At 72.2% G+C, this 55,422-nt stretch carries 52 protein-coding genes (2 of these 52 cut by a window edge); 28 read left to right on the top strand and 24 right to left on the bottom strand.

Translation table 11 applies throughout. From position 1 onward, the window contains the following. The 4 genes from OIU81_RS01040 to tgmB form a co-directional block, all read left to right on the top strand. Positions 1-644, top strand: the 3' portion of a protein-coding gene (locus OIU81_RS01040; RefSeq protein ID WP_329142118.1) for an anti-sigma factor. 103 nt of this gene lie to the left of the window's left edge; the window shows 644 of its 747 coding nt (coding positions 104-747); its start codon lies off the left edge, out of view; the stop codon is at positions 642-644. A 137-nt stretch (positions 645-781) separates the two neighbouring features. Next, the gene (locus tag OIU81_RS01035) at positions 782-1,483 is read left to right on the top strand and encodes an alpha/beta hydrolase (protein WP_329142116.1); all 702 of its coding nucleotides are present in this window, start codon (positions 782-784) and stop codon (positions 1,481-1,483) included. Between the two features lie 266 nt (positions 1,484-1,749). After that, on the top strand, positions 1,750-1,941 hold the full coding sequence (gene tgmA, locus OIU81_RS01030; protein ID WP_040901932.1) for a putative ATP-grasp-modified RiPP: 192 nt from the start codon (positions 1,750-1,752) through the stop codon (positions 1,939-1,941). A 6-nt stretch (positions 1,942-1,947) separates the two neighbouring features. Next, a complete protein-coding gene (gene tgmB / locus OIU81_RS01025; RefSeq protein ID WP_329142106.1) occupies positions 1,948-2,877 on the top strand; it encodes an ATP-grasp ribosomal peptide maturase in 930 nt (309 codons plus the stop codon). Between the two features lie 59 nt (positions 2,878-2,936). Here tgmB and OIU81_RS01020 read toward each other — a convergent pair whose 3' ends face one another. The 3 genes from OIU81_RS01020 to OIU81_RS01010 form a co-directional block, all read right to left on the bottom strand. Continuing rightward, positions 2,937-3,458, bottom strand: a complete 522-nt coding sequence (locus tag OIU81_RS01020; protein ID WP_329142103.1) for a hypothetical protein — start codon at positions 3,456-3,458, stop codon at positions 2,937-2,939. A 145-nt stretch (positions 3,459-3,603) separates the two neighbouring features. After that, entirely contained in the window at positions 3,604-4,869 is a 1,266-nt protein-coding gene (locus tag OIU81_RS01015; protein WP_329142101.1) for an acyl-CoA dehydrogenase family protein, read from the bottom strand. Positions 4,870-5,139: 270 nt separating this feature from the next. Beyond that, positions 5,140-5,598: an RrF2 family transcriptional regulator gene (locus OIU81_RS01010; protein WP_329142099.1), complete on the bottom strand. Its 459-nt coding sequence runs from the start codon at positions 5,596-5,598 to the stop codon at positions 5,140-5,142. 142 nt (positions 5,599-5,740) lie between these two features. On the opposite strand from OIU81_RS01010, the gene OIU81_RS01005 reads away from it, so the two are divergent. The 7 genes from OIU81_RS01005 (at position 5,741) to OIU81_RS00975 (ending at position 12,645) form a co-directional block, all read left to right on the top strand. Beyond that, positions 5,741-6,277: a (2Fe-2S)-binding protein gene (locus OIU81_RS01005; RefSeq protein ID WP_443073887.1), complete on the top strand. Its 537-nt coding sequence runs from the start codon at positions 5,741-5,743 to the stop codon at positions 6,275-6,277. A gap of 1 nt (position 6,278) precedes the next feature. After that, positions 6,279-7,277 (top strand): FAD binding domain-containing protein, encoded by a 999-nt coding sequence (locus OIU81_RS01000; protein ID WP_329142096.1) that lies wholly within the window; start codon positions 6,279-6,281, stop codon positions 7,275-7,277. After that, the gene (locus OIU81_RS00995) at positions 7,274-9,523 is read left to right on the top strand and encodes a xanthine dehydrogenase family protein molybdopterin-binding subunit (RefSeq protein ID WP_329142094.1); all 2,250 of its coding nucleotides are present in this window, start codon (positions 7,274-7,276) and stop codon (positions 9,521-9,523) included. Before OIU81_RS01000 ends, OIU81_RS00995 begins: the two co-directional genes overlap by 4 nt. Positions 9,524-9,745: 222 nt before the next feature. Then, on the top strand, positions 9,746-10,456 hold the full coding sequence (locus OIU81_RS00990) for a response regulator transcription factor (protein ID WP_329142091.1): 711 nt from the start codon (positions 9,746-9,748) through the stop codon (positions 10,454-10,456). After that, a complete protein-coding gene (locus tag OIU81_RS00985; protein ID WP_329142089.1) occupies positions 10,453-11,946 on the top strand; it encodes a sensor histidine kinase in 1,494 nt (497 codons plus the stop codon). Before OIU81_RS00990 ends, OIU81_RS00985 begins: the two co-directional genes overlap by 4 nt. A 52-nt stretch (positions 11,947-11,998) precedes the next feature. Beyond that, positions 11,999-12,409, top strand: coding sequence for a hypothetical protein (locus OIU81_RS00980; RefSeq protein ID WP_329142087.1), 411 nt, complete (start codon positions 11,999-12,001; stop codon positions 12,407-12,409). Then, positions 12,406-12,645 carry a hypothetical protein gene (locus OIU81_RS00975; RefSeq protein ID WP_329142085.1) on the top strand — a complete coding sequence of 80 codons (240 nt, stop codon included), beginning with the start codon at positions 12,406-12,408 and terminating at the stop codon, positions 12,643-12,645. Before OIU81_RS00980 ends, OIU81_RS00975 begins: the two co-directional genes overlap by 4 nt. A 79-nt stretch (positions 12,646-12,724) precedes the next feature. Here OIU81_RS00975 and OIU81_RS00970 read toward each other — a convergent pair whose 3' ends face one another. Beyond that, positions 12,725-13,384, bottom strand: coding sequence for an NADPH-dependent FMN reductase (locus OIU81_RS00970; RefSeq protein ID WP_329142084.1), 660 nt, complete (start codon positions 13,382-13,384; stop codon positions 12,725-12,727). A 273-nt stretch (positions 13,385-13,657) separates the two neighbouring features. Then, positions 13,658-13,915, bottom strand: coding sequence for a WhiB family transcriptional regulator (locus OIU81_RS00965; RefSeq protein ID WP_329142082.1), 258 nt, complete (start codon positions 13,913-13,915; stop codon positions 13,658-13,660). A 419-nt stretch (positions 13,916-14,334) separates the two neighbouring features. Between OIU81_RS00965 and OIU81_RS00960 the strand changes: the two genes are divergently transcribed. Then, positions 14,335-15,324, top strand: coding sequence for an ornithine cyclodeaminase family protein (locus OIU81_RS00960; protein WP_329142080.1), 990 nt, complete (start codon positions 14,335-14,337; stop codon positions 15,322-15,324). A gap of 710 nt (positions 15,325-16,034) precedes the next feature. On the opposite strand, the gene OIU81_RS00955 is transcribed toward OIU81_RS00960, so the two are convergent. The 4 genes from OIU81_RS00955 to dacB all read right to left on the bottom strand — a co-directional run bounded on the left by OIU81_RS00955 (position 16,035) and on the right by dacB (position 20,293). Further along, positions 16,035-16,568 (bottom strand): GNAT family N-acetyltransferase, encoded by a 534-nt coding sequence (locus tag OIU81_RS00955; protein WP_329142078.1) that lies wholly within the window; start codon positions 16,566-16,568, stop codon positions 16,035-16,037. 124 nt (positions 16,569-16,692) lie between these two features. Then, complete coding sequence (locus OIU81_RS00950) at positions 16,693-17,916, bottom strand: globin domain-containing protein (protein ID WP_329142076.1); 1,224 nt, start codon at positions 17,914-17,916, stop codon at positions 16,693-16,695. A 187-nt stretch (positions 17,917-18,103) separates the two neighbouring features. Continuing rightward, complete coding sequence (locus OIU81_RS00945) at positions 18,104-18,550, bottom strand: RrF2 family transcriptional regulator (protein ID WP_329142074.1); 447 nt, start codon at positions 18,548-18,550, stop codon at positions 18,104-18,106. A gap of 135 nt (positions 18,551-18,685) precedes the next feature. Next, positions 18,686-20,293 (bottom strand): D-alanyl-D-alanine carboxypeptidase/D-alanyl-D-alanine endopeptidase, encoded by a 1,608-nt coding sequence (gene dacB, locus OIU81_RS00940; protein WP_329142072.1) that lies wholly within the window; start codon positions 20,291-20,293, stop codon positions 18,686-18,688. 229 nt (positions 20,294-20,522) lie between these two features. On the opposite strand from dacB, the gene OIU81_RS00935 reads away from it, so the two are divergent. Continuing rightward, positions 20,523-21,143: a hypothetical protein gene (locus OIU81_RS00935; RefSeq protein WP_329142070.1), complete on the top strand. Its 621-nt coding sequence runs from the start codon at positions 20,523-20,525 to the stop codon at positions 21,141-21,143. A 16-nt stretch (positions 21,144-21,159) separates the two neighbouring features. Here the strand turns inward: OIU81_RS00935 and OIU81_RS00930 are convergent, their stop codons facing one another. After that, a complete protein-coding gene (locus OIU81_RS00930; RefSeq protein ID WP_329142068.1) occupies positions 21,160-22,971 on the bottom strand; it encodes a TIGR03767 family metallophosphoesterase in 1,812 nt (603 codons plus the stop codon). A gap of 188 nt (positions 22,972-23,159) precedes the next feature. On the opposite strand from OIU81_RS00930, the gene OIU81_RS00925 reads away from it, so the two are divergent. Next, entirely contained in the window at positions 23,160-23,543 is a 384-nt protein-coding gene (locus tag OIU81_RS00925; protein ID WP_329142066.1) for a VOC family protein, read from the top strand. Positions 23,544-23,578: 35 nt separating this feature from the next. Here the strand turns inward: OIU81_RS00925 and OIU81_RS00920 are convergent, their stop codons facing one another. Both OIU81_RS00920 and OIU81_RS00915 read right to left on the bottom strand, forming a co-directional pair. Then, positions 23,579-24,298 carry a hypothetical protein gene (locus tag OIU81_RS00920; RefSeq protein ID WP_329142064.1) on the bottom strand — a complete coding sequence of 240 codons (720 nt, stop codon included), beginning with the start codon at positions 24,296-24,298 and terminating at the stop codon, positions 23,579-23,581. A 225-nt stretch (positions 24,299-24,523) separates the two neighbouring features. After that, on the bottom strand, positions 24,524-25,036 hold the full coding sequence (locus OIU81_RS00915; protein ID WP_329142062.1) for a MarR family winged helix-turn-helix transcriptional regulator: 513 nt from the start codon (positions 25,034-25,036) through the stop codon (positions 24,524-24,526). A 91-nt stretch (positions 25,037-25,127) separates the two neighbouring features. On the opposite strand from OIU81_RS00915, the gene OIU81_RS00910 reads away from it, so the two are divergent. The 3 genes from OIU81_RS00910 to OIU81_RS00900 all read left to right on the top strand — a co-directional run bounded on the left by OIU81_RS00910 (position 25,128) and on the right by OIU81_RS00900 (position 29,151). Beyond that, entirely contained in the window at positions 25,128-25,541 is a 414-nt protein-coding gene (locus tag OIU81_RS00910; protein ID WP_329142060.1) for a hypothetical protein, read from the top strand. Continuing rightward, positions 25,538-27,034, top strand: coding sequence for an FAD-dependent oxidoreductase (locus tag OIU81_RS00905; RefSeq protein ID WP_329142058.1), 1,497 nt, complete (start codon positions 25,538-25,540; stop codon positions 27,032-27,034). The genes OIU81_RS00910 and OIU81_RS00905 overlap by 4 nt, the downstream gene beginning before the upstream one ends. Positions 27,035-27,252: 218 nt before the next feature. Further along, positions 27,253-29,151 (top strand): glycoside hydrolase family 5 protein, encoded by a 1,899-nt coding sequence (locus tag OIU81_RS00900; RefSeq protein ID WP_443074109.1) that lies wholly within the window; start codon positions 27,253-27,255, stop codon positions 29,149-29,151. Positions 29,152-29,173: 22 nt separating this feature from the next. Here OIU81_RS00900 and OIU81_RS00895 read toward each other — a convergent pair whose 3' ends face one another. After that, complete coding sequence (locus tag OIU81_RS00895) at positions 29,174-29,992, bottom strand: phosphotransferase (RefSeq protein ID WP_329142054.1); 819 nt, start codon at positions 29,990-29,992, stop codon at positions 29,174-29,176. A 65-nt stretch (positions 29,993-30,057) separates the two neighbouring features. Here OIU81_RS00895 and OIU81_RS00890 point away from each other — a divergent pair, with 65 nt between their 5' ends. Both OIU81_RS00890 and OIU81_RS00885 read left to right on the top strand, forming a co-directional pair. Next, complete coding sequence (locus OIU81_RS00890; protein ID WP_329142051.1) at positions 30,058-30,990, top strand: aminoglycoside phosphotransferase family protein; 933 nt, start codon at positions 30,058-30,060, stop codon at positions 30,988-30,990. A gap of 51 nt (positions 30,991-31,041) precedes the next feature. Further along, positions 31,042-31,344 carry a PASTA domain-containing protein gene (locus OIU81_RS00885; protein WP_329142050.1) on the top strand — a complete coding sequence of 101 codons (303 nt, stop codon included), beginning with the start codon at positions 31,042-31,044 and terminating at the stop codon, positions 31,342-31,344. A 127-nt stretch (positions 31,345-31,471) separates the two neighbouring features. On the opposite strand, the gene OIU81_RS00880 is transcribed toward OIU81_RS00885, so the two are convergent. Further along, positions 31,472-32,395 (bottom strand): alpha/beta hydrolase, encoded by a 924-nt coding sequence (locus OIU81_RS00880; RefSeq protein WP_329142048.1) that lies wholly within the window; start codon positions 32,393-32,395, stop codon positions 31,472-31,474. A 42-nt stretch (positions 32,396-32,437) separates the two neighbouring features. Here OIU81_RS00880 and OIU81_RS00875 point away from each other — a divergent pair, with 42 nt between their 5' ends. Next, positions 32,438-32,911: a MarR family winged helix-turn-helix transcriptional regulator gene (locus tag OIU81_RS00875; protein WP_329142046.1), complete on the top strand. Its 474-nt coding sequence runs from the start codon at positions 32,438-32,440 to the stop codon at positions 32,909-32,911. Between the two features lie 81 nt (positions 32,912-32,992). Here the strand turns inward: OIU81_RS00875 and OIU81_RS00870 are convergent, their stop codons facing one another. Together OIU81_RS00870 and OIU81_RS00865 are read right to left on the bottom strand one after the other, a co-directional pair. Further along, on the bottom strand, positions 32,993-34,141 hold the full coding sequence (locus OIU81_RS00870; RefSeq protein ID WP_329142045.1) for a Glu/Leu/Phe/Val family dehydrogenase: 1,149 nt from the start codon (positions 34,139-34,141) through the stop codon (positions 32,993-32,995). Continuing rightward, positions 34,134-37,091 carry an FAD-binding and (Fe-S)-binding domain-containing protein gene (locus OIU81_RS00865; protein WP_329142043.1) on the bottom strand — a complete coding sequence of 986 codons (2,958 nt, stop codon included), beginning with the start codon at positions 37,089-37,091 and terminating at the stop codon, positions 34,134-34,136. Before OIU81_RS00865 ends, OIU81_RS00870 begins: the two co-directional genes overlap by 8 nt. A gap of 160 nt (positions 37,092-37,251) precedes the next feature. Between OIU81_RS00865 and OIU81_RS00860 the strand changes: the two genes are divergently transcribed. Next, on the top strand, positions 37,252-38,166 hold the full coding sequence (locus OIU81_RS00860) for a LysR substrate-binding domain-containing protein (RefSeq protein WP_329142041.1): 915 nt from the start codon (positions 37,252-37,254) through the stop codon (positions 38,164-38,166). A gap of 94 nt (positions 38,167-38,260) precedes the next feature. Here OIU81_RS00860 and OIU81_RS00855 read toward each other — a convergent pair whose 3' ends face one another. After that, entirely contained in the window at positions 38,261-39,676 is a 1,416-nt protein-coding gene (locus OIU81_RS00855; RefSeq protein WP_329154777.1) for an amino acid permease, read from the bottom strand. A gap of 357 nt (positions 39,677-40,033) precedes the next feature. Further along, a complete protein-coding gene (locus tag OIU81_RS00850; RefSeq protein WP_329142039.1) occupies positions 40,034-40,948 on the bottom strand; it encodes a LysR family transcriptional regulator in 915 nt (304 codons plus the stop codon). Positions 40,949-41,125: 177 nt separating this feature from the next. Between OIU81_RS00850 and OIU81_RS00845 the strand changes: the two genes are divergently transcribed. From OIU81_RS00845 to amaB, 3 genes are read left to right on the top strand one after another with little or no spacing between them, the layout of a single operon-like run. Continuing rightward, positions 41,126-42,304 carry an NAD(P)/FAD-dependent oxidoreductase gene (locus tag OIU81_RS00845; protein WP_329142038.1) on the top strand — a complete coding sequence of 393 codons (1,179 nt, stop codon included), beginning with the start codon at positions 41,126-41,128 and terminating at the stop codon, positions 42,302-42,304. A 27-nt stretch (positions 42,305-42,331) separates the two neighbouring features. Further along, positions 42,332-43,723, top strand: a complete 1,392-nt coding sequence (gene hglS, locus OIU81_RS00840) for a 2-oxoadipate dioxygenase/decarboxylase (protein WP_329142037.1) — start codon at positions 42,332-42,334, stop codon at positions 43,721-43,723. 46 nt (positions 43,724-43,769) lie between these two features. After that, entirely contained in the window at positions 43,770-45,299 is a 1,530-nt protein-coding gene (gene amaB / locus OIU81_RS00835) for an L-piperidine-6-carboxylate dehydrogenase (protein ID WP_329142035.1), read from the top strand. Between the two features lie 122 nt (positions 45,300-45,421). On the opposite strand, the gene OIU81_RS00830 is transcribed toward amaB, so the two are convergent. Then, positions 45,422-46,111, bottom strand: a complete 690-nt coding sequence (locus tag OIU81_RS00830) for a TetR family transcriptional regulator (protein WP_329142033.1) — start codon at positions 46,109-46,111, stop codon at positions 45,422-45,424. A 112-nt stretch (positions 46,112-46,223) separates the two neighbouring features. Between OIU81_RS00830 and OIU81_RS00825 the strand changes: the two genes are divergently transcribed. Next, the gene (locus OIU81_RS00825; RefSeq protein WP_329142031.1) at positions 46,224-47,162 is read left to right on the top strand and encodes an alpha/beta fold hydrolase; all 939 of its coding nucleotides are present in this window, start codon (positions 46,224-46,226) and stop codon (positions 47,160-47,162) included. A gap of 163 nt (positions 47,163-47,325) precedes the next feature. On the opposite strand, the gene OIU81_RS00820 is transcribed toward OIU81_RS00825, so the two are convergent. Beyond that, positions 47,326-47,835, bottom strand: a complete 510-nt coding sequence (locus tag OIU81_RS00820) for a DUF3995 domain-containing protein (RefSeq protein ID WP_329330641.1) — start codon at positions 47,833-47,835, stop codon at positions 47,326-47,328. Positions 47,836-48,030: 195 nt separating this feature from the next. Between OIU81_RS00820 and OIU81_RS00815 the strand changes: the two genes are divergently transcribed. After that, positions 48,031-48,699 carry an HAD family hydrolase gene (locus OIU81_RS00815; RefSeq protein WP_329142027.1) on the top strand — a complete coding sequence of 223 codons (669 nt, stop codon included), beginning with the start codon at positions 48,031-48,033 and terminating at the stop codon, positions 48,697-48,699. A 384-nt stretch (positions 48,700-49,083) separates the two neighbouring features. Then, positions 49,084-50,898, top strand: coding sequence for a M28 family metallopeptidase (locus OIU81_RS00810; RefSeq protein WP_329142025.1), 1,815 nt, complete (start codon positions 49,084-49,086; stop codon positions 50,896-50,898). Between the two features lie 85 nt (positions 50,899-50,983). Here OIU81_RS00810 and OIU81_RS00805 read toward each other — a convergent pair whose 3' ends face one another. The 3 genes from OIU81_RS00805 to OIU81_RS00795 all read right to left on the bottom strand — a co-directional run bounded on the left by OIU81_RS00805 (position 50,984) and on the right by OIU81_RS00795 (position 54,041). Beyond that, entirely contained in the window at positions 50,984-51,310 is a 327-nt protein-coding gene (locus OIU81_RS00805) for a hypothetical protein (protein WP_329142023.1), read from the bottom strand. Between the two features lie 197 nt (positions 51,311-51,507). Continuing rightward, positions 51,508-52,797 carry a PP2C family protein-serine/threonine phosphatase gene (locus OIU81_RS00800; RefSeq protein WP_443074108.1) on the bottom strand — a complete coding sequence of 430 codons (1,290 nt, stop codon included), beginning with the start codon at positions 52,795-52,797 and terminating at the stop codon, positions 51,508-51,510. 350 nt (positions 52,798-53,147) lie between these two features. After that, positions 53,148-54,041, bottom strand: coding sequence for a virginiamycin B lyase family protein (locus OIU81_RS00795; protein WP_329142019.1), 894 nt, complete (start codon positions 54,039-54,041; stop codon positions 53,148-53,150). Between the two features lie 256 nt (positions 54,042-54,297). Here OIU81_RS00795 and OIU81_RS00790 point away from each other — a divergent pair, with 256 nt between their 5' ends. Next, positions 54,298-55,179, top strand: coding sequence for a SigB/SigF/SigG family RNA polymerase sigma factor (locus OIU81_RS00790; protein WP_329142018.1), 882 nt, complete (start codon positions 54,298-54,300; stop codon positions 55,177-55,179). Positions 55,180-55,303: 124 nt separating this feature from the next. Here OIU81_RS00790 and OIU81_RS00785 read toward each other — a convergent pair whose 3' ends face one another. Then, positions 55,304-55,422, bottom strand: partial view of a PPOX class F420-dependent oxidoreductase gene (locus OIU81_RS00785; protein WP_329142016.1) — the 3' portion only. It continues 301 nt past the right edge of the window; only the last 119 of its 420 coding nucleotides appear in the window; its start codon lies beyond the right edge, outside the window — the gene reads right to left on this strand; its stop codon occupies positions 55,304-55,306.

Genomic DNA, 55,422 nt, shown 5'->3' with positions numbered 1-55,422 from the left:
CCTGCACCCAGGAGGTACGCGAACTCCAGGAGACCGCGGCCCGGCTGGCCCTGGCGGTGGCCGAGGTCCCCCCGGCCGCCCTGCGTACCCGGGTGATGGCCGCCCTGCCCGAGGTCCGACAACTGCCGCCGGTGGAGCACGCGGCGAGCGTGGTGCCGATGCGCCGGCGGATGCGGCACCGGCTGCCCTATCTGGCGGCCGCCGCCTGTCTGGTGGCCGCCGCGGTCGCCGGCGGGTACGCCGTCCAGGCCCGGCACGACGCCGACGCGCAACGGGACCGCAGCGTGCGCGCCGAGCAACAGGCGGCCGCGGTGAGCGCGTTGCTGGCCGCTCCGGACGCCACCTTCCACACCACGGCGCTCAAGGGCGGGGGCAGCGGGACGGTCGTGGCCTCCAAGCGGCAGGGACGCACCGCGTTCCTCTACCACGGCCTGCCGGCGCTGTCCGGTCAGCGGGTCTACGAACTCTGGTACAGCCGCAACGGCTCGATGGTCCCCGCCGGACTCGTCGAGACCGGCCGCTCCAGCGGCGCGATGCTGCTGACCGGCGGACCGCAGGGCGCCGACGGCGTGGGCATCACCGCGGAACCGCCGGGCGGCTCCAGCCGGCCCACCAGCCCGCCGCTGGGCCTGCTCGGGGTGTGACCGCCGCGCACCACCGGCCCCCCGCTCACGGCTGATTGGCCCCGCCGCCGGTCCGCGGCGGCGGGGCCGGCCGGCCCGCACCAGCGGATTCTCCCCCTGCCGGCACGCCGGCACCCCGACCCCGAGGATCCCCGCCCATGACGACAGGAACAGCACGGCCCCCGGAACCCGACGGCGGGCAGCCGCACCGGCCGCTGGTGGTGCACCGCGGCCCCGACACCGCGCAGGCGGCGGTGCTGCTGCTGCACGGAGGGCGCCCCGACGACCGCACCCCGCCCGCCCGGCTCAACCTCCCCGCGCTGCGGATGCGGCCGTTCGGCTCCGCGATCTCCCGCACCCCGCGCGGGCAAGAGGTACTGCTCGCCTCCGTGCGCTACCGCTACCGGGGGTGGAACGGGCCGCAGGCGGACGCCGCCCGGGACGCCCGCGCGGCGCTCGACGAACTGGTCGCGCAGGCCCCGGACGTACCGGTGGTGCTGGTCGGCCACTCCATGGGCGGCCGGGCCGCCCTGCGCACCGGCGGGCACCCCGCGGTGCGGGGCGTGATCGCGCTCGCCCCGTGGTGCCCGCCCGGTGAACCCGTCACCCAGCTGCGGGACCGGACGCTGGTGCTGCTGCACGACGTACGCGACCGGATCACCGACGCGGAAGCCTCCTGGCACTTCGCCGACCGCGCCCGGCGGTCCGGGGCCCGGGTCCACACGGTCGCCATGCCGCGCGGCGGACACACCATGCTCCGGGGCGCCCGCCACTGGCACCGGCTGACCGTGGACCTCGTCGCCGCCCTCCTGGACGGCACACCCGTGCGGGACGCGGTCGGCGGGGTGCCTCCGGAGTAGGCCCCACCGGTAACTGATGACCCGTCAGCCCCGCCCGCCCGGGCGGGGCTTTCCGTCGCGCTCGGGTCCCGGCGCCTACACGGCGACACATAACGAAGACAGTGAGTACGCGTTCGCCGCTTTTCAGTCAAGGGGAACGCTGGAAACGAGCAAAAGAAGCAACTAAACGGCCAGATTGTCGCGTCTTCCGTGCAGAGTCATAAGGCGGGGCTTTCCACCTCTGCCCCGTGCCTAAGGCTTGGAAACCGATTTTTGAAGGAGATGGCATGCGACCGTTTGCGTTGAGTTACGCCCGCCCGGCGGTGAAGTCGGCGACCAGCACCCCGTACAGCTACGACGCCACGCGGCAACTCAACGTCCTGCCGGACGGACGCCCGGCCACCTGCAGCCGGGCCGTGCTGCTGGCCACCGGGACCACCGCTTCCACCGCCGGTTCCAAGACCCACTTCGACGACTGAGCACCGATGACCGTCCTGGTCCTCACCTGTGAGGAAGACCTGACCGCGGACATCGTGGTCGCGACGCTGCACGAACTCGGGGTGCCGCTCGTCCGTCTCGACCCCGCCGACCTCCCCGGGCGCGTCTCCCTGTCGGCGGAGTACACCGACAACGACTTCCACGGATATCTGAAGTCGGGCGAACGCATGGTGAGCCTGAACAGCCTGCGCTCGGTATGGGTCCGCCGGCCCGGCGCTCCCGGAGCACGCTCGGCCGAACAGTCCGCCTGGATCACGGCCGAGGCCGAGCAGGCGCTGTACGGCATGCTCAGCTGCACCCGGGCGCGGTGGATGAACCACCCCACCGTGGCCGCACAGGCCCGCTACAAGCCCTGGCAGCTCCATATCGCCCATCGCAGCGGCTTCCTCGTACCCCCCACACTGCTCACCTCCTTCCCGTCCGCCGCCCGCCAGTTCGCCGCCGCCCAGCGGGACCTCGTGGTGAAGTCGGTCAGCGGAAAGCACCCCGGCGACCCGCCGATGGTGCTGCCCACCACCCGCATCAGCCCGGACACGGACTTCTCCGGGGTGGCGGCCGGCCCGACCCTGCTCCAGCGGCATGTCCCCAAGGCGGCGGATATCCGGCTGACCTGCGTCGGCGACCAGCTCTTCGCCGCCCGCAAGAAGGCCGACCCCGACGAAGTGGACAGCCGCTTCACCCACCACGGCACCTGGGAGGCCGTCGAGGCGCCGGACGCCATCCACCAGGCGGTGCTCCAGTACATGAGCATTGCCCAACTCGCCTACGGTGCCTTCGACTTCGCCGAGGACCCCGAGGGGGCCTGGTGGTTCCTGGAATGCAACCAGGGCGGCCAGTTCGGCTTCGTCCAGCTGGAGACCGACCAGCCCATCGCCCAGGCCATCGCCGACTGGCTGGCGGTGAAAGCACCGCTGTGACCGGGGGCGGCACGTGCCCCGAAGGGACCGCGATCCGGCCCGGGCCTGCCGCCGTCCGGCTACTTGCTCACGACGTTGGCGATCACGATGAACAGCCCGATCAGCACGTCCACACCACCGACCCGCAGCGACGCCGGCCACCCCCGGCGCGCCACCCGGGCCGCCCACACGCCCCAGCCGAACAACGCCACCATATTGACGCCCAGGGCGACTTCGACCGCACTCTCCTCGCTCCACCAAAGCGCATAGGAGCCGAGCAGGGCGGCCACCGTCGGCACCACCGCGGCCACCAGCGGCCATTCGGTGAGCATCGAACGCACCGCGCTCGCGGTGACCTGGGTGTCCTCCTCGGTCCGGTGCGCGATGGAGTGCGCATAGCCGTGCGCCGCGGCCGACGCGATCGCCGCCAGCGTCACCCACAGCGCGTCGTACCCGGGGTCCGCGGGCCGGCCCTCGTGGTCCAGGGCCGCCGCCAGCGCGCTGGCGAGCACCGAACCGTACACCCCGCCGAACAGCAGCCGCTGGAGGGCCTCCTCCCGCCGGCGGGGCCGGTGTACCGGAACGCTGCTGCTTTCTGACAAGGCGCCACCTCACAGGACCGACGGGCTCCCCCGCTCGGGGATGCACACACGAGATGTAGCAGCCCCTGGCGCCGATCCGTTTGAAGCTGCGCCGACGCCCCGGCGATTTGCCCCGCCGCCGCGCGCCGCCCGGCAGCCCCGAGCGTCAGGCGCGCAGCGTCAACGGCGGGTGCGTGCCGTTCAGATAGTGGTCGCCGATGTCCCGGAGCCGGTGGGCGGGGGAGGCCTGCGCCGTGAGGATGCGGGCATTGCGCCAGAACCGGTCGAGGCCCAGGGAGTCGGCGGAGGAACCGGCGGCCCGGGCGAGTTCCAGGACGCGCGTGGTGATCCGCATCGCGGAGCGGCTGGTGACGGCCTCCGCCGCGGCCACCCGCACCGCGATGTCGGCCCGCTCGTCGACCCCGAAGCCGGGCCCGGCCACCAGCCCCCTCGCCAGCGCCTCGCTCGCCGACTCCACCACCGCGGCAGCGGTATGAGCCGCCGTCACCAGCTCCCCGTACGCGAGCAGGAGATAGGGATCCGCACCGGTGCGGTCCGGGTAGGCCCCCTCGTCCGGCCGCGCCCCCGGCCAACGGCCCGGTGCGGCCCGGTCGGCGTCCCGTGCCTCGGCCAATGCGCCTTCGGCGGTGCCCAGGCTGACATGGACCAGGGCGAGCCGGAGCGCCAGCGGGGCGAGCGTGGCGAACGGGGAGACGGCGTGCTCGTCGCGGGGGACGGTGCCGAGCACCTCCGCCACGGGGACCGGGACACCGTCGAAGGTGAGGCTGCCGGCTCCCGTCAGCCGCTGGCCGAGGCGGTCGTGCTCGGCGTCGGCCGTCACGCCGGGACGCTCCGGGTCAAGACACAGCATCAGCCAGTCGCCGGTAGCGGTGTCCACCCCGCCGAGCACCAGCCGGTCGGAGACCTGCACACCCGCCGCGAGGGTGGCGCGCCCGTCGAGGACGTATCCGCCGTCGGCCGGTGTGAGCGTGAGGCCGGGCTCCGTCGCCGACTCGGCGCCCGGGAGGTCGGTGCTCCCGCCCCACAGCCACTGCTCCGCCACCGCCCGGCGTTCCAGCCGGTCGGCCCGTTCCAAAGTGGCGAAGAAGCGGGCGCTCCACGACAGCGCGTAGTGCCGGCCCAGCAGTTCGCCGATGGAGCTGTCGGCCGCCGCGATCTCGCGGATGACCGCACAGGCGGTGCGCCAGTCGGTGCCCCGGCCGTCCGGGCCGGGCGGGGTCAGCAGCGCGGGCAGCCCCGCCTCGCGCAGCCGCGCGGCCTCGTCGAACGGCGGCTTGCCCGCCCGGTCGCGCAGCAGGGCATCCACCGCCAGATCGTCCGCGACCTCACGGGTCAGGCGCGGCCGGAGCGCTTCGCCGGCGCACTGGTCGGCCGGCGCGGGACCGGGCCGTGCTGCGGACTTCTTCGGCATGGCGCGGTGCACCGTCCTGTCGGGTGTGTCGGGTGTGTCGGGCGCGGACGGAGCGGCCGCGCCACCGGCCGGAGAGACGGAACGCCGTGCCGTGGGCACAGCCGCTCCCCTCTTCCCTAGTTTTCCCACTGGATTAATAGGAATATGAAGAGGTAAGCATGCTGCGCCGACTGCGCGCGGAGCAAGGGGCGTTCACAGCGTGGACAAGGTGGTCTTGGGATACGAGACCAGGTGCGAGGAGCGAGCCGGCCGGGACCGCGGTGACCGGCCCTACGGGTTGGCCCAGGCGGCCGGGTCCTCCGACAGTGCGGACACCCGCGCCGGGAGCCCGGCGGAGGCGACATCGGCCAGCGACACCCCGTCGAGGATCTCCCGGACGTTGGCCCGCAGGGCGATCCACAGCGGCAGCAGGGATTCGGCGGGGCCGCTGTAGGACAGCTCCGGCGGGCGCACGCCGCGGACCGACACCAGCGGCCCGTCCACGACACGGATGACGTCGGCGATGCTGATCGCCTCCGCGGGCCGGGCCAGCCGGTAGCCGCCGTTGCCGCCGCGCTGACTGTGCACCAGCCCGCCCCGGCGCATGTCGTTCAGGATGCCTTCGAGGAACTTATGGGGAATGTCCTGGGCGTGGGCGATGGCCTCCGCCTTGAGCGGCCCCGCCTCCCGGGCGGCGGCGAGTTCCAGCGCGGCACGCACGGCATAGTCCGCTCTGGCTGAGATCCGCATGCCCCGCATTATCCCGTACGGGGTGCCGCACGAGCCCTCCGGGGCATCCGCGTCCCCGTCCTGACCATCTCCCCCGCCCGGTTGCGCGCTCCGGCGACCGGACGGACGCTCGACGTACGGCATCGACTCCGAGGTGAGTGTCGTGGCAGACAAAGGCGCGTCCCTATCCGTCGCCAAGCCCTCCGCCATGGAGATCCGCGGGCCCGACGGCGTGCAGATGGACCTCGTCGTCAACGGCGTCTCGCGCGCCCTGTACCTGGAACCGCGGGTGAGCCTGCTGGACGCACTGCGTGAGCACATGGCGCTGACCGGTACCAAAAAGGGCTGTGACCAGGGCACCTGTGGGGCGTGCACGGTATGGGTCGACGGGCGCAGAGTGCTGGCCTGCCTGACGCTGGCCGTCACCTGCGAGGGCCGCGACGTCACCACCATCGAGGGGCTCGCCGAGGGGGATGAGCTGCACCCGATGCAGCGCGCGTTCCTCGAGCACGACGCCCTGCAATGCGGCTACTGCACCCCCGGCCAGATCATGTCCGCCGTCGCGCTGCTGGACGAGGGGCATGCCGAGAACGACCGCGAGATCGCCGAGTGGATGAGCGGCAACATCTGCCGGTGCGCGGCCTATCCCCATATCCGCTCCGCCATACGCGAGATGCGCGACCGGAAGACAGGACAGTGACGTGCGTGCCCTCAGCTACACCCGTGCCACCGACGTCACCGGCGCGGTCGCCGCGGTGACGAACGACCCCGGCAGTTCCTTCCTCGCGGGCGGCACCACGGAAGTCGACCTGATCCGGCTGGACGTGCTGCGGCCGAACCGGCTGGTGGACATCAACCGACTCCCGCTGGCCGGTATCGAGGACCGGGCCGACGGGGGACTGGTCATCGGCGCGCTGGCCCGGATGAGCGAGGTGGCCGAGGCGCCGGGTGTCGTCGAGCGGTACCCGATGCTGTCCCAGTCGCTGCTCCTGGGGGCCTCCGCCCAGCTGCGGAACATGGCGTCGATGGGCGGAAATCTGATGCAGCGGGTGCGGTGTTCCTACTACCGTGACCCCGAATCCGCCTGCAACAAACGCGTTCCCGGCAGCGGCTGTTCGGCGCTGGAGGGCGTCCATCGCGGCCATGCGATCCTCGGGACCAGCGAGCACTGCATCGCCACCCACCCCTCCGATCTGGCGGTGGCGCTCGTCGCGCTCGATGCCGTGGTGCACGTGGAGGGTGTCCGGGGAGCCCGGACCCTCCCGGTCGACGACTTCTTCCTGCTCCCGGAGGACACCCCCGAACGGGAACACCCCCTCACCCCCGGCGAACTGATCACCGAGATCGAGGTCCCGGCGCTCCGCATGGCGCGCAGGTCGCTCTACCTCAAGGTGCGCGACCGGGAGTCCTACGAGTTCGCCCTCGCCTCGGCGGCGGTGGCGCTGGAGGTGGCGGGCGGGGTGATCCGCGGGGCCCGGCTGGCGCTGGGCGGGGTCGCGACCAAGCCGTGGCGGGCGCACCGGGCCGAGGAGATGCTCCTGGGGCAGCCCGCCGACGAGAACACCTTCGCGCGGGCCGCGGCCGCGGAGCTGGCGCCCGCCGTCACCCGCCCGATGAACGCCTTCAAGGCCGAGCTCGCCCGGCGCACGGTCGTCCGCGCGCTGCGGACCGCCGCCGCCCTGCGAGGCGAGCCGGCATGACCACGGGCAGCACTCTCGAAGCCCTCGGCCGGCCCCTCGACCGGGTCGACGGCCCCGCCAAAGTCACCGGACGCGGCCGCTACGCGGCGGAGTTCACCCTCCCCGGCACCGCCTACGCGGCCCTCGTGGGCGCCCGTACGGCCGACGGGCGGATCACCGGCATCAACACGCGCGCCGCGGAGGACGCCGACGGGGTGCTGGCTGTGCTGACGCACCGCAACCTGCCGAAGGTCGCCGCCCCGCCGCATCTGCTGCCCTCGCTGGCCGGTCATGCGGCCCCCGGGGAGAGCTTCTTCCCGATGCAGGACGAGGTGGTGCACTACTTCGGCCAGCCCGTGGCCATGGTGATCGCCGATTCCGGTGAACGTGCCCAGTTCGCGGCCCGGCAGGTCCATGTCGACTACGCGCGCGGCGCCTCCGTCACCACCCTGGACGAGGGCCGGGACCAGGCCTACGAACCCGAGGCGATCTTCGCGGGGTTCGTTCCCGCCCGCAGCGTGCGCGGTGATGTCGAGGCCGGCTTCGTGGCGGCGGCCCACCACCTGGACGCCACCTACCATTTCGCCGCGAACCATCACCACCCCATCGAACCCTCCGCCACCACGGCGGTCTGGGACGGCGACCGGCTCACCCTCTACGACGCCACCCAGGGCATCGTGGCCAGCCAGAACACCGTCGCGGCCCTGCTGGGCATCCCCCCGTCGAAGGTGCGGGTGCGGGCCTCGTTCGTCGGCGGCGGATTCGGCTGCAAGGCCATGATCTGGCCCCATGTGACCCTGGCGGCCATGGCCGCACGCTGGGTGCGGCGCCCGGTCAAACTGGCGCTCACCCGGGAGCAGATGTGCACCTCCTGCGGCCACCGCGAGGAGCAGGAACAACGCATCGAGCTGGGGGCGACGACCGACGGCCGGCTCACCGCACTGCGCCACCACAAGCTCTCGCTGACCTCGCCGTTCGACGAGTGGGCCGAACCCTCGCTCGGCATGGCCGCCCAGGCGTACGACTGCCCCCACTACGAGGGCGTGTACCGGCTGATCCGCAGCAACACCATGACGCCCACCTTCACCCGCGGCCCCGGTGAGACCACGGGGATGTTCGCCCTCGAATGCACCATGGACGAGCTTGCTCACCGCATCGGCGTCGACCCCGTGCAACTGCGCCTGCGCAACCACGCCGAGGCCGACCCCCACACCGGCCACCCCTGGTCGAGCGACGGCGCGGCGGAGTGCTACCGCCGCGGCGCGGCCCGCTTCGACTGGCAGTCCCGCAATCCCGCACCCCGCTCCGAACGGGACGGCAACTGGCTGATCGGCAAGGGCATGGCCACCGCCGGCTACCCGGTGTTCTTCCCCATGCAGCCGCAGCGCGCCCGCGCCCGTCTCTACGCCGACGGCTCCGCCGTCGTACAGGCCGGGACGCAGGAGTTCGGTACCGGAGCGGCCACCGTGATGACCCAGGTCGCCGCGGACGGCCTCGGCGTCGCCGTGGACCGGGTCCGTTTCGAGTACGGCGACACCGATCTGCCCAATGTCGCGGCCACGGTCGGGTCGGCGGGCGCCGGCATGATCAGCGCCGCGGTGCACACCGCGGTCACCACGCTGCGCGACCAGCTGATCGCGCAGGCCGTCGCCGACCCCGGCTCCCCGCTGCACCGGGCCGACCCGGCGACCGTCGTCGTCCGCCAGGGGCGGATGGAGCTGCGGGACGACTCCGGGACCGGCGAGACCTACCGCCAGCTGATGGAGCGTCATTTCATGACCGACATGGACGCGCTCGGCAGCTGGAGCCCGCCCGCACCCGACATCCCCTACGGGCTCGCCACCTTCGGCGCCCAGTTCGCCGAGGTCGCCGTCGACCAGGACCTCGGGCTGGTGCGGGTGCGCCGCATGGTCGGCGCCTTCGCCCCCGGCCGGGTCCTCAATGCCAAGACCGCCCGCAGTCAGGCCATGGGCGGGATGCTCTGGGGCATCGGCCAGGCGCTGCTGGAGGGCACCGTGGTCGACCCCCGCGACGGCCGCTGGGCGAACGCCGGCCTGGGGGAGTACCTGCTGCCGGTCAACGCCGACGCCCCCGACGTCGACGTGGAGTTCGTGGAGGTGCCGGACCAGGTCGTCAACCCGCTGGGCGTCAAGGGGCTCGGCGAGGTCGGAATGGTCGGCGCCGCGGCGGCCATCGCCAACGCCGTCTTCCACGCGACCGGCTACCGGGCACGGGAACTGCCGATCAGGATCGAGCACCTGCTGTAGGGCGACCGGTCGCCCGGTCGCCCAGTCGCCCGTTCACCCGACCGTCCCGCCACCGCTCCCTGGACGGACTCCCCATGAGGGCATGTTCAGGACGGTTACCGATGAATCGCCGGTATCCGGGGCAATCCCCTCCCGGCCGTCGGGCTCCCCCGACCGCGGCCATGGCCGCGCCGAGCCCATGCCGCATGCTTTCGGCAGGCTGCCGTCACCACGGAGGGGTGCATGTACGGACAAAGCGGTACCGGACGGGTCCTGCTGGTGGACGATGACGCCGCGATCCGGCGGTCGCTGGGCCGCGGGCTGCGGCTGAACGGCTTCACCGTGGGACTGGCGGAGGGCGGCAGGGCCGCGCTGGAACGGCTGGCGCAGTCACCGCCGGACGTCATGGTCCTCGACATCTCCATGCTGGACCTCGACGGCATCACGGTGTGCCGGCGGCTGCGGGAGAGCGGCAACGACATACCGGTCCTGATGCTGTCCGCGCTCGACGAGGTCGCCGACCGGGTCGCCGGGCTGCAGGCCGGCGGCGACGACTACCTCGTCAAGCCGTTCGCCCTGGACGAGCTGGTGCTGCGCCTGCACGCGCTGCTGCGCCGCCGGCCACCCGCCGACACCGACGCCGTACACGTCGGCAGCCTGGCGCTCGATGCGGCGGCGCACCGCGCGCGGCTCGACGACCGGGAGCTCACCCTGACCCGGCGGGAGTTCTCCCTGCTGGAGGTGCTGGCCCGCAACGCCGGGCAGGTGCTGACCCGCGACCAGCTCCTGGAGCGCGTCTGGGGCTATGACTTCGAGGTCCGTACCGACGCCGTGGACACCTTCGTCAGCTATCTGCGCCGCAAGCTGGAAGCGGGCGGGCGCAGCCGGATCGTGCACACGGTGCGCGGAGTGGGGTTCGTGCTGCGTGACGACGAGAACGGAGCGGCGCGATGAGGCTGTCCACCCGGATCGCGCTGGTGGCCGGGACGGTGGTGCCGCTGCTGGTGGTGGCGTCCGGCTGGGTCCTGGTGACACTGGTGGGCAAGGATCTGCGCGCCCAGGCCGACCAGCGGCTCGCCGCGCGGGCGCAGAGCGTGGCGGTGGCGGCCCGCGGCCTGCTGCGCGCCACCTCGCACGACCGGCCGCGCCTCGAACAGGCCCGCCAGCGCAAGCTGTTCACCTCCGCCCTGGACGTCGGAGTGCGGCTGACCGGCCCCGGCGGCACCCTGCGGGACGGCCCGCAGCCCGCCGGGCCGGTGCCGCTGCCCGGGGAGCGTACCCGCCCGGCCACCGTGCGGTCGCACGGACAGAGCTGGCGGGTGCTCGCCGTACCGGTGAACGGCGGCGGCCCCGGAGCGCGCGGCATGCTGTGGCTGTTCTCCCCGGACACGGCGCGCGAGGCGCAACTCGGTCTGGTGCGCCGCAGGGTGCTCACGGTGGCCCTGCTGGCCGCTCCGCTCGCCGGCGGCATCGGCTGGCTGCTCGCGGCCCGCGCGGCCCGGCCGCTGCGCCGGTTGCAGCAGACGGCCGGCGGCCTCGACCCGCACACCAGTGCCGCCCGGCTGGCGCACACCCCCACCGGCATCACCGAGGTCGACGACCTCGCCCGGACGCTGCAGACCTTTCTGACCCGCTACGACGAGCAGGCCGCCCGCACCGTCGAAGCACTGGCGTCGGCCCGCTCGTTCTCCGCCGCCGCCTCCCACGAACTGCGCACGCCCCTGATGAGCATGCAGACCAACCTCGACATCCTGGAGGCGTTCCAGGATCTCGACGCCGCCGACCGGGCGGAGACCGTGCACGACCTGCGGCACGAACACGCCCGCCTGCTCGGCCTGTTGGTGATGCTGCGCGCACTGGCGCAGGGCGATCTGGTCGAGGCGGAATCGTTCGAGGCCATCGACATGGCCGACCTCGCCGATGAGGCGGCCGCCGGCCTGCGGCGCGGTCATCCCGCGGCCGAGGTGGTGGTCGACAGCAGCCCGGGGCTGACGGTCCACGGATGGCGCCCCGGCTTGCGGTCGATGCTCGACAACCTCCTGACCAACGCGCTGGTCCACGGCCGGTCCGCCGGCAACGGGGGGTATGTCGTCCTCTCCCTGCGCACCGCCGGCGAGGCCGCCTCGCCCCGCATCGTCCTCAGCGTCGACGACCGCGGCCCGGGCGTCCCCCCGCAGCGGCGGGCGGAGGTCTTCCGGCGCTTCCACCGCCGCCCGGACAGCCCCGGCTCCGGCCTCGGGCTCACCCTGGTCGCCCAGCAGGCCGCCCTGCACCGGGCGGAGCTGCGGGTCCTGGACGGCCCCGGAGGCCAAGGAGCCCGCTTCCAGGTGACGTTCCCCGCCGAGCGGCCCGGACGCCCCCGCCCTCCGGCGCTGCCCGCGCACCGGGACTGGCTGGCGGACCCTGCGGAGGGGCCACAAGGTTTCCACAAGGAACACCCCTAATTTCTCCGCACGGACGGGCACCGTGCCCGCCTTCCTGTGAGGAGGACCTGCCATGCGCACCCGCAACCTCGCCATCTCCTCGGTGGCCGCCTGCACCGCCCTGCTCGGCATCGTGGGCACCGCCGCCGCGGCGGACAGCAGCACCCCGGCGCCCTCCGCGTCCGCCAAGCACGGCGCGGGCGACGGCGCGCGGGCGCTCTGCAAGCGCGCCCCCAAGATCGACAAGCGCCTCACCAAGGCACTGCACCGGCTCCAGGGCAACGCCGACGTCCGTGGCTCCGTCGCCCGCCTGGAGAAGCGGGTGGCGAAGGCGAAGGCCGCCGGGCACAACGAGGTCGAGACCTTCCTCAGCCACAAGCTCGCCCACCGCAAGTCCCTGATCCCCACGCTCCAGCAGCGGCAGAAGGACCTGGCCAAGGTCGCCTCCTGGTGCCGTACGCAGCACGACACGACCTCCTCGTGACCCGCACCGGACAGTGCGGGGTGCTCGTGGTGACCACCCTGCTGTGCGGCATGCTCGTCGCCGGATGCGGCAACGGGGTACGTACCGAGGGCAACGCTCCCGCCGCGACACCCTCGTCCGCCGCACCGTCCTCCGCCGCGCCCTCGCCCACCGGCACGGCGGAGATACAGAAGCTGGTGGACGACGCCGCGAGCGCGGCCGACGCCGCGGATTCCGACGCGGCCGCGGACCGCTGAACGCCGCACGCGTACGCCCCGTCCCGGGGTGGGGCGTACGTGCGCGGGGCGCGTTACCGGCGCGCTCCGGGGAAGCGGCTCAGTCCTCCGCCCGCTGGGTGACGGGAGCCCCGGTGCGGTCGCCGAGGAACTCGTACCAGCGGCGCTGCAGACACACATAGCGCGCATCGGCCTCGACGAGGTGGAGGAACGCGGTGACGGTCTCGTTCAGGCGCTGTTCCAGCGCGGGATCGGTCAGCTGTCCGTCCTCGGTGAACCCGTTGTGCGCGCCGGCGAGACTGAACATGTCCGGGTAGACCCGCGTGCCGAGGTGCTCCAGCGGCACCCTCAGCGCCCACAGCCCCCGGTTGCCGCCGACCAGGGACGGCGAGGCGGAAAGCAGCAGGGCGTGCTTGGTCTTGAACGGCTGCGGCCGGATGCGGGAGACCCAGTCGATCGCGTTCTTCACCACGCCCGGAACGGAGGCGTTGTACTCGGGGGAGGCGAGGACGAAGGCGTCGCACCGCTCGAGCCGGTCGCGCAGCGCGAGCGCGCCCGCCGGTACTCCCTCCGCGGCCTCCACGTCACCGTCGTACAGCGGCATGTCGAATTCCCGCATCGCGGCCAGGTCGACATCGGCGCCGGCCTCGGTCATCATGCGCGCCACCAGCGAAGCCAGCCGGGCATTGGTCGATCCGGTGCGCAGTGCGGCGCCGAGCACGAGGACGCGCAGCGCACCGGGGTGTCCCTCCGTGGTCATGGTGACGTCCTTCCGGCACCGTGCCCCGGGAGCCCGTTGCCGCACGCGCCGGGTCAGCGTCCGGGGGTGACGGAAGCGTACCGGCGCGGGGCCGGGAAACCGGGTACCCACGGCGCCGCGCCCGCCCGGCCCTGAGTCCCGCGGGCGCCGGGCGCCGTGGCCCCACCCCGCACGAGCGCGACGGAGGGGCGGTGGCGGATGGTGCTCCGCCACCGCCCGTGACGGTTTCGGGAAGACGGGGCAGCGGTGCGGTCCCCGGCGGCTGCGTCGCCGTCAAACGGCGGCACTGCGCGCCCGGTTGCGTGCGGCCCGGCGACGCATGGCACGCCGCTCGTCCTCGCTCATCCCGCCGCAGACCCCCGATTCCTGACGGGATTCGAGCGCCCACTGCAGGCACTGTCCCATCACCGGGCAGCGGCGGCAGATGGCCTTGGCCTCCTCGATCTGCAACAGCGCGGGGCCGGTGTTGCCGACCGGAAAGAACAGCTCCGGGTCCTCCTCACGGCACACGGCGTCATGGCGCCAGTCCATGGATTCCCTCCCTTTCTCCGCGGTGGAACGCGGTCCACAGGCAATGCGGCACGGCGCCGGAACCGCTGGTTGCCTACACGTCCTGCGACGGCGCCTCGCTGTCCTCGCGTGCCCGATCCTGCGCGCGCAATGCGTCGTCCCTACGGGGCAAACGGATTTGCCCGCTCGTTCACCCCCGGTGGCCTGCCGGAGCGGCGGACGCAGTCGGAGCCCTGGGCCGGCATCACCGGCATCACCGGGATCACCGACATCGCCGGCGTCACGGGACGTCACAGGCACCCGTAGGACGTGCCCCTCCGTCTCAGGCTCCCGCCTCCCCCCCCACACACTTGTCACCCGTCCCGGACAGCGGGTTACGGTCGGCCTCTCGGCCCGGCGTGACTCCGGGCCGGTACGCGGTGATCGGGAGGGTGCGAAGCATGCTGGTTCTCGGACGTGCGCAGGTCGAGGGGCTGCTCGACATCGATGCGCTGATCGACGCCCTGGCGTCGGCGATGACGGACCTCAGCGCGGGGCGCGCGGCGGCCCCGGACCGGGTGGCCGTGAGGGTGGCCGAACGGGACGGCTTCCTGGCGGCGATGCCGGGCCACGTGCCGTCCGCCGAGATGCTCATGACCAAGCTGGTCTCCGTCTTCCCGCACAACGGCCGCACCGGTCTGCCGACCCATCAGGCGCTGATCGTCGCCTTCGATCCGCACACCGGAGAGCCCGACGCGCTGCTGGACGGTACGGCGATCACCGCGGCCCGTACCGCCGCGGGTTCCGCGCTCTCGGCCCGCCTGCTGGCCCGTGACGACGCCTCGGTGCTGGCGCTCCTGGGCACCGGCGCACAGGCCCGGGCGCACGCCGCGGCGATGTGCCGGGTCCGCCCGGTCCGGCAGATCCGGGTCGCGGGCCGGAACCGTGCGAAGGCGGCCGCCCTGGCCGAGGCGCTGTCGGCCGAACTCCAGGTCCCCGCCACGGCGTTCGCCGGCTACGCCGAGGCGCTCGACGGCGCGGACATCGCCGCCGCGACCACCCATGCCGTCGATCCCGTGATCCGCCGTTCCTGGCTCTCACCCGGCGTCCATGTGACCTCGGTGGGCTTCAACCCGGACGGTCGCGAGATCGACGACGCCACGATCGCGGAGGCGCTGGTGTGCGTCGAATCGCGGCAGGCGGCACTGGCCCCGTTCCCCGCGGGCAGCAACGACCTGCTGCAGCCGCTCCGCGAGGGCGTCATCACGGAGGAACACGTACACGCCGAGCTGGGCGAACTCCTCACCGGCGGCAAAGCGGGCCGCACCGCACCGGACCAGATCACCCTCTACAAGTCCGTCGGGGTCGCCGTGCAGGACGCCGCGGCCGCGGCCCTGGTCGTCGCGGCCGCACGGGAGCGGTCGGTGGGATGGGAGATCGATCTGGGGTGACGCAGTGGCGCCGGCGGCCGGGGCGGCGAGGCCGGGCCCGGCGGGCTCAGCGTCCGTAAGCGCTGTGGCACAACTGCACCAGGTCCGCGCGGACCCGGCCGGACGCCATCCGGCACATCACCCCCGGGTCGACCGACGACCCGCGCCGCCCTGGTGCGGGAAGCGCCCGCCGCTGCGCACCCCCGGCGTGCCGCTGCCGTGGCACCGTGTGCGCGGGGAGCCGGACACGCGCCCTGGGCGGTGCGGAACGCGGGTGGCGTGGCAGGGCCCGACTCCCGGGCCGCTCCCGGCCGTTGCCCGCAGCGGCGTGCCGTCGGATGACGTCTTTCTTGTGTGCCCTTTTCTTGTGCACCTTCGGTCGCCGTCCGGGCTTGTGCCGTGCGGAGGCCACATCCACCAGCCGGTCCCGCGAGGACCCCTTGCTGGGCATCACCAGCGGTGAGGGCCTGGCCGGAGCGACCGTACGGCCGCCCGGTGCGGGACCGGGCCCGTGCAGGGATCCACCGGCCGGGAGGGAGACGCAGCCGCTGGTGGCCAGGAGGACGGCGGTCGCGGTGACGAGACGAAGAAGGAGAGGGCGCACCCTCTCACGGTGTCGGAGGCTCGTGGGCTGTCCAAACGACGCGCCGAGGCTCCACGCGGACGAAGGACAGATGCGAACTCCCGTGGGACTCCCGGGCTGACGAAGCGGGTTCGAACATGTCTGCCGCTCACATGGGCAGCGAGCGGAGCCGCACCGGCCCCTCGGGCCAGCGCTCTCCGTCCCGCAGGGGTGTCCACATCGTCTGAAGCGGCATCACCGCGGGCCCTTCGGGCTGCTCGACGTGTACTTTCCCCGGAAGTGCCTGCCAACCGAGCCGCTGGTACAGGGGCACGAGGTGCGGCCGGCAGAACAGCAGCCCGAACCGCGGTCCCATGGTGCGGGCGTGTTCCCGTGCGCCGGTGACGACGAGCCGCGCCAGTCCCTGCCCCCGCAGATCGGGAGCGACGGCCACCCCGCCGAAGCCGACCACCTCGGTCTCGACCGTGCCGACCGCGACGGGCAGCGTCACCAGACCGGTGTGTGCCACCAGCCGCCCGTCGCGTCTGATGCCGAAGTGCCGCTCCTTGGCCAGCCAGGTCAGTCCGGTGTACGCGACCCCGAACGGGTCCTCCACCTCCCCGAGGATCTCGCCCAATTCCTTCTTGGTGTAGCGCGCGAGCGGGACGACGGTGAGTGACGCAGAGGGTGAGTTGGCAGCCATGACCGCATCATGCGGTGTGCTCCGGCCGCAGGCAACGGATATCAGGCAGGGGGGCGATCAGTCAGGGTACGGAGATCAGGCCGGTGTATGGCGCGCCGCCGGCGGTGCCGTTCCCCCGCATCCGCTACAGGCCGAGATCCGGACCGAAGACCTCGTAGTGGATCCGTTCGGCGGGCAGTCCCGAGGCGAGTAGTTGGGCGATCGCCGCCTTCATGAACGGCACCGGCCCGCAGAGATACGCGGTGGTCCCGGCCGGAATGGCGAGTTGCGTCAGATCCATCAGACCGGCGCGCACGGTCACCGCCCCCTTCCCGTCCCCGCCTCCGAGCTCCTCCTCGTACCAGAGTGCCGCCGTCGCGTCGGAGAGCTTGTCGGTGAGCCGGCGCAGATCCGTGCGGAACGGATGGGTGGCGGGCGACCGGTCGGCGTGGGCGGTGATGATCCGGCGCCGGGAGCCGGCGGCGGCGAGATGCGAGAGCATGCCGATCACCGGCGTGCAGCCGATGCCCGCCGAGGCGAAGAGCAGCGGGCCCTCGCCGTCCTCGGAGAGCACCACCTCGCCGAACGGCGGGCTCACGTGCAGGATTTCCCCGCCGTGGACGTGTGCGTGCAGATGGCTGGAGACCTCGCCCGCGGGGTCCTCGTACGCTTCCCCGGCCCGGTGGCCGGCCGCCACCCGCTTCACGGAGATCTGCAGTCCGCCGTCCAGCTGCCCGGACAGGCTGTACTGGCGTATCTGCCGTGCCCCGTCTGGGAGTTGGACCTGTACGGAGACATACTGGCCGGGTCGGGACGGCGGGACGGGGGCGCCGTCGGCCGGCCGCAGGAGGAAGGTCGCGACCTCCTCGGTCTCCTGGACGCGGCCGGCGACTCGATAGGGCCGCCACCCGCCGCCGCCCTGGACGCCGGCCTCGGCGGTGAGCCGCTTCTCGACGGCGATCAGGGCATGGGCCATCAGCCAGTACACCTCGTCCCAGGCCCGCGCCACCTCGTCCGTCACCGCGTCGCCGAGCACCTCGGCGATGGCCGCGAAGAGATGCTCCCGCACGATCGGGTACTGGTCCGCACGCACCCCGAGCGAGGCATGCTTGTGTGCGATCCGCGCCAGCATGGCGTCCGGCCGGCTGGCCGGGTGTGCGACGAGATGGCCCGCGAAGGCGGCGATCGATCCCGCAAGGGCCTGCCGCTGACTGCCGTTGGCCTGGTTGCCGCGGTTGAAGAGGTCGCGCAGCAGCTCGGGGCGGGCGGTGAAGAGCTTCTCGTAGAAGAGCGCCGTGATCTCACCGAGGGCTCCGCGCACGGCGGGGAGGGTAGCGGTGATGGTCTTGGCGGACTCGGTCGACAGCATCAACTGCTCCTGATTCTCGAAGGAAGGAGAAGGGGGGGAGGGGAGGGAGATGAAACTTGCATCTTGGATGCGTATTTATGGCCATGCGGGGTCGAGGTGGGATCGAGAGGCCGGTGTGTGCGGTGCGTGGGGTGTGCGGGGTGTGGGAGCGAGTGCGGGGTGTGCGGCGTGGTGCCCGGTGGTGGGCTCAGTCCCCGGGGCGGGAGGTCAGGCTGAGCAGGATCGGGCCGGTCGGGCTCTCGACGAGATCGGCGATCGAGAGCGGATCGAGCGAGGCGTAGAACGCTTCCTGTGCCGCCCGCAGCGCACCGCGCAGTCGGCAGCCGCCGCGCAGTGGACAGGGTGGGTCGTCCTCGCAGCCCACGACATCGTCGACCCCCTCCAGTTCACGTACCAGCTCTCCCAGTGAGCCCGTACGCCCCGCGGCCGTGAGCGTCAGTCCTCCGCCGCGCCCGCGGCGTGCCTCGACGGCGCCCAGGTGCTGGAGCTTGCTGACCACCTTGGCGGCGTGGGTGTACGGCACCTCGACGGCGCTCGCCACCTCGCGGGTGGTGGGCGCATCGTCCTTGTTGCCGAGCACCGCCAGGCGCATGGCAATACGGAGGGCGATGTCGGTGCTCTTGGTCAGTCGCACGCTTGTACAGTACAGAAGTGGCATTCAAGATGCCAATTAAATCCGGTCTCATCGACTGGTCCGTGGAGGCGGCTCCCGCCGTCGGTGCGAAGGGGGCCGGGCCGTCCTCACGAACCCGTGACCGCGTCCGGATGTTCAGTGCCCGCCGGTGGACTGCTGCTGGAGGTAGGCGGCGATGTCGGCCACGTCGTTGCCGATGGTCAGGACCCCGTTGATATCGGCATGGGGCGTCGACGCCCCGTTCACCCCGTCGAAGAACACGTCGAAGTGGCCCTTACGGGTCTCCAGATAGCCGGCCGCGGTTTCGGCGCCCACCGCCAGCCGGTCGTTGAGCGCGTCACCGCCCGCGACGGTCCCGGTCTTGGCGAAGACCTTACCGCGCGCCGGGCAGTGCCGGCAGGAGTCCGCCAGTAACCCGTCGACGCCCAGGATCGGCAGTGAGGTACGGAAGCGTGCCGCCTCGGGGGAGTGCTGCCAGTACGTCAGGATCTGCGCCAGGGCGCGGGGTGTGGTGCGGTCGGCCGGGTTCCCGCCCCGGCCGTCGGCGAGCTGTACGGCCCTGCGGTCCACCCGCGCACGGTCCAGGAACGCGGCGAGCACGGGGAATCCGTCCTCGCAGTCGGTGCTCTTCGCGGTCGTCGCCATCAGGCACATCCCGAGGTTCGCCCCGAGATTGTGGCTCACTTTGAGGATCAGCTTGGCGTATTGGGCATAGGGCGGGGAGGTGTACCGGGCGACTGTGGGCGCGCCCTGATAGGAGCGCGGCAACCGGCCGGCGGAATTGGGGCCCACCGCCTTCGCCCGGACCCTGACGCCGGCGCGCTGCAGTGCCTCGATCATGGCCGTCCGGCCGAAGGCGTTCGGGTCCTTGATGCCGGACACCCGCAGGACGGGCGCGGAGCCGGCGGCGATGGTGCCGGACAGCCGGATGCGGGTGCCGTCGGGGGAACTGGTCACGTTGATGCCGGCGGGTCGGCCCGCCGCGACGGTGCGCACGGCCGAGGTGACGTGGTAGGGCGCGACCTTCGGACGCCAGTCCAGCCCGGCCGGGGTGCCGGCCCCGGAGCCGGGTGTGGTCAGCAGATCGATGACATTGTCATTGACGATCAGCGGGGTGGGGGTCGGGTCGAGCACCGGGTCCGGACGGAACAGCCGCGCGTCGATGACCACATCGCCGTCGACCTGCCGGATGCCCGAGGCACGTACCTGCCGGGCCAGCTGGTCGATACCGGCCAGCGGGTCCTCCGGGGTGAGGGCGGCCCCCGGGACGTCGTCGGCGTAGGTGTGGTCGATGGTGGTGAAGGCGACGGTGCCGTCCTTGCGGGTCCGGCCGCCGAGCGTCAGGTCGCCCTGCGCGACCAGGTCCAGATTGCCCTTGAGCGTGCTGCCCCGGCGCTGCCCGACGGCATGCACCGGCGTGACGAAGCGATGGTCGCCGCCCAGGGTGCGCCAGGTGCCGCTGACGCTGAACAGTTTGGCCGTCGACCCGGGGAGGAAGAACTGGTCGGCGTAGCGGGACTGCGTCACCTCGCCGCCGTCCGGGTTCTGTTGGAACAGGCCCCACTGGGCATGGCGGTAGTCCGGCTTCCGCATGACCGCCGTGATGCGCGGGTCGAGGCGGTGGGGGGTGGTGGACGGCGCTGCCTGGACCAGACCGGTGAGGACGACACCGACGGCCAGCAGCACGCTCACGGTGCCGGCGATGCGCCGTCGGGTCGCCCGGCGTAGGACGGAGGGTGCCATGCGGACTCCACCAAGGGTGTTTTCTGACGATATCTTCAGTAATGTTCCTCCTGAAGGTACTGCGCACCCTGGTGGGCGGGGCGCAGCGCGTCGTGGGGGTCCCCCGGATGATCTGTGACGGTCGACGTATGGGGGTGTGCCGTTGAGCTGACGACGTGTCATCCGTGTCGCCGTGGCCCGGTGCGGCGGAACTCCTGACGCCCGCGGTGCGGCGGGGGAGGATCAGTGCATGACAATGACCAGGACGACGGGGGTCCGGCGCGCGATGCTGCCGGTGGCGGTGCTGGCAGTGCTGGTGGCGGGGTGCGGAACACCTCGGGCGGGAGAGCGGACGGACGCCGGTGGCGGCGCGCCCTCGCGGAACCCGTCGGCGGCGCCGCACAGGCCGGCGGACTTCCCGTGCCCCGGCGAGAGCCCCACGCCGAAGTCCACACCGCATGCGACACCGCATGCGACACCGAAGTCCACGGGGTCCGCGCGCCCCACGGGTCCGGCCGCGCCGCCCACCGACCACTACGCCGAGAACCACGGCTTCCGGGTTCCCCTCCCGCTGCACGGTCAGCGCCGCTGCGACGGGCTCGCGGCCGTCCGCCGCATCGAGCGCGCCCTCGAACCGCTGCGCAAGAGCGGCGACTTCGACCCGGCGCATACCCACGGCGTGCTCACCGGCCTCGGCTACCCCGCCGGGAAGGTGCAGTCGCACCAGAACGGCCCCGAGGGGGTCGGCTTCCTCATCGACGCCGCTCCGCTGTGCCTGGAGGGCACGATGAACGGCGGGGCCACCCGGGCGAACGCCTTCGGCGGCTACCCCGACCACTCAGGCTGCGACGTTCCTTCCGGCGGCCACTGAGTGCCCCCACCCCCGGTCACGCCCGGTGGACGAGGAGTTCGGTATTGCGGTCCGCCGGGCGGCCCGCCATCACCTCGTGGACGCCGCCGCCCATGCCGGCGGCCAGGCCCGGGGCGTTGTAGGACAGTTCGCGGTAGAGGGAGGCGAGGCCGACCGCCGAGAGGTCGTCGAAATCCGTGCGGTGCGGAGCGGCGGACTCGATGAGGGTGGTGAACAGCGACAGCGTGCCGTCGTGGTTGTCGACGAGTTCCAGGATCCGGGCGTGCTGCGGATAGTCCACGTGTGAGGCGGTGTTGACCTCCCAGAAGGAGCGGGCGGCCGTCGGGTGGGCGTGCGGGGTGATGCGGTTGACATGGCTGTGGCCGTTGATCCACGCCACCACGTTGGGGAACCGGCTCAGCAGGGCGATGAGCTCCTCGCCGTCGTGCCGCTTCTCCTCCGCGCGGGCCGCGTCGGGGCGCCGGGTCATGCTCGGGCTGTGGTGGTGGCTGAAGATCAGGATGTGCGCGTCATCGGCTCCGGCGTTGCGTACCAGCCGGCCGTCCGCGTCGTAGTGGCGGGTGCTGTGGGCGGCCAAGGTCTGTTCCAGCCACTGGAGTTGACCGGTTCCCAGCGACCCCTCGAAGTGGCCGCTTCGGTAGGTGGTGTCGATGCTGATGCCAAGGACACCCTCCGCGACGGTGAAGGTGTAGTACATCCGGTCGTCGTTGAGGTGGTCGTCGGTGTAGCCGTGTCCGGCCGGCCCCGCGCCGGCGAACGCCGGGTTCAGATGCGCCCGCAGATAGTCGTGCGGGGTGAACATGCGGCGCCGTTCGTCCGCGGTCACGGTCCGGGCTCCGGCGGCATTGCGTCCGAGGATCTCCTTGAGCACGGTGCTCTTGGGATCGTCGCCGGACTCCAGCACCTTGGCGAACGCGGCCACATCGCTGTCCGGTACAGAGAACAGCTTGCGTGCTCCCGTGATGTAGTCCGTCAGCTCCGGGTCCTGCGGGGTCAGGCACCCGCCCGGCAGATCGTCGTGGTTGCCGGGCGTCGAGTACCAGGGAATCCGCAGGCCGGGACTGGTGACGGGGCGGATCGCGGCGTCGAGATAGCCGGGTATCGACGGCAGGCCCCGCATCTTGTCCTGGTCGCGCAGACCGTCGGCCGGGTGCCAGTACAGCGGGAGGCCGCAGTTCTGCACGCCCTCGTACGCCGCCGGGTCACCGGTGTTCGGCGTGATGCGGCCGCCGCTCATGAGGGTGAGGAACCACTCCAGCTCGACCATGGAGTGGTTGTCGATGTTGTCGCCCGTGGACATGACGAACGCCGGCCGCCGGCCGGTGTGAGGCCCGCCGCCCAGCGCGTTGGCCTGCTCCACGAGGGACACGGCGCCGGCCACCGACAGCGCCTCCTGCGCCCGCCACGACCCCGGCGACCCGGCGCGCAGATACTCGGTGCGCAACGGACTCTGGACGTCGGCCACATGGAGATCGGTGAACTGGACGAAACAGGCCAGGGCGGTCCGCCGGTCCTGACGACCGGCCGTGCCGGCGGCGAGGTCGCCGCGGACCACCAGCGGCCATCCGGGGCCGGAGCCGAGGCGGCGGTAGCCGCCGCTGCCGGTGAGATGTGCGGCGGTTTCCAGTGTCGTGACCCCGTACGGGGCCGGCCGCCGACCACCCGTACGGGCCGGCGGCGTGCGGGTGAGGGGATGCGCGCCCGGAGTCGCGCTGCTGCTGCGCTGGCTCGGCAGTGCCCATGCGGCACCGGCTCCGGCGACGGCGGCGCCGGAGCTGAGAAGGAAGCGACGACGGTTGGTGGGGACGTGGGTTTCGATACCGGCCATCAGGCCCTCCGTGCCGTGGCCGGCAGGCCTGGCCACAGCGGTGTCACCAAACGGAATGTCTCGTTCCAGAGTTTGGGTGACGTGCGTGACCGCTAGCTGAACACGCCCGGAACGCGGCGCACCCATTGCCCGTCGGTACGTCACTCCGCCCCCGGGGACGCGGCACGGAGGTACGTACACTGACGGGCATGGCATGCCGCATCAGTGAGCTGGTCATCGACGTCGCCGACCCCGACCGGCTCGCCGCGTTCTGGAGCGAGGTCCTCGGCTACGTCGAACTCGGCCGGGAGGACGACGGAAGCATCGAGATCGGGCCGCCCGACGCCGGCTTCGGCGGCCCGCAGCCCACCCTCGTCCTCAGCCCCAGCAGCACCCCGCGGACCGGGAAGCTCCGACTGCACCTCGACGTCAACGCCACCGACCGCGACCAGGACGCCGAGTGGGAGCGGTTGCTCGCTCTCGGCGCCAGGCCCGTCGACGTCGGCCAGACCGGCACCGAGAGCTGGCACGTCCTGGCCGACCCGGAAGGCAACGAATTCTGCCTCCTGCACACCCGGCTCCAGCCCCTGTGACCACTTCCGGCCGGCGCAAAGCCACCGGCCCACCCCTACTCCTCGCGTCGTGCCGGGCGGCGGCTCAGGTTGAGGGCGGTGCGGAGGTCGACGGAGGGGTCGAGGTGGGCGTCGATGCGGGCGTGCAGCAGCGGTCCGCCGGCGGTGAAGATCTTGGTGCCGAGCGCGGCGTTGAGCTTGGCGGCGGCGACCGCGGTGACCGTGATGCCCATGTTCATCCGCAGCATCGCGGCATCGGTGTCGACGGAGGCGTGGGTGGCGGGCCGGGTGAAGGTGCCCAGGGTGAGGTCCGGGCCGCGGTTCATGCCGGCCCGGAGCAGGCCCTGGGACAGGTCGCCGACGAAGTCGGAGATCTTGACGGATTTCCCGGTTTCGCTGTTGAGCAGCGCGAGACCCGTCTCGGCGAACCGGAGTTCACCGCCGACCTTTCCGCCGCTGTTCGTGACCGCACCGCCCTCGATGTCCAGGCGCACGCCCGCACCGGCGGAGTGGCGCCGGCTGATCCTGCCGTCGGCGTCGACGTCCGCGATCGTCACGCCGTGGTCCTTGAGGGCGGCGAGGAGGGTGGGGGGAGCGTCGAAGCGGGCCGTGCCGCCCTCGACGGGGACCTCGGTGTTTCCGGCGCGGCGGCCGGTGGCGGCCTGCGCGCCGGGCGGTCCGGCGACGGCGGAGGGGTCCGCCGGTGCGGGTGCGGCGGCGAGAAGAGTGCTGGTGACCGCCAGGACGGCAGCCGTGGCAAGGAGGCGAGCGCGCATGCAGGTCCCTTTCTCCGGTGCCGCCGCGCGCCCGTGGCGCACGGCGAGTGAGGAAGGATCACTGTACGTGCCGGCCGGGACGTCTCGCGGTTGCGTGGGACCCGGGGGTGGCGGGCCGGCGGAGTCGACGCAGCCGGCGGCCGTCAGCGTGCCGCCGCCCGGGTGCGTCGTGCGCCGCGGCGGCCCGGCCGGGCGGGTGTCACGGGACGCGGGTGGCCGCCCTGATCAGCTGTGACGTCCTTCCAGGCTGATCAGCAACGTACGCAGTGCGGCATTGAGCTCGCGCTGCTGCTCGTCCGGGAAGGCGGACAGCAGCCGGCGTTCGGCCTCGGTCTTGGTGGCGAAGACCTGTGCGGCGCGTACGCGGCCGGGCTCGGTGAGGGTGACCAGGATGCTGCGGCGGTCATCCGGGGCGATTTCCCTGCTGACCCATCCCTTGGCCTCGAGGCGGGAGACGCGATTGGTGACGGCTCCGGTGGTGAGCTGCATCTGTTCCATCAGATCCTTGGCGCTGACGCGGTGGTGCGGCAGCGCCCTGTACAGGCAGGCCAGCAGCTCCAGTTCCCACAACTCGATGCCATGGCCCGCGAGTTCGCGCTTGAGCTCGATCTCCATGTGGTGCGCCACCCGTCGCAGCCGGTACACCAGCGCCTTGGATTCCAGGTCGGCGCTTTCGTGCGCACGGGCGATGACATCGATCATGCCGTCGATGCGGTCGCGGGGGGAACTTTCGGTCACGCGCCGGATCCTAGCAGCGCGTTGACAGGTAGGCGAACATTAATTAGCTTCACGTTAAGGCAATTGGCTTCACGCAGTGGAGGGGATCCGCATGGCGCGCACGGGGCGTGAAAGGCTCGGCCAAGTCGTCACCCTGGCCGGAATGGCGGCGGCTCTGCCGTCGGTATGGCAGACCGTCACCCACATCACGGACGACACCTATCGGACGCCCGAGGTGCGGGACGGCGCCGGTCATGTGCAGTACCACATGGCCCGCGAGGCCCTGATCACGGCGGGGAGCCTGGCGGCCGTCGGGATCGGCGTGCTGGCCGGGCCGCGGCGCGGCAGGCAGCTGTGGGGAGCGATGGCCGCCGCCGGTGCCGGCTTCGCGACGGCGATGTGGTCCGGCGGACCCACGACGGGCGTCTGGGCGCCCCACGCCAAGGCACTCGCGGTGCACCTCGCCTCCACCACCGGTCTCGCCGCGGGCGTCTGGCTGCTGCGCCCCGAGCGGGGGCGCCGATGAGCACCGAGGTGATCGTCGCGGGGGGCGGGCCGGTGGGGCTGCTGACCGCCGCGCTCCTGGACGCGGCGGGGGTGAGCGTCGAGGTGCTGGAGAGCAAGGCCCGACAGAGCGAGCACTCCAAGGCCGCCGTGATGCACCCGCGGACCCTGGAGGTCCTCACGGTCCTGCGGACCGAAGACGGCCGGCGGCTCTCCGATGTCCTGGTCTCGCTCGGGCGCACCGAACCGGTCGCCTACTTCGCCGTCCTGCCCGACCCGCTCGACTACACCGGGCTCGATACGCCCTATCCGTTCCTGCTGGTGATCCCGCAGGCGACGACGGAGCGGGTGCTGGCGGAACACCTGCAACGGCGCGGCGTGCCCGTCCGCCACCGGCACGAGGTCACCGGGTTCACCCAGGACGACGACGGCGTGCGGGTGTCCGTCAACGGCTCCCTGCGTGAGGCCGGTTACCTGGTGGGCGCGGACGGTGCGCGCAGCCTCGTACGACGGGAGGCGGGCATCGACTTCCCGGGGACCCCGCCCTCGACGGTGGGATTCGTCGCCGATGTCACCCTGGCAGACCCTCCGGACCGGGCGCGGCACTTCTGGGATCACCGGCTGGGCCAGGTCAGCATCATCCCGTTCCCGGACGGCCGGTGCCGGGTGTTCGGCACCGCGGCCGAGGACACCGGACTCACTCCCGATCAGGTGCGCGTGCGTCAGTCGCAGGCGCTGACCGTCGAGGAGGTGCGTGACACCCTGCGGCGCGTGACCGGCACCGACCACGGGCTGCGCGAGGCGCTGTGGCTGTCCAAGGCCGGTGACACGACGCGACATGCCGCGCGGTACCGGAGGAACCGGGTCTTCCTGGCCGGCGACGCGGCCCATGTCCATTTCCCCGCGGGCGGCCAGGGGATGAACATCGGCATGCAGGACGCGGCGAACCTGGCATGGAAGCTGGCCGCCGAGATCCAGGGCCGTGCGCCGTCCCTGCTCATCGACGGGCCGGCCGCCTACGAGCGTGAGCGGGCCCCCATCGCCGCCCGGCTGGCCGCCAACACCCTGGCGCAAGGAGCCCTGTTCACCACCTTCACCCCGGCGGGGGCGGCGCTGCGGGACCTGATGAGCGGGCTGATCGCCAAGGGAGGTGAGACCGCCGACGACCTCGCCGCCTGGCTGTCCGGGCTGGGCCACTCCTATCCCCCCGCTACCCCCGGGCACCCCTTGGAGGGCTGCCGTGCACCGGACTTCGCGCTGGCGGACGGCTCCGTGCACCGCCGGCTGGCCGTCGACCGGTTCCTGCTCGCCGACTTCACCCCCGACGCCGCCTTCGGACACCTGCGCCCGTACGGTGCCGAGGTCGTCCGGGCCCTGCCGTGGTCGGGACTGTCCGCCGCGCTGATCCGGCCGGACGGCTATATCGCCCGCGCCTGGACCGCTCCCGACGTGGCGGGGGTGAGCGCGGCACTGGAGGACTGGACCCCCCCCCGCGGCAGACTTCCTGAAGAATGACGGGAAATCCGCTGGCTCCCTGAAGAAGTGACGGGGAATCAGCTACATGGTATGGCTCCCCTCACCCCTCACCGCTACCTTGGCCCTGCCCTCGGCGGTGTCCCCGCCGAGGGCGGCCCGCCGGATGGCCCCGACGGGTACCCCCGGCGAAGCGGGCAGCTGACATGAAGTCCTTGGTGCGTGCGGCGTGCGGCGCCCTGGCGATATGCCTCGTCCTCATGGGCATCGCCGTCTCCGGTGCGGGCGCGGCACCTGTCGCGCCGGCTGCCGCGCGGACCGCCATCACGCCCGGGGCCGCCGGCACGTCCGCCGGGTCGTGGACCGCCCCGCTGTCCACCCGAGGCCGCTACCTCGTCGACGCCGACGGCACACGCTTCCGGCTGAAAGCGGGGAACTGGGATGGCGCGCAGGGCTCCTGGAGCGGCTCGGGTGACAGCAATGAGGCGTCCAGCCACCACAGCGGCCAGGATTCCCACGGCATTCCGCTCGGCCTGGACCGCGTCGCCCTCCCCGCGCTGCTGGCGGACTTCCGCGCGCTGGGCCTCAACAGCATCCGGCTGCCGTTCTCGAACGAGATGATCCGTGCGACCGCCCCGGTACCCGATGCCGCGGTGGCCGCGAACCCGCAACTGCGCGGCAGGACACCGCTGCAGATCTTCGACGCGGTGATCGCGGCCCTGACCGCGGACGGCTTCGCCGTCATCGTCAACAACCACACCTACACCACCCGATGGTGCTGCGGCCTCGACGGCAACGAGCGCTGGAACAGCCACCAGAGCACCCGGCAGTGGGCCGACGACTGGGTCCTGATGGCCCGCCGCTACCGTGACAACGCCCGGGTCGTCGGGGCGGATCTCTACAACGAAGTGCGCCGCGACGTCTGGGACGACCCCAACTGGGGCCTGGGTGACGACCACGACTGGCAGGCCGCGGCCCAGGAGGCGGCGGACCGGATCCAGACCGAGGCCACCCCCCGCCTCCTCCTCATCATCGAGGGCATCAACTGGACCGGCCTGCCCGTGGACGGCCTGCCGCACGGCCGCCCCACCCTCACCCCCGCCCGTACCCTCTCGCACACCCTCCTCGTCTCCGGCAAACTCGTCTACTCGGCCCACTTCTACGGCTACACGGGCCCGCACCACAGTGGCGCCACGGGGCTGGGGGAGACCAGCGATCCCCGCTATCAGGACCTGTCCCGCGATCAGCTGCGCGCCGTACTGCACGATCAGGCGTTCTTCGTCTCCCAGGAGACCGGACAGCACTTCACCGCACCCTTGTGGATCAGCGAATTCGGGGTCGGCGCCGAGGAGCAGGGGGCCGCGGCCCGCGCCTGGTTCGGCAATCTGACCGACTACCTCGCCGACACCGACACCGACTTCGCCTACTGGCCGCTCGTCGGGTGGAGCACCGACGGCCAGGGCCGGCCGGGCGGCGACAGCTGGGCCCTGCTGCGGTACGACAACGCCGGGCAGCGCAGCGGAGTCCTGGACGGTAACGACTGGCGCGCGGCCGCATGGAAGCGGCTGATTACGGCCCCGCAGAGGACCGGCCCGGTGCCGCTCACGCCCGCGTGGCACATGCTCACCCTCGACCACCGGGACTTCGTGCAGTCCCTGAGCACCCGGGCCCTGGGCGACTGGGACAACGGCGCCCGCAAAGCGGCCTGCCCCGACGGCGAACGGCTGATCGGTATCGGCCACACCCAGGGCCGGGGCCTGTGCACCGACGCGCCCACGGCCCGCGACCTGCGTCGGCCCGACGGCGTCCCTCAGGTCGTCCGCGACGAGCGGTACGTCCCCGCGGGCGGCGACTGGGCTCCCGGCTACAGCAAACTCCAGTGCCCCGAGGGCGACTTCCTCACCGGCTACAGCCTGCGCGGTGAGCGGGTCTCCGCCGCCCTGTGCATGCCCGCCCGGGTCCCGCTCGGCGCCGGTGGCGCAACGGTGTGGTTCGACCGCGGCGACCACCGCCCGCCCGATGACCCCGGCGGCGACTTCGCCCACGGCCGCCTCAAGGGCCAGTGCGCCTCCGACACCTACGCGGCCGGCATCGCCTACACCCACCGCCCAGGCCACCAGGGCACCCCCGACGCCCTGTTGTGCCGTCCGCTCTCCTGACGGGGCGCCGAGGGGGCACGCCTCAGCCGAGGAGGTCCCTCAGACGCCTGGACTGGCGCTCCACCGCGTCGGCAGGGTTTCGCCGGTTGCTGTTCCTGGCGTCGAACAGCAACAGGAACAGCCAGACGAGGGCAAGCAGACGGCGGTACTCCCGCAACCGGCCCCGCTCCGCCCGGGTGAGCGCGAAGTGGCCGAGAAACGAGGAGACATCGAGGGGGTGCTCCGCCCAGCTCGCCACATGCTCGGTGATCTCCGCCAGCTCGAAGGGCCGGTCGCTGCGGCCCGAGTCCTCGAAGTCGACGATCCGGACGGTGGAGCCGTCCCAGAGGAAGTTCGCGAGATTGCCGTCCCCGGCACCCAACACCCGGGGAACCGCCGGCGGGCCGGGCTCGTCGAGGTGCGCCGACGCCAGCCAGGCGAGGCCGGCGTCCATGGCCTGTGCCACCGGCCCGCTGACATCCGGTCGCGTCCGGGGCGTCCAGCGGTGGATCCTGGCGACGAGTTCCGCGGCGAGATCCGGCCGGGGCGGGACCTGACCCAGCGCCTCGGGTGGCACCGCGGCGTGCAGCCTGTGCAGGGCTGCCGCCAGCGCGCCGACCTGTTCGTCCGACAGGGCCCGCCCCCGCATCGGCACACCGGCCAGCCGCGACATCACCACCACGGGCTCGTCGGCGGCCAGATCGCAGTCCCACGGCTCGGCCGCCAGCCCGGGAGCGTGCACGGCCAGCAGGGTCAGTGCCCGCCACTCACGCTCACCACCCGCCCGATCCGTCCCCCGAAACCGCTTGATGACTCGGTCAGGCAGTAACTCGACCGTATGCGTGCAGTGTTCGGGCACCATGACGGCGATCCTGACAGACGGCGGCGGCCCGCCGTGCGTTTCTGGGGTCGCTATACGATCGCGGCATGACATCCGAGAGGCTCGTGGCACCGCACGGAGAGGGTGCGCACAAGGTGCATGCCGATGAGGCGGACATCGACATGTCCCTGGTGCGTCGGCTGCTCGGTGCGCAGTTTCCGCAGTGGGCGGACCTTTCGCCGGCGGCGGTGGACTCCGTCGGCACCTCGAATGCGATGTACCGGCTCGGCGCGGACATGGTCGTCCGGCTCCCGCGCATCGCCGGGGCGGCCAACGACGTGGAGAAGGAACACCGCTGGCTGCCGCGGCTCGCCCCCACGCTCCCGGTGGCCGTTCCCGCACCGCTGGGGAAGGGGAGGCCCGGCGAGGGCTATCCGTGGCCGTGGTCCGTCTACCGCTGGCTCGACGGCGGGAACCCGGCGCTCGGCCGCCTCGCCGCACCCGGTCCGTTCGCGGCGGACCTCGCGGAGTTCGTCGCCGCGTTGCAGCGCATCGCTCCCATGGACGGTCCGCCGGCCTACCGCAGTGAGCCCCTGTCGGCGCGGGACACCGCCACGCGTGCGGCGATGGCGGAACTCGACGGCATGGTGGACACCGAAGCCGCGGCCGCGGTGTGGGATTCGGCCCTGCGGGCAGCTGCCTGGCCCGGCCCCGCCGTCTGGATCCATGCCGACCTGCAACCGGGGAATGTGCTGCTCGACCGTGGACGGCTCAGCGCCGTCATCGACTTCGGGTGCTTCGGCCTGGGTGATCCCGCCGTCGATGTGATCGCGGCGTGGTACCTGCTGCCCGCCGACGCGCGCGGCGTCTTCCGTACGGCCCTGGGAGCGGACGACGCGACCTGGACGCGGGGGCGCGGCTGGGCGCTGTCCATCGCGCTCATGGAACTCCGCTACTACCGGGTCACCCACCCGGCCATGGCGGGCATCGCACGGCAGGTGATCCGGGAAGTCCTCCTCGACCACGCGGGTGGCGGCTGATCCGCGGCCACCCGCCGCGCGGTGACCGTTGCCGGTGATGATCGTTCCCAGGTGGTGAAGAGAATCGTCACCGCCTCGGTCCTTGTCCTGCTCGCTCTCGCCCCGGCCGGGCCGGTACATGCCGACGGCCCGGAGCTGATGCCGCAGGTGGCGGGCCAGGGGCTGGTCTCCGCCTACCAGGCCCTCCACTACGACACCTCACTCCGGCTCAGGGACGGGCGGGGCGCGGGGCGCCATGTGCTGTGGCCGGCGAGCTGGAAGGTCTGCGCGCAGAGCCCGGAGGCGGGGACACCGCTGCAGGACCGGAAGGTCACGCTCGTCGTCGTCAAGAACGGCGAGTCCTGCCCGCTGTGAGCCACCACCGCGGCTCCGGCGCGGAGCACGGGTGTGAGTGGTTGAGGTACGGAAAGTGCCGCCGAGATTGATCTTGCTGGAGTTGGCCGACTCCGTCGGCGCTTCGAGCGGGAGTGGGGGGCGGGTCCTACTCCGCTGACGTGTGCGCCGTGGACCCGGCGCGAAGGCGCTGGGTGAGGAAGAGAGCCGCGCGGTCCAGTGCCTCGTCCGCCTCGTCCAGGACGCCGGCGAACGCCTGGAACACGTGCGGCACGTCGGCGGTGATGTCCAGGATGACGTCCACCCCGACCGACCTCGCACGCGCGGCAAGGCGCGTGGAGTCGTCCAGCAGGATCTCGTTGGTGCCCACCTGGATCAGTAGGGGAGGGAAGCCGGTCAGGTCGCCGAGGACAGCCGGACTGAGCAGGGGCTGGAGGGGGTCGGCTCCGGCGAGGTACATGGTCCCGGTGTGCTCAACGGCCTTACGGGTGAAGATCGGGTCGATGCCTTCCTTGGTGTCCATGCTCTCGCCCGTGCGGGTGGCGTCGAGGCCCGGGGAGAACGCCACGATGGCGGCGGGCAGGGGGAGGCCCGCGTCACGGGTGGCGAGGCAGCTGGTGACGGTGAGGCCGCCGCCGGCGGAGTCGCCGGCGAACGCGATGGTCGAGGGGTCTGTGCCGCTGTCGAGGAGGGCGCGGTAGGCACTCAGGGTGTCTTCGACCGCGGCCGGGAACGGGTGCTCGGGGGCAAGCCGGTAGTCCGGCGAATACGACCCGAAGCCGGTCTTGGCCACGAGGTGTCCCGTCAGCGACAGGGCGGTCTCAGGGGAGCCGAACACAAAGCCGCCGCCGTGGAGGTACAGGATCGTCCCGGCGCGGGGCCCGTTGTCCGGCTCGACATGAAGTGCGGGTCGGTTGCCGAGCGTTGTCCGCGTGGTGCGGATGGTGTCGGGCACGGTCATCCGGGCCATCAATGCCCTGAAGCCGGCTCGTAGCTCCTCGATCGACCGTGCTCCCTCGGGCTGCGGCTGCCGCAGCATCGCATCGACCTCGGCGCGCTGTGCCTTGCTCATGACGGTGCTCCCGCGGAAGTAGCTTCCAGTACACTATATGCCGTGGAATATACATCGCGTGCTGCGGCCGACCTGCCGGCCTTCTTCGCCGACCTCGTCCGGTGCGAGACGCGCCTCTACAACGCACTGAACGACCGTCTCCGTGAGCAGCACGGGATCGTCACCTCGCAGTTCGAGTTCCTGCGCTTCCTGCGCGAACGACCCGGAGCCCGGGTGGCGGATCTCGCCGCCGAGTTCGCCGTCGGCGTCGGGGCGACCAGCAAGGGCGTCGACCGTCTGGAGAAACAGGGATGGGTCGTCCGGCAGCCGAATCCATCCGATCGCCGGTCCTCAGTGCTGGCCCTGACCGACGATGGCTCGCAGCTCGTCGACGCGGCGGAGAAGACATTCACCAATGGACTCGCCGAGCTGATCGGAGACACGCTCGACGGTTCCTCCGCCTCGGCCGCCCTCCGCGCCCTCTCGAAGCTGCGCTCCGTGCTCGAACGCCACCGGATCGGCACGCCCACAGGCTGACGGACATCGCCCCGGCCCCGGGCGGGCCTGTGCCTCCAGTCGGCGCACCACCGCCCCCCACTACGCACACCCGGAGCACGGTCAGCCGCGCGGGATACGTCCCTTGCTCTCCATGGCGGTCCGCACCCGTGCCTCGGCCAGCCGGCGACCGGCGGTGTGCGGGGTGACCTCCTGCTGCCGGGCCTCGTCCAGGACGGTCACCGTGTTGGCGCGCAGCTTCGCCGAGACCGTCTCGAAGATGCCGGCGGTCTCCGGGCGGAAGCCGGAGTAGCGGGCGTCCATGGCGAAGGCGGCCGCGACCACGCCGCCGGCGTTGGCCACGAAGTCGGGGACCACGGTGATCCCGCGCTCCGCGAGGACGGTCCGGGCCTGCGCGGAGGTGGGCAGATTGGCGCCTTCCACCACGAGCTTCGCCTTGATCTCATGAGCCGTCCGGTGGGTGATCACGTCCTGTAGCGCGGCGGGCACCACGATGTCGCAGTCAACGGTGAGTTCGCCGCCCGCGGCGAGCGCGGTACCGCTGGGCCGGCGGGTGACGAAGTGGTCCCCGTGTTCCGCACGCGCCGTCAGCAGCGCGTCGATGTCGAGACCGCTGGGGTCGTGCAGCGCCCCGTGGGCGGTGGACACCGCCACGACGGTGGCGCCGAGTGCGGCGAAGCGCCGGGCGGCGGCGCTGCCCACCGCACCGAAGCCTTGAAGGGCGACCCGGGACCCGGCCAGGGACAGCCCCTGGTGCCGTGCCGCGGCGTCGGCGGCCTCGGCGACTCCGTAGCCGGTGACCCCGAGCCGGTCGTAGGCCACCCCGCCGAGATGTTCGGGGGTGCCGACGGCGGCACCGCGGTCGCCCAACTCGTCCTGGATGATGGCGGCGTCGTCCTCCGTCAGGCCCATGTCGAGCCCCATCACATACTCGCGGGGTACCTCGTTGGACAGTGCGCGGGCGAAGGCGCGCAGCACCGCCTCCTTGTCGCGGGAGGCGGGGTCGGCGACGATGCCGGCCTTGGCGCCGCCGTAGAAGAGATCGGCGGCGGCCCACTTCCACGTCATGACCCGGGCCAGCCGGGACACCTCGTCGACGGTCACGCCGGGGCTCATGCGGGTTCCGCCCTTGCCGATGCCGCGGGCGGTGTTGTCGATCACCAGGACGCCCTTCATCCCGGTCCGCCGGTGGGAGACGACGACGATCTTCTCGGGGCCCCACTCGTCGACGAGGGAGAGTGCATCAGTCACGGGTGTGTTCCTTATCGCTGGGAAGGGCGGGCGAGGCGGGCCGGCCGGACGTGCCGGACGGGGGCAGGGCGTGGGCGATCAGCTGGGCGAGATGGGTGCCGTGACGCGAGGTCTGCTGGGCGATCTGGGTGCGGCAGCTGAAGCCGTCGGCGAGGATCCGGGTGTCGGCTCCGGCCGCGCGCACCGCGGGGAGCAGCACCTGTTCGCCCGCGGCCACCGAGACCTCGTAATGGCCGCGTTCGAAGCCGAAGTTGCCGGCCAGACCGCAGCATCCGGAAGCGAGTGCGGTGTTGTCGACGCCCATCCGGGCCAGCAGGGTGCTGTCGGCGCCGAAGCCGGAGGTGGCGTGCTGGTGGCAGTGGGTCTGGCTGATCGAGCGGGCCTCGATCTGCGGGGGCTGCCAGCCGGGGGCGTGGTCGACGAGGAGTTCGGCGAGGGTGAGGGTGGACCGGCCGAGCGCCCGGGCGTCCTCGTCGCCGTCGAGGAGTGCGGGGAGATCGTCCCGGAGGGCCGCCGTACAGCTCGGCTCCAGTCCGACGACGGGGACACCGGCCCGGACGGCCGGCCGTAGTGCGGCGGTGGTCCGACGGGCGATACGGCGGGCGACGCCGAGCTGCCCGGTGGTGATCCAGGTGAGCCCGCAGCACTGGGTGCCGTCCGGCACCCGCACCCGGAAACCGGCGTGCTCCAGGACCGCCACGCCCGCGGCGAGGACCTCGGGACTGAAGTGGTTGTTGAACGAGTCGACCCACAGCATGACCGGGCCGCGCCGGCCGTCGCCCTGCGGGGTACGGCGGCGGAACCAGCTCAGGAAGGTCCGGTCGGCGAAGCGGGGAACGTCCCGCTGGGCGGCGATGCCGCCGAGCCGTTTGAGCGCCGGGGCCAGCCAGGAGGAGGTGAGCGCGTTGACCAGCCGGGGGATCCGGGCGGCCGGCCGTGCCAGCAGTGGCAGCCAGCCCATGGTGTAGTGCGAGGCGGGGCGCAGCCGCCCCTGGTAATGGTGGTGCAGGAACTCCGACTTGTAGGTGGCCACATCCACGCCCACGGGACAGTCGGCGCTGCATCCCTTGCAGGACAGGCACAGATCGAGGGCGTCCCGGACCTCGGTGGAGCGCCAGCCGTCGGTGATCACCTCCCCCTGGGTCATCTCGTACAGCAGCCGGGCGCGGCCGCGCGTGGAGTCCTTCTCGTCCAGGGTGACCCGGTAGCTGGGGCACATCACCTCGCCCCCTCCGCCGCTCGCCGAGCGGCACTTGCCGACACCGACGCACCGGCGGGTGGCCTTGGCGAAGTCACCGTCGTCGTGGGGGAACGGGAAGACGGTGGCCAGCGGCAGGGGAGTGCGGTGCGGGCTGACCCGCAGATGGGTGTCGACGGGCAGCGGCCGCACGATCATGCCGGGGTTGAGGCCGTTGTCGGGGTCCCAGGCGTTCTTGAACTCCTCGAACAGGGCGATGATCTCGGGGCCGTACAGGAGGGGCAGCAGCGCGGAACGGGCCTGGCCGTCGCCGTGCTCGCCGGACAGCGAACCGCCGTGCGCGGCGATCAGCCGGGCGGCTTCGGTGACGAAGGCGTGGAAGACGGCGGTCCCCTCTTCGGTGCTGAAGTCGAAGGTGATGCGGACGTGCAGACAGCCTTCGCCGAAGTGTCCGTAGACGGCGCCCTGGAGCTGATGGCGGTCCAGCAGCGCGGTGAACTCCCGCAGATAGGAGCCCAGTTGCTCGGGCGGGACGGCGGCGTCCTCCCACCCCGGCCAGGCTTCGTGCCCCTCGGGCGAGCGGGTGGCGAGTCCGGCGCCGTCCTCGCGGATCCGCCACAGCCTGCGGGCGCGCGCCGGATCGGCGATGACCTCGCTGCCGGTGCAGCCCGGGGCCTGCCGCGCGGCCGCGGCCAGCGCCTCGGCCTGCCGGGGAAGGGTCTCCGCGGTGCCGCCGAGCTCGGCGAAGAGCCAGGCCCGCGCGGCCGGCAGGGTGTCGATGGCGGCCCGGGTCTCGGGCCGGGTGACGATGTCGGTCAGCGCGTGGTCGAGTCCTTCCAGCGCCAACGGCTGGTGCCGGAGCAGTGCGGGGACCGCGTCGGCCGCGGCGCAGGCGTCCGAGAAACCGAGGACGACCAGTGCCCGCTCGGGCGGCGGGGCCAGCAGACGGACGGTCGCCGACAGCACGACGGCCAGCGTGCCCTCACTGCCGACCAGCGCCCGCGCGAGGTGGAAGCGCCGCTCGGGCAGCAGCTGTTCCAGCGCATAGCCCGAGACCTGCCGCGGGAACTGCCCCAGCCCGGTGCGCAGCACCGCCAGATTGCGCTGGGCGAGGCGGTGCAGCGCGGCGATCAGCTCCGCGCGGTCGTCCCCCGCGGCGATGGCCTCGTCGATCTCCTCCTGGGTCATCTCGCCGAGCCGGACCACCGTGCCGCGGTAGGTCACCACGTCGAGTTCCACGATGTTGTCGGCGGTGCGGCCCCAGGCGAGGGAGTGCGATCCGCACGCGTTGTTGCCGATCATGCCGCCCAGGGTGCAGCGGCTGTGCGTGGAGGGGTCGGCGCCGAACAGCAGACCGTGCCCGGCGGCGGCCGTCTGCAGCTCGTCGAGCACCAGGCCGGGCTGGACGGTCGCGGTCCGGGCGTGCGGGTCCAGCGCGAGCAGCCGGTTGAAGGAGCGGGAGAAGTCGAGCACCACGCCCGATCCGACGGCCTGCCCCGAGGTGCTGGTGCCCGCTCCCCGGCAGGTGACCGGCACGCCCAGGCGCCGGCACACGCCGAGGGCGTTGAGGATGTGCCGGCGCTCGCGGGGGAAGACCACGGCCAGCGGGATCCGGCGGTAGTTGGAGGCATCGGCCGAGTACCGTGCCCGGGTGCCGCGGTCGCCGGCGACCGTGCCGCAGTCCCCCTCCCGGAGGGCCTCGGCCACAGCTGCCGCATCGAGGCTGCCACGGCCCTGGGCTGTCGTGGTCACAGTTGCGTGCTCCTTCGTGCTCACCGGTCACCTTCCGCCTGGTCCCGACCACGATGTGGGCCGTACGGGGCACCTGACAAGAACCAGCAGAGCGAAAGAATTGACGCTTGAGGGTAAAGAGTGCTTATGCTCGTTCCTCCTGCGTCCCTGGGAGCCCGCGTTGCTGAAGCCACTGCATCTGCTCACGCTGAAGGCCGTCGTCCGCACCGAATCGTTCGCCCTCGCCGCCCGCGACCTCGGCTACACCGCCTCCGCCATCTCGCAGCAGATCTCCGCCCTGGAGAAGGAGACCGGCCTGTCGCTGTTCGAGCGGGAGGCGCACGGGATCCGCCCCACGGCCGCGGCCCATCGCCTGGTCGATCTCAGCACCCATGTGCTGGCCGCCATGGACGAGCTGGACCACCAGGTTCACGAGCTCGCCACCGGCGCCACCGGCCGGCTGCGGCTGGGCAGCTTCCCCACGGCCGACGTCCGGCTCGTCCCCTCGGCCCTGTCCGCGCTCGTCGACACCCATCCGCGGGCGCAGATCCAGCTGGAGGAGGGCGAACCCGAAGAGCTCATCACCGCCCTCGGCCACGGCGATCTGGATGTGGCGCTGGTGTACGAGTACGGGCTCAGCCCCCGGCAGTGGCCGGACGGTCTGACCCGCCATCACCTGCTGCGCGAGGACCTGGTCCTGCTCCGGGCGCGCGGCAGCGGGCTGAGCGCGCAGCTGCCGCAGCTGTCCGGGGCCCGCTGGATCACCAGCCGCGAGGGCACCGCCGGGGCCCGGTCCTTCGTGCGGCTGTGCGCGGCCGCCGGGTTCGAGGCCGCCGTCGCCTTCCGCAGCAACAACTACGGCGTGGTGCGCGAGCTGGTGTCCGCGGGCCTCGGGGTGGCCGTGGTCCCGGCGCTCGGTCATGTCCCGGACGAGGGCATCGAAGCCACCCGGCTCACCCAGCGCTCCGCACACCGCACCGTGCTGGCACTGCACCGCGGCGAGAACAGCAATCCGCTGCTCACCACCATGATCGAGGCGCTGCGGCGCGCGGTCCCCACCGGGGAGCGGTATCTCCATCCGGCGCCGGCCGAGTGACCGGCCCGGCTCCCGGCTCCCCGGCGCGCGGGCGACCGGCCCGGACGACGCGCTCCGCCCCTCGCGGGGGAGGGGCGAAGCGGGGGCGCGGCCGTCACCCGGCGGCCACGGGCGGGGAGTCGTCGGTGTCGGGCATGTCGTCGGAGTCGGGCATCTCGTTCAGGGCGTCGAGGTCCACCGACCCGCCCGGCATGACCGTGCGGGTGCGGCGATAGCCGTACGTGGCGTAGATGACCAGCCCGACGACCAGCCAGCCGCCGAGCCGCACCCAGGTCTCCCACTGCAGGAACGACATCAGCCACACGGAGAACGCCATGCCCAGGACGGGCACCACCGGCATGCCCGGACAGCGGAAACCGCGCTTCAGGTCGGGCTTGCGGTAGCGCAGCACCAGCACCGACGCGGACACCACCACGAACGCCAACAGCACGCCGATATTGGTGAGTTCGGCCACCGCGTTGATGGGCAGCACCCCCGCCAGCACGGCGGAGACCCCACCGATCAGCCAGGTGGCGCGGTGCGGGACCTTGCGCTTGGGGTGGATGGCACCGAACCAGGCCGGCATCAGGCCGTCCCGGCTGAGTGCGTACCACAGGCGGGCGGCGCCCATCATGAAGGAGAACGTCACGGTGACGATGCCGATGACCGCGCCGACGGCGATCACATTGGCCAGCCCGCTCAGTCCCACGCTCCGGAAGGCGCTGGATATCCCGCTCTCCGGGTTGATCTCGGTGTAGTGCTGCATCCCGGTGAGCACGATGCAGACCAGCACGTAGAGCACCATGGAGACCGCCAGCGACAGCATCATCGCCTTCGGCAGCTTGCGCCGGGCCTCCAGCGACTCCTCCGCGGCGGTGCTCAGCGCGTCGTAACCGAAGACGGCGAAGAAGACCGTCGCCGCTCCGGTGAACGCCCCGCCGAGGCCGAACGGCGCGAAGGGGTGCAGATTGCCGGTCTTGACCTTGGTGAACCCGACCACGATCACCAGCAGCACGATGGCGATCTTGACGACGGTCAGCACCGTCTCCACCCGCGCCGAGGTACGGGTGCCCCGGGTCAGCAGCCAGGCCACCCCGAGACAGATCACGACCGCCAGCAGATCGACCCGGTGGCCGGCCCCGGTGCCGGGCGCGCCCAGGGCCCAGGCCGGCAGATGGATGCCGACGGCGTCCAGCAGAAATCCCAGATAGCCGGACATCCCGATCGCCACGACGGCGACGATCGCGGTGTACTCCAGGAGCAGGTCCCAGCCCACGATCCAGCCGACGATCTCCCCCAGGACCGCGGCGCAGTAGGTGTAGGACGAGCCCGCTTTCGGCACCATGCCGGCGAACTCGGCATAGGCGAACGCCGCACACAACGACGCGGCACCCGCCACCAGGAACGAGACGAGCACGGCGGGACCGGCGACATTGCGGGCGACGGCCGCGGCCAGGCTGAAGATGCCGGCCCCGATGATGGCACCGATGCCGATCATCGTGAGCTGGGTGAGGCCCAGGGTGCGCACCATGCGCTCCCCGCCGGTCTGTTCATGGGGCAGTGTGCGCCGGAAGATTCCCTGCGGACCTCTTCCCAGCAGGGCGGGAAGCGGAGATTTCGGGGTGTGATGGGGGGACATCGCTCGCTCCCTGTCAGCCAACGGCAACACGACGGGCTGCCGTCGTGGCGTGGGTCACCACTGGCCTGAAACCATCACTCACGATCGGCCCCGGCAACAGGGACCGCAGCGCGACAACTTGCGGGGCTGAGGCCAACGAGGGCTGGTGAACCGGCCCCGCAGGGCGAGTGGACGACCTCCTGCCGTGGCGGGTGCACCGGCCCGAGGGATCGCGGCAACTCGCCCTGGGGTCAGGTCCGTTGAGGGTGGCTAACCTGCGGTGTCGCGCCGGCTTCCCGACACCGCCCGCAGCACCTCCACCAGCGCCGCCACCGTCGGCCGGTGCTCGGCGGAGGACCGGAACAGTACGACGATGTGTCGCTCGATCCGCTCCCGCAGCCGTACGACATCGAGCCGCGACGCCCGCAGGCCCAGCATCAGATCCGTCACCGTGCTCACCCCGATACCCGCCTCGACGAGCGCCAGCGTGGCCGCCGTGTCCGTCACCTCGTGCCGCACCCGGGGCTCGACGCCGGCGCGCCGGCAGGCGGTGCGCACCGCCCGGCCGTAGTAGCTGTTGGGCGACGGCAGGATCCAGCCCAGATCCTGGGTGTCCGCCAGGGCGGCCACCTCGCGGCCGGCCAGCGATCCGGCCGGCACCGCCAGCGAGAACCGCTCGCGGTACAGCTGCCGCACCCGCACGGCGGGCTCACGCGGAATGGGCACGTCCGGGTAGTCCAGGCCGAGTGCCAGATCCACCGCACCGGAGGCGACGGCGTCCTGCACCTCGTCCACGTCCATATCGCGGCTGTGCACCGTCAGCCCGGGATGCACCCGCCGCACCTCCTGCAGGGCCGGCGGCAGGATCTCGGCGGCCGCCGTGGCGAACAGTCCGACCTGCAGCACCCCCGAGACCTCCTGCCGGGTGCGCTCCAGCGCCTCGACGGCCTCCGCCTCCGTGGACAGGATCCGCTCGGCGTGACACGCCAGCGTCCGGCCGGCATCGGTCAGCTCCACCCGCCGCCCGACCCGCCGCAGCAGCTCCATGCCGGCGGCCTTCTCCAGCGCGGCGATCTGCTGGGAGACCCCGCCGGGCGTGTATCCAAGGGCCTGAGCCGCCGCGGTGATCGTGCCGCGCCGGGTCAGCTCCACCAGGGACCGCAGCTGGGCACTCGTCCAATCCATATAGAGATCGTAATAGATCGGACGCACTAACTGTTCGTAGACGTCAACGGTTGGAGTGCTGCACGATGACGGGCAGCTAGCTGATCAGCTCTTCTTGCCAGCACCGACAGCCGGGCCGCGCGCCGACCTCCTCACGGCGCGGGGTCACGGCCTCCGGAAGGGATCGGCCTCTTGTCCATGTCGTCCAGGTCCTCCATCTCCCGCACCGTGCCGGCCACCGCCGATGTCGTGATCATCGGCGGCGGTGTGATGGGCACCAGCATCGCCTTCCACCTCGCCGAGGCCGGGGTGCGGCGCATCGTCGTCATCGAGCGCGACGAGCTGGGCAGCGGCAGCTCGGGCAAGCCCATCGGCGGCGTCCGGGCCCAGTTCTCCGACCCGCTCAACATCGCCCTGGGCAGCAGGAGTCTGCGCGCCTGGCAGAACTTCGGACAGCGGCCCGGCGCCGACATCCGGCTGGCCGAGGTCGGCTACCTCTTCCTGCTCACCAGCGCCGAGCAGGCCGCGGACTTCGAGACCGGCGTCCGGATCCAGAACGAGCTCGGCGTCCCCAGCCGCCTCATCGGCCCCCGCGAGGCACAGCGGCTCTGCCCCTACGTCAGCACCGACGGACTGGTGGCCGCCGCCTACTCCCCGGCCGACGGCCACGCCCGGCCCCGGCTGGCGGTCCGGGGCTATGCCCGCGCCGCCGCCCGCGCCGGCGTCGTCTTCGCCCCGCACACCGCCGTCACCGGCCTCGACACCACCGGCGACCGGGTCACGGCCGTTCACACCGACCACGGCCGGATCTCCTGCGCCACGGTCATCTGCGCCGCCGGCGCCTGGTCCGCGGCGATCGGCGACATGGCCGGGGTCCCCCTGCCGGTGCGCCCGGTCCGCCGCCAGCTCGCCTTCACCGCCCCCCTCACACCGCCCGCCCCCCGCATCCCCTTCACCATCGACTTCGCCTCGACGGCTTACTTCCACAACAGCGACGACGGGCTGCTGTTCGGCCTCGCCGACCCCGGCCAGGCCGAGGGCTTCGACACCACCTGGACACCGGACTGGCTCGCACTGTTCCGCGCCGCCGCACGGCACCGGGCCCCCGCCCTCGCGGACCTGGAGACCACCGGTGGCTGGGCCGGACTCTACGAGGTCACCCCCGACCGCAACGCGCTGATCGGACGCTCCGGCGCGGTGCCCAACTTCCTCTACGCCACCGGGTTTTCCGGCCACGGATTCCTGCAGGCCCCCGCGGTCGGCGAGATCATGCGCGACCTCCACCTGGAGCGCGCACCGTTCCTCGATGTGACGCCGTTCAGCGCCGACCGCTTCACGACCGGCGCCCCGATCCGCCCCGAAATCCATGTGGTGTGAATCCCCCGACGGAAGGACGACCTCCCGATGATCAGCCAGTGGCAACTGCGCGCCGCCTTCGCCCGGCGGCTCTCGGACATGTACGGGCGGGAAGTGCCCGCCTACACCACGCTCGTGGACGTCTCCCGCGAGGTCAACGAGGACGTGCTGCGCGCGCGGGGCGCCGACGCCGAGCGCCTGGGATCCATCGGCCGGGTCACCGCGGAACGCCACGGCGCCATCCGCGTCGGCACCCCCGCCGAACTCCAGCAGGTCGCCCGGATCTTCGGCGCCCTGGGCATGCACCCGGTCGGCTTCTACGACCTGCGGGAAGCCGCCGCCAGCGCGGTGCCCGTCGTGTCGACCGCCTTCCGCCCCGTTGACGGCGAGGAACTGGCCCGCAACCCCTTCCGCGTGTTCACCTCCCTGCTCACCCCCGCCGACCCCCGGTTCTTCGACGACGCACTCCGCGCCCGCCTGGAGAACTTCCTCGCCGAGCGCCGGCTCTTCCCCCCGGAGCTGCTGGCTCTCGCCGACCGCGCCGAGGCCGCCGGGGAACTGCCCGAAGCGGAAGCCGAACGCTTCCTCCAACTCGCCGTGCGGGCTTTTGAGTTGTCACCGGAGCCGGTGGACCAGGCGTGGTACGAAACCCTGGAGCGGGTCTCCGCCGTCGCCGCGGACATCGGGGGCGTGCGCAGCACCCACATCAACCACCTCACCCCGCGCGTGCTGGACATCGACGCGCTCTACCGGCGGATGACCGAGCGCGGCATCGAGATGATCGACACCATCCAGGGCCCGCCGCGCCGGCAGGGCCCCGACGTCCTGCTGCGTCAGACCTCCTTCCGCGCCCTCGCCGAGCCCCGGGCCCTGCGCACCCCGGACGGCGAGGTGGTCAGCGGGGCCCTGCGGGTGCGCTTCGGCGAGGTCGAGGCCCGCGGCATCGCGCTCACCCGCCAGGGCCGGGCCCGCTATGACGCGCTGCTCGCCCGCGTCGACGACGAAGTGGCCCGCCGTCCCGGGGACGACCGGGCCGCCATCGCCCGCGCCCTGTGGGCCGGGGAACTCCCCGACACCGAACAGGAACTGGCCACACAGGGCCTGGCGCACTTCACCTATCACGCCGTGCCCGGCCGGCCCCAGGACGGATCCCGGCCGCCCGCCGCCCTCCAGGACCTGGTGGCACAGGGCTGGGTACGCGCCGAACCCGTCGTCTACGAGGACTTCCTGCCCCGCTCCGCGGCCGGCATCTTCCAGTCCAACCTCAGCGACGAAGGCTCCAGGAACAACGACCAGCAGGGCACCGACTACGACAGCGACTGGCTCTCCGGCGTCCTCGGCCGCGACGTCCTGGACCCCTTCGACCTCTACGAGGAACAGCAGAACCAGTCCCTCGCCCAGGTCGCCCGAGACCTCGGGCTGGACCGGGCACCGCACTGAACCGCACGACCCGCCCTCCGCACCCTCCGCACCCCGAAGGAGCACCATGTCCCGCACGAACCTCCCCACCACCGAGGACCTGCGCACCCGCGCCCGCACCGGCCTCGCCCGCCTCGGCGTCACCGTCCCGGAAGGTGGCGACTTCCCCGCCCGCAGCCCCCTCACCGGCGAGGACCTCTTCGGCCTGCGGGCCGCCACCGCCGCCGACACCGAACAGGCCGTCGCCGACGCCCATGCGGCGTTCCTGACCTGGCGGACCACGCCGGCACCGCGCCGCGGGGAACTCGTACGGCGGCTGGGGGAGCTGCTCCGTGACCACCAGAGCGATCTGGCCGACCTCATCACCATCGAAGCGGGCAAGATCCGCTCCGAGGCGCTCGGTGAGGTCCAGGAAATGATCGACATCTGTGAGTTCGCCGTCGGCCTGTCCCGCCAGCTCTACGGCCGCACGATCGCCTCCGAGCGCCCCGGCCACCGTCTCGCCGAGACCTGGCACCCGCTCGGCGTGGTCGGCGTCATCTCCGCGTTCAACTTCCCCGCCGCGGTCTGGTCGTGGAACACCGCCATCGCCCTGGTCTGCGGTGACACCGTGGTCTGGAAGCCCTCCGAGCTGACCTCGCTGATCTCGCTCGCCTGCGACCGGCTGCTGGCCCGGGCCGCCGAGGAGGTCGGCGCCCCGCGCGAGGTGCACCGGCTGCTGCTCGGTGACCGCGCCGTCGGCGAGCAGCTCGTGGACGACCCCCGTGTCGCACTGGTCAGCGCCACCGGTTCGACCCGTATGGGACGCGAGGTCGGCCCCCGCGTCGCGGCCCGCTTCGGCCGCAGCCTGCTCGAACTCGGCGGCAACAACGCGGCCGTCGTCGCCCCCTCCGCGGACCTCGATCTCGCCGTGCAGGGCATCGTCTTCGCCGCGGCCGGCACCGCGGGCCAGCGCTGCACCACCCTGCGCCGGCTCATCGTGCACCGCGACATCGCCGACCCCCTCCTCGCCCGGCTCACCGCCGCCTACCAGAAGCTCCCCATCGGCGACCCCTTCGACGAGACCACCCTGGTCGGCCCCCTGATCTCTTCCCAGGCCCTGGAGGCCATGCAGGGTGCCCTGAGCCGGGTGCAGGCGGAGGGCGGCAAGGTCCTGGCCGGCGGCAACCGACGCCTCACCGACGCCGCGCCCCGGGCCGGTTACGTCGAACCGGCCCTCGTGCGCGTCGACGCACAGAGCGAGGTCGTCCGCGAGGAGACCTTCGCGCCCATCCTGTACGTGCTGACCTACGACACCCTCGACGAGGCCATCGCCCTGCACAACGACGTCCCCCAGGGCCTCTCGTCCAGCATCTTCACCCGTGACCAGCAGGAAGCCGAACTCTTCCTCTCCGCGGAGGGCTCCGACTGCGGAATCGCCAACGTCAACATCGGCACCTCCGGGGCCGAGATCGGCGGCGCCTTCGGCGGCGAAAAGGAAACCGGCGGCGGCCGCGAGTCCGGCTCCGACGCCTGGCGCGCCTACATGCGCTCGGCGACCAACACCATCAACTATTCGAGCCGACTGGCGCTCGCCCAGAACGTCAGCTTCCTCTAGCCGGTTCCGGCCGGCCCGTCTGTCGGCCGGTCCGCTGTGCCACAGACCGGCCTGGCCGTGCGGCTCGCCGGCCGGGGTCCCTTGTGCGGGCCCCGGCCGCGTGCTGTCGGCCGGGCAACTGCCTAGCCGAGCAGTCCCGGGAGGACGCGGCCCAGCAGGCGGGCGAAGACGGCGTCCCCGTCGGCGGGGCTGCCCGACGGGGGCGATCCGGCGGTGGCCAGTGCGGCGCGCAGGTGCGGATGGCGTCCCTCGGCGGAGACGGCGGCGAGGTGGGCCGCCAGCGCGGGCGGGGCCGTGGCGGTGAGCTCCTGGCGGGCGAAGAGGGTGACGAGGCCGCCGACGAGGCCGATCGCCTCCAGCTTCTGTTGGCTGGAGCCGGGCGCCCGGGCCAGTACGGCGAGGCAGTGGTCGAGGTAGTCGATCGCGTGCGGTCCGACCGGGCTGCCCTGCTGGGCGTAGAGGTCGAGCAGCCAAGGGTGGCGCGTGCAGGCGGCCTTGGACTGGAGGGCGAGGCCGACGAGGTCACCGATCCAGTCGCCGCTGGGCGCGGCCGTGAGGTCGATCTCTCCCACGACGGCGTCCGCCATCAGCTCCAGCAGGTCGTGACGGCCGGCCACATACCGGTAGAGCGAAGCGGGTCCGGTGCCCAGACGCTGCGCGAGCGCGCGCATCGACACGGCAGCCAGGCCCTCGGCGTCGGCCAACGCAAGGGCGGCGGTGGTGATCTGACGACGGCTCCGTTCGGGCGCGGGCCCGCGCGCGCCGCGCTCGGGGCGCGACCACACGGTGTGCCGGGACTCCGGATCGCTCACCCTGCCCGCCGCCTTTCGCTCTTCCCTTGCCACCTGCTCCTGGACCGGCCGGCCTGTAGTCTAATACTGCGAACGGTGATCGCAGTAATTCGGACTCATCGAGGGAGCCGGCATGACCTGGACCGCACGCAGCTTTGCCCGTAACGGCACCGTCGAGCTCGCCTACGACCGGTTCCAGGAGGGCGCGGAGGGTGAGCCGCTGCTGCTGCTCATGGGCCTGGCGGTGTCCCGGCACTGGTGGCCTCGGCAGCTGTGCGCGGCCTTCGCCGCCGCCGGCTTCTCCGTCGCGCGCTACGACCAGCGCGACGCGGGGGAGTCCACGCGCCTGGCGGGGACCGCCACTTCGGGCAACCCCTTCACGGCGCTGGCCGGCCGCCGCCGTACGGCGTACACCGCCGAGGACCTGGCCGACGACGCCATCGCGGTCATGGACGCGCTCGGCTGGAAGTCCGCCCACCTCTTCGGGCACTCGCTCGGGGGCCTGGTGGCGCAGCGCGTCGCGCTACGCCACCCGGACCGGGTCCGCACCCTCACCTCGTCCGCGGCACTGCCCAGCGACGTCGGCGGGCTGGGCGCGTTCCGCCATCTCCGCCTCGGCACCCTCGCCAAGTTCGCCCGGATCAAGCCCCCGCGCGGCCGGGAGGAAAGGATCGCTGCCGGGCTCGCGGTCGCGCGTCTGTGTGCGTCGCCCGGCTACCCCTTCGACGAGCCGGAGGCACTGGAGCGGATCACCGTCGACGTGGACACCGGCATCGCCGACGCCAAGGCCCAGTCCCGCCAGATCGGCGCCAAATGGCACGGTCCGCCCCTGGCGGAGCTGCGCGTCCCGGCGCTGGTGCTGCACGGCACCGACGACCCCCTGCTCAAGCCCTCCGCGGCCCGCGCCACCGCCGCGGCTCTCCGCGACGCACGCTTGGTCCTCCAACCGGGCGTAGGCCACGACCTCCCACGCGAGCGGCACCTCGCCGTGGCCGCCGAAGTACGGGCGTTGGCAGACCGGGCAGCACAAGCCGGTGCACCCAACCGGTCAGGGCAACCGCGGCGGCCCTGACCGGCCACAGCCGCTCATGAGCTAGACGATCAAGTCCGATGTGTTCAGTGGTCGAAGGCGATCAGGCCGTCGTCGGTCTTCACGCACAGTGCGGTCAGCAGGGTGTCCAGGCCGTTCGTTACGCAATGCATCTCGGATGCCCCGCTCGTGTTCCCCGACGCCGTCAGGCGGTTCCGCTGCTCGGGCCCTCCGCTCTTCCGAACTCCCGAGCGGCCAGGCCGAAGAGGAGACCGCCGACCAGGAACCAGGGATTCCACAGCACCAGCGTCCACAGCCGCTGTGCCGGGCTCACGTCTACCTCCTGGCCCGCTGCGCCCGTTAGCAGCAGCATCTCCACCGCGATGCCGCGCACCAACAGCACAGCGCAGACACACCAGCCCAGAGCCTTGACCACCCGTCCGGCCAGGCCACGGGGCTGTGGCCGGGCAGCGAGAAGCCATCCCAGCCCACCGCCGACAAGACACAGCACTCCCACACCCCACAAGCCCACCGCCACGAACCACGCGGGGCGTTCCTCGGCCAGGGGCCCCGCCGAGACACTCAGACCCCAGCTGCCGCCCAGCGCCCAATAGAAATGAAGCATGGCGAACGCGACCGCCCAGGCACCCGCGATCCGCCCCCACACCTCTGCCGTTGTCCTGTCCTGCCGCTCTTCCTGCATAGCGAGGAGCATGCCACTGCCGTGGCAGCACGCCACCACCGGCATGCTGAGAAACCAGCACGCCCACCACGCAGTTGGCCACCGCATGCGAGCGAACACATCGGACGTGATCGTCCAGACCTGACATGCAGTTGCCGCGCCCGCCGCTCTTCCCACCCCTCAGAGCTGTCCCGCAGTCGTCTGCGCGCTGCCTGGCATGATCGACGAGTGACCGGCGAACCCGGGCGGCAGCGCCGTAGGAAGCACGTACTGTTCGATGTCGATGGCACGTTGATCGACGCGGTGCGCAACCAGCGCCGGTTCCGGGGTACTTGGGCGGAGCGGTACGGGCTGGATGCGGACGAGGTCTACCAGGTGGCGCTGCGGACACGGCCGAGGGAGACGTTCACCCAGGTTGCCGCGGACCGGGATCCGCACGAGTGCCTGGCCATGCTGCACAAGCTGGAGGACGAGGACGTCCGGTCCGGCAGCTATGCCGCTTTCGACGGCGCCTCGGAGCTGCTGCACGGCCTGTCACCGGGCTCCTGGGCGCTCGTCACCTCGAACTACGAGCACCGGGTGCGCGGCCGTTTCCTGCGTACGGGCCTGCCGCTGCCGGACGTGATCGTGGACGCGGCCGCAGTCGAGGAGGGCAAGCCCTCTCCCGTGCCCTATGTGCGGGCCGCTGCGCGGCTGGGCGCCGAGCCCGGAGACTGTCTGGTCATCGAGGACGCCCCTTCCGGAGTGCGGTCCGGGCTGCGCGCGGGGATGACGGTGTGGGGTGTGAACGCCGCGGTCGCGGTGGAGGGCGTGCATCGCCACTTCGTCAGTCTGCGCGAGGCAGTCCCCCACATCCTGGCCTTCGTGTCCGGGCCCTACGGGGATGCCGCAGCCTGATCTCGTCCGTCGAGTCCGTCGAGACGGGGCAGCACCGGAACCGCGGGGCGCCCCCGCGCCGGCCGTGAGCCGGGGCGGGGGCCGTCGTCGTCCCGGGCCGCCGTCGTGGTGCCGGCCGGGGCCGGGGCGGATGCGAAGGGGCGACGAGTGCCCGGATATCGGGCGGCGTCTGACATTTTTCGACAAACACCGCTCTGTTCAGGGACATCCATTGACGCCGCAGGCGTCACGGTGTGATGGTACGGCCGCCTGGGTCATGGACATGTCGCCTTCCTGCCCGCAGTGCACCACGTGTCGTCGGAGCCGGCAGGACGGCACGGCGTACGCGGCCCGGCGTTCCACCAGAACCTCCGTCGGTAGAACTGCCTACCCCCTCAAGGAATCATGGTGATACGAAGACTCGCGGTGGCCGGTATATCCCTGGCCGTCACCCTCGCAGCGGCCGTCCTTCCCGCGGCCGCCGCGCCCCCGGCGGATTCGCCCCCTGCCCCGCCGTCCCGCACGATCTCCGTCGCCGACCGGGCCGCGCACCGTCCCGCCGCGCCGCGGCTACGTACCGACGTCGGCCGCGCCGCGCTCCTCGACGCGCCGGACATCGATGTGGCCAAGGTCCAGGCCCACCTCACCGAGCTGAACAGCATCGCGACCCGCAACGGCGGCACCCGCAAATCCAGCGGGCAGGGCTACCGGGACTCCGTCGCCTACGTCAAGGGCAAGCTCCAGGCGGCCGGCTACACCGTCACCGAGCAGCCCTGCACCTCCGGCTGCGCCTCGGGGGCCGGACCCAATCTGATCGCCGAATGGCCGCAGGGCGACGCCTCCAGGGTGTACATGTTCGGCTCCCACCTCGACAGCGTTTCGGCAGGTCCGGGCATCAACGACAACGGCTCCGGTTCGGCCGCACTGCTGGAGACGGCACTGACCCTCGCCGAGCAGCATCCCGCCATGGCGGCCCGCGTCCGGTTCGGCTGGTGGACGGACGAGGAGCAGGGCCTCAACGGCTCCGACTTCTACGTCAACTCCCTCTCCTCCGCCGAGCGGGCGAAGATCAAGGCGTACTACAACTTCGACATGATCGCCTCGACCAACGGCGGCTACTTCATCAACCACATCAACTCCGCCGCCGCCCAGCCGATGAAGGTCTACTGGGACTCGCTGAGCCTCCAGCCGGAGGAGAACACCGAGGGCGCGGGACGCTCCGACGACTACTCCTTCGAGCAGGCCGGCATCGCGACCTCCGGCTATGCGATGGGCGCCAGCGCCAGGAAGACCTCGGCGCAGGCGACGAAGTGGGGCGGCACCGCCAACCGCGCCTATGACTCCTGCTACCACCAGTCCTGCGACACCACCGGCAACATCAACGCCACCGGACTCAACCGCAGTGTCGACGGTATCGCCGCCACCCTGTGGCAGCTCGCCGTCACGCCGTCCACCCCGGCGAACGACTTCTCGCTGGCCGTCAGCCCCACGGCCGGCAGCGTCGACCCGGGCGCGTCGGCCACCGGCACCGTCTCCACGGCGACCACCAGCGGGTCCGCCCAGACGGTGCAGCTGTCGGCGTCCGGCGCACCGGCAGGCGTGAGCGTCTCCTTCAGCCCCTCCTCGGTGACCTCCGGGGCCGGCTCCACCATGACCGTCGCCACGACCACAGCCACGGCGCCGGGCACCTACCCCCTGACCGTCACCGGCACCGGGTCCGTCACCCGCACCGCGACCTACACCCTGACCGTCAAGGGAACGGGCGGCTGCACCGGCCAACAGCTTCTCGGCAACGGCGGCTTCGAGAACGGCACCACACCCTGGACGGGCGACACCGGAGTGATCGGGGCCCACGCCGGCCAGTCCGCCCACGGGGGCAGCAGATTCGCCTGGCTCGCCGGATACGGCTACTCGGCCACCGACACCGTCAGCCAGCCGGTGACCGTGCCCGCCGGATGCCGCAAGGCCACCCTGACCTACTGGCTGCACATCGACACCGACGAGAGTGGCGGCGTCGCCTACGACACCTTCAAGGTCAAGGTGGGCAGCACCACCCTGACGACCCTCTCCAACACCGACGCGGCCGCCGGCTACACCCAGCGCACCCTGGACCTGAGCCCCTACATCGGACAGCGGATCACCCTCACCTTCACCGCCACCGAGGACTCCGGCCTCCAGAGCAGCTTCGTCCTCGACGACGCGGCCCTGCAGACCGGCTGACCCGGCGCACGAGCCCGGAGGGGCAGGCCCTCACCGGATCTGCCCCTCCGGGAGGTCCCCCCCTCCCCGCGCGGCGTGCGGTGGCTCAGGCCGTCGCCTCGTCCGTCTGGTAGCAGGCGGCGGTGAAGCGGTCCCGGTCCCCGGTGCGTGTCCAGCCGCCGGTGCCCCGGCCGGGGTCGGCCAGGGCGAAGCCGTTGTCGCGCAGCTGATCGCGGAGCGCGTCGGCCGGGAAACCGCTGCCCTCGGGGGTCTCCCCGACCGGCCAGAGCGTGACGAGCAGGGCTTCGGTGTCGCCGGCGTCCGGTTCGCGGTCGAGGCTGGCGATTTCGAGATGCCAGCGGCCATGACGGGTGAAGGCCTCCGCGCGGAAGACGGCCCGCGCGGCCGGGGCGTTCTGCTCGGTCTCGGTCATCGGGGGTGGGCTCCTGTCTTGGGCGGGGAGTGCGGTGCCTGCGGGGAGTGTGGTGCCTGCGGAGAGTGTGCCGTGATGCCTGGCAGCGTACGGTGCGTCTGCCCCGTCTGGGCAGAGCATGCGTCACCGGGGCCGGGAACGGGCGTGGGCCGGGCTCTCGCCCCGGCGGGCGCACCGCGCCCCTGCGCCCGGGCACCTCACGGCTCCTCGGCGTCGGGCCGCGTCCAGCGGGTGGGCAGGGCGGTGGCGGGGGTGGTGTGTTCGGGCAGACCGGCGAGGGCTTCGACGTGGGCGGGGCGGAAGGGGGCGGGGCCGCTCCACTCCAGCAGCAGGACGGTGGCGTCGTCGTTGAGCCGCCCGCCGTGGTAGGCGAGATGACGCCGCATCAGACGACGCAGGGTCTCGGGCACGGGCAGCCCGTCGGCATGGTGCTGGATGAGGAAGTCGGTGAATCTCGGCAGGCCGAACTCCTGCCCGTCGCTGTTGCGGGCCTCGGTGATGCCGTCGCTGTAGAGCAGCAGCCGGTCACCGGGTTCCAGTTGATCCCGGCAGAGGGCGGGCGGCACGCCCAGGTCGGTGCCCATGGGAGGCGCGGGCGAGCAGGGCAGGCTCAGCGCGGTGCGTCCCTTGCGGATGACGACCGGTGCGGGGTGCCCCAGGCTGGTCCAGATGAGCACCCCGGTGGCGGTGTTCAGCTCGGCCAGGATGCCCGTGGCGAAGCGGTTGCCGTCGAACTCGTCGGCGAGCACCCGTCCCATGGCTTCGGCGGTCGGCAGGATCCCGGAGCCCTGCCGGCGGTGGTTGCGGCTGGCGGCGACCGCGAGGCTCGCGGTCAGCCCGGCGGCGGTGTCATGGCCCATCGCGTCGAAGAGCGCGAGGTGCACGATCTCATCGGCGACGGCGTAGTCGAAGACGTCGCCACTGACCTCGTAGGCGGGCTCCATCACCGCGCTGATCAGCAACCGGGCGGTGGCGAACGTCCTCGGTGGCATCACGCGCCACTCCATCTCCGCGGCGATGTTCATCCGGCGGCGCCGTACGAGCTTGGCGTACGTATCGCTCGTCCCGCGCTTGCTGACCACCATCAACGCGACCAGCCCGGCGAGATTGCGCAGGTCCTGAGCCGTTTGGGCGTCCCACTCCATACCGGGCGCGGCGGAGGCCCGCAGGACCCCCAGACGCTCGGTGCCGTCGAGCAACGGCACCCACCACAGGCCGCCTTCGGAGGCGGTGCTCGCGACGATGCTCCCCGTCTGGAAGGCCCGCCCCGCCAGGGTGCCCTCGATCCGCAGCTCATCGGGGACGGTCTCCGCCCCGCCGCCGGCGCCGGATCCCTGGCCGGCGAGCAGGCACAGCACGTCCTGCTGGAGATCGGCCAGGTAGATCAGAACCTCCAGCCAGCCGACCCGGGCCGCATGCTTGGCGACCACGTCCGGGACATGATCCAGCGTGACCACATGGCTGGCGGCAATCAGATCACCCAGCATCCTTCCGCGGGCCGCTGCACTGCTCATTCAGGCACCTTTCCTCGAACGCCGGCCCGCCGAGCCGTCCGCCCTGTGGGCTGTCCCGCCCTGGCACCGCCGCTCACCGGCGCACCCGGGCGGTGCATGTGCTGTCGCTGTGCTGCTGATGGTGACACCGAGACGGAGTTTGCCCGTAGCGACACCGCGGGGAGGCACGAGAGCGACACCTCGGGAAGGCGTGGTCGCGGCAGAATCTTGAGGCGGGCGGGCCGCGACCGAGCCGCTGGTGGGGCGGGCGGCCGGGGCGATGGCCGATCCGGTCGTTACCAGGGCCGGTGGTCGGTCGCGCACAGCCCCCGGCGCGCCGGCGGTCAGGGAGCCATCCGGACCACCTCTCCGCTCTCCAGAGCCACATAGAGGGCACCGTCCGGCCCGAATGCCAGACCGTGCGGCTCCGACGACGAGGCGGGCAGGGCGAATTCCTCGATACGGCCGTCCGGGGCGATGGAGCCGATGCGGTGGGCTCCCCATTCGGTGAACCAGCAGTCTCCGGCCGGACCCGCGACGATCGCATGCGGCCGGCACGCGGGGTCCGGGAGGGGGAACTCCTCGATCCGGCCGTCCGTGGTGATCCGGCCTATCCGGCCGGCGCCGATCTCGACGAACCAGAGGGCGCCGTCCGCGCCGCAGGTGATGCCGACCGGCGCGGCGTTCGCGGTGGGCAGCGGGTAGACGGTGATCTCTCCCTGGAGGCTGATACGGCCGATCGCATGCGCTTGATTGAGGGTGCACCACAGTGCGTCATCGGGGCCGGCGGTGAGGGCCGAGGCGAAGGCGCCGCTGACCGGCAGCGGAAACTCCGTCACTTCGCCGTCCGTGGTGATCCGGCCGATGCGGTCGGCGTGCATCTGCGTGAACCACAGTGCTCCGTCGGGGGCGGACACGATGCCGAACGGACCGCTGTCCGGGCTCGGGAGGGGGAACGAGGTCGCCTCCCCAGTGACCGTGATCCGTCCGATCCGGTGGTCCTGGCTCCGGGCGAACCACAGCGCGCCATCGGGTCCCGGGGTGATGGTGGTCGGCCCGCAGGACGCGGAGTCGAGCCGGTGGCACAGGAGTTGACCGTCCGGAGAAAGACGGGCGATCTGCCCGGTGTGGACCAGGGTGCACCACAACGCCTGGTCGGGGCCGGTGGTGAGGGCGTACGGGCCCGCGCCGGGGTCGGGGACGGGGAATCGCTGGAACGAGGCGACACGGCGCGACATGGGTGGGGTGCTTCCTTTACGTGGAACGTGCTGATACGTGGGGCTCGTCAGGAGGAGGGGAACACTAGCGCTACTTTAGTTGCATTAAGAGATATTGTCACGGTGCCGGTGTGCGGGCAACCGGATTTGGGGGTGACCGGAGCCGGATCCGCTCCGGCCGCTCCCGAAGCGGCGTGCGGACGTCGGGACATACCGGCGTCGGCGGCGGGTAGGGGAGCGACCGACGGGGGCTCGGCAACAGAGGGGAGCCAAGCGCATGACGAGCAACAGCACGTTGGCGGCGGGAAGGGACCCGGAGACCACGTCGAAGGAGAGCGCCGTTCCGGCTCCGACGGTGCTGCCGCAGATCCCGTCCCCGCAGCGCGTGGCCCCCGCCGACGCACGGGAGTTGTCCAAGCGGTTCCTGCTGCGGCTGGAAGAGCTCGACGAGGGGACGAGCGAGTACCAGTACGTGCGGAACACCCTGATCGAGATGAACCTCTCCCTGGTGCGCTACGTCGCGCGCCGCTTCTCCAGCCGCAGAGAATCCATGGAGGACGTCCTCCAGGTCGGCACGATCGGCCTGATCAAGGCGATCGACCGTTACGACGCCTCCCGCGACGTGGAGTTCACCACGCTGGCCGTCCCCTACATCCAGGGCGAGATCAAGCGGTTCTTCCGCGATACGACGTGGTCGGTGCGGGTGCCCCGGCGGCTGCAGGAACTCCGTATCGACCTTGCCCGTGCCCGGGAGGAGCTGGAGTGCGAGGGAGTCCACGAACCGTCCGCCGCCGACCTCGCCGCCCACCTCGATCTGGCGGAGGACGAGGTCGCGGAGGGGCTGGTGGCCTCCAACGGCTATGACAGCGACTCCCTCGACCGGCCCATCCAGGCCGGCGGCGGAAAGCAGCAGACCGGACTGGTCGCCGACCTCATCGGCACCGAGGACCCCGCCCTGGCGCTGGCCGAAGACGTCCAGGCCCTCAAGCCGCACCTGGCCGACCTGGACGAGCGTGACCGCACCCTTCTCCAACTGCGCTTCGGGGCGGAGATGACGCAGGCGGAGATCGGCGAGGAACTCGGCCTCTCCCAGATGCATGTCTCCCGCCTCCTCAGCCGCGCGTGCGCCACGCTCCGCAAGGGACTTCTCGAGAGCTGAGGCGGTCCGGGTACGGGCCGCGGGCCCGGCCACGGCCAAGGTGCGGCAGCCGGCGGACGGGGGAGCACCCCGTATACGGATACGGATACGGACACCGGGCGTCGTGCGCCACCGTCCGGCGTCGTCAGCCGGCCTGGTCGCTGTCCTTCATCGCGCCCCAGCCGTGCCAGCGGTCGATCTCGATCCAGGCGCTGATCCGGCGCCGGTCCCGCTGCGGGTACGGCCTGCCGAGGTAGTGCTGCG

Source organism: Streptomyces sp. NBC_01454 (assembly GCF_036227565.1).
In the GTDB taxonomy this organism is placed as follows: domain Bacteria; phylum Actinomycetota; class Actinomycetes; order Streptomycetales; family Streptomycetaceae; genus Streptomyces.
This window is presented reverse-complemented; position numbering and strand designations above follow the sequence as displayed.

What these genes read in the sequence shown, in the direction of transcription:
- OIU81_RS00890 (WP_329142051.1), top strand. Translation starts at nt 30,058, where the DNA reads ATGACATCCGAGAGGCTCGTGGCACCGCACGGAGAGGGTGCGCACAAG.
- amaB (WP_329142035.1), top strand. Translation starts at nt 43,770, where the DNA reads ATGTCCCGCACGAACCTCCCCACCACCGAGGACCTGCGCACCCGCGCC.
- OIU81_RS00845 (WP_329142038.1), top strand. Translation starts at nt 41,126, where the DNA reads ATGTCGTCCAGGTCCTCCATCTCCCGCACCGTGCCGGCCACCGCCGAT.
- OIU81_RS00970 (WP_329142084.1), bottom strand. Translation starts at nt 13,384, where the DNA reads ATGACCACGGAGGGACACCCCGGTGCGCTGCGCGTCCTCGTGCTCGGC.
- OIU81_RS00905 (WP_329142058.1), top strand. Translation starts at nt 25,538, where the DNA reads ATGAGCACCGAGGTGATCGTCGCGGGGGGCGGGCCGGTGGGGCTGCTG.
- OIU81_RS00925 (WP_329142066.1), top strand. Translation starts at nt 23,160, where the DNA reads ATGGCATGCCGCATCAGTGAGCTGGTCATCGACGTCGCCGACCCCGAC.
- OIU81_RS00935 (WP_329142070.1), top strand. Translation starts at nt 20,523, where the DNA reads ATGACAATGACCAGGACGACGGGGGTCCGGCGCGCGATGCTGCCGGTG.
- OIU81_RS01010 (WP_329142099.1), bottom strand. Translation starts at nt 5,598, where the DNA reads ATGCGGATCTCAGCCAGAGCGGACTATGCCGTGCGTGCCGCGCTGGAA.
- OIU81_RS00825 (WP_329142031.1), top strand. Translation starts at nt 46,224, where the DNA reads ATGACCTGGACCGCACGCAGCTTTGCCCGTAACGGCACCGTCGAGCTC.
- OIU81_RS00810 (WP_329142025.1), top strand. Translation starts at nt 49,084, where the DNA reads ATGGTGATACGAAGACTCGCGGTGGCCGGTATATCCCTGGCCGTCACC.
- OIU81_RS00960 (WP_329142080.1), top strand. Translation starts at nt 14,335, where the DNA reads ATGCTGGTTCTCGGACGTGCGCAGGTCGAGGGGCTGCTCGACATCGAT.
- hglS (WP_329142037.1), top strand. Translation starts at nt 42,332, where the DNA reads ATGATCAGCCAGTGGCAACTGCGCGCCGCCTTCGCCCGGCGGCTCTCG.
- OIU81_RS00980 (WP_329142087.1), top strand. Translation starts at nt 11,999, where the DNA reads ATGCGCACCCGCAACCTCGCCATCTCCTCGGTGGCCGCCTGCACCGCC.
- OIU81_RS00850 (WP_329142039.1), bottom strand. Translation starts at nt 40,948, where the DNA reads ATGGATTGGACGAGTGCCCAGCTGCGGTCCCTGGTGGAGCTGACCCGG.
- tgmA (WP_040901932.1), top strand. Translation starts at nt 1,750, where the DNA reads ATGCGACCGTTTGCGTTGAGTTACGCCCGCCCGGCGGTGAAGTCGGCG.
- dacB (WP_329142072.1), bottom strand. Translation starts at nt 20,293, where the DNA reads ATGGCACCCTCCGTCCTACGCCGGGCGACCCGACGGCGCATCGCCGGC.
- OIU81_RS00895 (WP_329142054.1), bottom strand. Translation starts at nt 29,992, where the DNA reads ATGGTGCCCGAACACTGCACGCATACGGTCGAGTTACTGCCTGACCGA.
- OIU81_RS00995 (WP_329142094.1), top strand. Translation starts at nt 7,274, where the DNA reads ATGACCACGGGCAGCACTCTCGAAGCCCTCGGCCGGCCCCTCGACCGG.
- OIU81_RS00800 (WP_443074108.1), bottom strand. Translation starts at nt 52,797, where the DNA reads ATGCTGGGTGATCTGATTGCCGCCAGCCATGTGGTCACGCTGGATCAT.
- OIU81_RS00910 (WP_329142060.1), top strand. Translation starts at nt 25,128, where the DNA reads ATGGCGCGCACGGGGCGTGAAAGGCTCGGCCAAGTCGTCACCCTGGCC.
- OIU81_RS00950 (WP_329142076.1), bottom strand. Translation starts at nt 17,916, where the DNA reads ATGCTGTCGACCGAGTCCGCCAAGACCATCACCGCTACCCTCCCCGCC.
- OIU81_RS00820 (WP_329330641.1), bottom strand. Translation starts at nt 47,835, where the DNA reads ATGCTCCTCGCTATGCAGGAAGAGCGGCAGGACAGGACAACGGCAGAG.
- OIU81_RS00795 (WP_329142019.1), bottom strand. Translation starts at nt 54,041, where the DNA reads ATGTCGCGCCGTGTCGCCTCGTTCCAGCGATTCCCCGTCCCCGACCCC.
- OIU81_RS00955 (WP_329142078.1), bottom strand. Translation starts at nt 16,568, where the DNA reads ATGGCTGCCAACTCACCCTCTGCGTCACTCACCGTCGTCCCGCTCGCG.
- OIU81_RS00930 (WP_329142068.1), bottom strand. Translation starts at nt 22,971, where the DNA reads ATGGCCGGTATCGAAACCCACGTCCCCACCAACCGTCGTCGCTTCCTT.
- OIU81_RS00805 (WP_329142023.1), bottom strand. Translation starts at nt 51,310, where the DNA reads ATGACCGAGACCGAGCAGAACGCCCCGGCCGCGCGGGCCGTCTTCCGC.
- OIU81_RS01035 (WP_329142116.1), top strand. Translation starts at nt 782, where the DNA reads ATGACGACAGGAACAGCACGGCCCCCGGAACCCGACGGCGGGCAGCCG.
- OIU81_RS00790 (WP_329142018.1), top strand. Translation starts at nt 54,298, where the DNA reads ATGACGAGCAACAGCACGTTGGCGGCGGGAAGGGACCCGGAGACCACG.
- OIU81_RS00965 (WP_329142082.1), bottom strand. Translation starts at nt 13,915, where the DNA reads ATGGACTGGCGCCATGACGCCGTGTGCCGTGAGGAGGACCCGGAGCTG.
- OIU81_RS00855 (WP_329154777.1), bottom strand. Translation starts at nt 39,676, where the DNA reads ATGGTGCGCACCCTGGGCCTCACCCAGCTCACGATGATCGGCATCGGT.
- OIU81_RS00880 (WP_329142048.1), bottom strand. Translation starts at nt 32,395, where the DNA reads ATGAGCAAGGCACAGCGCGCCGAGGTCGATGCGATGCTGCGGCAGCCG.
- OIU81_RS00920 (WP_329142064.1), bottom strand. Translation starts at nt 24,298, where the DNA reads ATGCGCGCTCGCCTCCTTGCCACGGCTGCCGTCCTGGCGGTCACCAGC.
- OIU81_RS00900 (WP_443074109.1), top strand. Translation starts at nt 27,253, where the DNA reads ATGGGCATCGCCGTCTCCGGTGCGGGCGCGGCACCTGTCGCGCCGGCT.
- OIU81_RS01015 (WP_329142101.1), bottom strand. Translation starts at nt 4,869, where the DNA reads ATGCCGAAGAAGTCCGCAGCACGGCCCGGTCCCGCGCCGGCCGACCAG.
- OIU81_RS00985 (WP_329142089.1), top strand. Translation starts at nt 10,453, where the DNA reads ATGAGGCTGTCCACCCGGATCGCGCTGGTGGCCGGGACGGTGGTGCCG.
- tgmB (WP_329142106.1), top strand. Translation starts at nt 1,948, where the DNA reads ATGACCGTCCTGGTCCTCACCTGTGAGGAAGACCTGACCGCGGACATC.
- OIU81_RS00990 (WP_329142091.1), top strand. Translation starts at nt 9,746, where the DNA reads ATGTACGGACAAAGCGGTACCGGACGGGTCCTGCTGGTGGACGATGAC.